At 52.2% G+C, this 55,948-nt stretch carries 59 protein-coding genes (2 of these 59 running past the window's edge); 38 read left to right on the top strand and 21 right to left on the bottom strand.

Features of this window, described 5'->3' with window-relative positions; translation table 11 throughout:
• Positions 1–403, top strand: the 3' end of a protein-coding gene (locus Q399_RS0114750) for a TIGR02285 family protein (protein WP_157836319.1). Its footprint begins 470 nt before the window's first position; only the last 403 of its 873 coding nucleotides appear in the window; the start codon falls outside the window, past its left edge; its stop codon occupies positions 401–403.
• A gap of 43 nt (positions 404–446) precedes the next feature.
• On the opposite strand, the gene Q399_RS0114745 is transcribed toward Q399_RS0114750, so the two are convergent.
• The 4 genes from Q399_RS0114745 to Q399_RS0114730 form a co-directional block, all read right to left on the bottom strand.
• Positions 447–1,061 (bottom strand): response regulator transcription factor, encoded by a 615-nt coding sequence (locus tag Q399_RS0114745; RefSeq protein ID WP_031569692.1) that lies wholly within the window; start codon positions 1,059–1,061, stop codon positions 447–449.
• On the bottom strand, positions 1,058–2,143 hold the full coding sequence (locus tag Q399_RS0114740) for a sensor histidine kinase (protein ID WP_051686030.1): 1,086 nt from the start codon (positions 2,141–2,143) through the stop codon (positions 1,058–1,060). Before Q399_RS0114740 ends, Q399_RS0114745 begins: the two co-directional genes overlap by 4 nt.
• A gap of 75 nt (positions 2,144–2,218) precedes the next feature.
• On the bottom strand, positions 2,219–2,950 hold the full coding sequence (locus Q399_RS0114735; RefSeq protein WP_051686029.1) for a tetratricopeptide repeat protein: 732 nt from the start codon (positions 2,948–2,950) through the stop codon (positions 2,219–2,221).
• A gap of 176 nt (positions 2,951–3,126) precedes the next feature.
• Complete coding sequence (locus tag Q399_RS0114730) at positions 3,127–3,963, bottom strand: LysR family transcriptional regulator (protein ID WP_031569687.1); 837 nt, start codon at positions 3,961–3,963, stop codon at positions 3,127–3,129.
• A 126-nt stretch (positions 3,964–4,089) separates the two neighbouring features.
• On the opposite strand from Q399_RS0114730, the gene Q399_RS0114725 reads away from it, so the two are divergent.
• From Q399_RS0114725 to Q399_RS0114715, 3 genes are all read left to right on the top strand, one after another.
• Entirely contained in the window at positions 4,090–5,265 is a 1,176-nt protein-coding gene (locus Q399_RS0114725) for an acyl-CoA dehydrogenase (protein ID WP_031569686.1), read from the top strand.
• 271 nt (positions 5,266–5,536) lie between these two features.
• On the top strand, positions 5,537–7,735 hold the full coding sequence (locus Q399_RS0114720) for a thiamine pyrophosphate-dependent enzyme (protein ID WP_037046153.1): 2,199 nt from the start codon (positions 5,537–5,539) through the stop codon (positions 7,733–7,735).
• On the top strand, positions 7,732–8,733 hold the full coding sequence (locus tag Q399_RS0114715; protein ID WP_031569684.1) for a malonyl CoA-ACP transacylase: 1,002 nt from the start codon (positions 7,732–7,734) through the stop codon (positions 8,731–8,733). Before Q399_RS0114720 ends, Q399_RS0114715 begins: the two co-directional genes overlap by 4 nt.
• A gap of 168 nt (positions 8,734–8,901) precedes the next feature.
• Here the strand turns inward: Q399_RS0114715 and Q399_RS0114710 are convergent, their stop codons facing one another.
• Positions 8,902–9,888, bottom strand: coding sequence for an integron integrase (locus tag Q399_RS0114710; RefSeq protein ID WP_031569683.1), 987 nt, complete (start codon positions 9,886–9,888; stop codon positions 8,902–8,904).
• Between the two features lie 588 nt (positions 9,889–10,476).
• Between Q399_RS0114710 and Q399_RS0114705 the strand changes: the two genes are divergently transcribed.
• From Q399_RS0114705 to Q399_RS0114645, 12 genes are all read left to right on the top strand, one after another.
• Complete coding sequence (locus tag Q399_RS0114705) at positions 10,477–11,298, top strand: alpha/beta fold hydrolase (protein WP_031569681.1); 822 nt, start codon at positions 10,477–10,479, stop codon at positions 11,296–11,298.
• Positions 11,299–11,714: 416 nt separating this feature from the next.
• Positions 11,715–12,230, top strand: a complete 516-nt coding sequence (locus Q399_RS0114700) for an HNH endonuclease (RefSeq protein ID WP_157836318.1) — start codon at positions 11,715–11,717, stop codon at positions 12,228–12,230.
• A gap of 90 nt (positions 12,231–12,320) precedes the next feature.
• Entirely contained in the window at positions 12,321–12,572 is a 252-nt protein-coding gene (locus Q399_RS22155) for a hypothetical protein (RefSeq protein WP_031569677.1), read from the top strand.
• 188 nt (positions 12,573–12,760) lie between these two features.
• Positions 12,761–13,093, top strand: a complete 333-nt coding sequence (locus Q399_RS0114690) for a DMT family transporter (RefSeq protein WP_031569676.1) — start codon at positions 12,761–12,763, stop codon at positions 13,091–13,093.
• A 149-nt stretch (positions 13,094–13,242) separates the two neighbouring features.
• Positions 13,243–13,569, top strand: coding sequence for a hypothetical protein (locus Q399_RS0114685; protein WP_031569673.1), 327 nt, complete (start codon positions 13,243–13,245; stop codon positions 13,567–13,569).
• Between the two features lie 118 nt (positions 13,570–13,687).
• Entirely contained in the window at positions 13,688–14,017 is a 330-nt protein-coding gene (locus Q399_RS0114680) for a hypothetical protein (protein WP_031569672.1), read from the top strand.
• Positions 14,018–14,074: 57 nt separating this feature from the next.
• Positions 14,075–14,683, top strand: a complete 609-nt coding sequence (locus Q399_RS0114675; protein WP_031569670.1) for a hypothetical protein — start codon at positions 14,075–14,077, stop codon at positions 14,681–14,683.
• A 173-nt stretch (positions 14,684–14,856) separates the two neighbouring features.
• Entirely contained in the window at positions 14,857–15,159 is a 303-nt protein-coding gene (locus Q399_RS0114670) for a hypothetical protein (RefSeq protein ID WP_031569669.1), read from the top strand.
• Positions 15,160–15,257: 98 nt separating this feature from the next.
• Positions 15,258–15,647 (top strand): GFA family protein, encoded by a 390-nt coding sequence (locus Q399_RS21945; RefSeq protein ID WP_084164363.1) that lies wholly within the window; start codon positions 15,258–15,260, stop codon positions 15,645–15,647.
• A gap of 142 nt (positions 15,648–15,789) precedes the next feature.
• Positions 15,790–16,137: a hypothetical protein gene (locus Q399_RS0114665; RefSeq protein WP_031569666.1), complete on the top strand. Its 348-nt coding sequence runs from the start codon at positions 15,790–15,792 to the stop codon at positions 16,135–16,137.
• 475 nt (positions 16,138–16,612) lie between these two features.
• Positions 16,613–16,933, top strand: a complete 321-nt coding sequence (locus Q399_RS0114655) for a hypothetical protein (protein ID WP_031569663.1) — start codon at positions 16,613–16,615, stop codon at positions 16,931–16,933.
• 371 nt (positions 16,934–17,304) lie between these two features.
• Positions 17,305–17,508, top strand: a complete 204-nt coding sequence (locus Q399_RS0114645) for a PspC domain-containing protein (protein WP_031569659.1) — start codon at positions 17,305–17,307, stop codon at positions 17,506–17,508.
• 82 nt (positions 17,509–17,590) lie between these two features.
• On the opposite strand, the gene Q399_RS0114640 is transcribed toward Q399_RS0114645, so the two are convergent.
• From Q399_RS0114640 to Q399_RS0114620, 5 genes are all read right to left on the bottom strand, one after another.
• On the bottom strand, positions 17,591–18,775 hold the full coding sequence (locus Q399_RS0114640; RefSeq protein WP_051686028.1) for a helix-turn-helix domain-containing protein: 1,185 nt from the start codon (positions 18,773–18,775) through the stop codon (positions 17,591–17,593).
• A gap of 188 nt (positions 18,776–18,963) precedes the next feature.
• Complete coding sequence (locus tag Q399_RS0114635; RefSeq protein WP_031569655.1) at positions 18,964–20,028, bottom strand: sulfate/molybdate ABC transporter ATP-binding protein; 1,065 nt, start codon at positions 20,026–20,028, stop codon at positions 18,964–18,966.
• Positions 20,025–20,156 carry a hypothetical protein gene (locus Q399_RS22485; RefSeq protein WP_281172246.1) on the bottom strand — a complete coding sequence of 44 codons (132 nt, stop codon included), beginning with the start codon at positions 20,154–20,156 and terminating at the stop codon, positions 20,025–20,027. The genes Q399_RS0114635 and Q399_RS22485 overlap by 4 nt, the downstream gene beginning before the upstream one ends.
• Positions 20,157–20,400: 244 nt before the next feature.
• The gene (locus tag Q399_RS0114625) at positions 20,401–22,386 is read right to left on the bottom strand and encodes a phytase (protein WP_031569653.1); all 1,986 of its coding nucleotides are present in this window, start codon (positions 22,384–22,386) and stop codon (positions 20,401–20,403) included.
• Positions 22,387–22,402: 16 nt separating this feature from the next.
• Positions 22,403–25,177, bottom strand: coding sequence for a TonB-dependent receptor (locus Q399_RS0114620; protein ID WP_031569651.1), 2,775 nt, complete (start codon positions 25,175–25,177; stop codon positions 22,403–22,405).
• Between the two features lie 234 nt (positions 25,178–25,411).
• On the opposite strand from Q399_RS0114620, the gene Q399_RS0114615 reads away from it, so the two are divergent.
• Positions 25,412–26,302 (top strand): GGDEF domain-containing protein, encoded by an 891-nt coding sequence (locus Q399_RS0114615; RefSeq protein WP_031569649.1) that lies wholly within the window; start codon positions 25,412–25,414, stop codon positions 26,300–26,302.
• On the top strand, positions 26,302–27,267 hold the full coding sequence (locus Q399_RS0114610; RefSeq protein ID WP_031569646.1) for a helix-turn-helix domain-containing protein: 966 nt from the start codon (positions 26,302–26,304) through the stop codon (positions 27,265–27,267). The genes Q399_RS0114615 and Q399_RS0114610 overlap by 1 nt, the downstream gene beginning before the upstream one ends.
• 14 nt (positions 27,268–27,281) lie before the next feature.
• Here Q399_RS0114610 and Q399_RS0114605 read toward each other — a convergent pair whose 3' ends face one another.
• Both Q399_RS0114605 and Q399_RS0114600 read right to left on the bottom strand, forming a co-directional pair.
• On the bottom strand, positions 27,282–27,488 hold the full coding sequence (locus tag Q399_RS0114605) for a hypothetical protein (protein ID WP_031569644.1): 207 nt from the start codon (positions 27,486–27,488) through the stop codon (positions 27,282–27,284).
• Between the two features lie 112 nt (positions 27,489–27,600).
• Positions 27,601–28,578 carry an iron-sulfur cluster-binding domain-containing protein gene (locus tag Q399_RS0114600; protein ID WP_157836317.1) on the bottom strand — a complete coding sequence of 326 codons (978 nt, stop codon included), beginning with the start codon at positions 28,576–28,578 and terminating at the stop codon, positions 27,601–27,603.
• 274 nt (positions 28,579–28,852) lie between these two features.
• On the opposite strand from Q399_RS0114600, the gene Q399_RS22480 reads away from it, so the two are divergent.
• The 7 genes from Q399_RS22480 to Q399_RS0114565 are packed head-to-tail and all read left to right on the top strand — an operon-like array spanning position 28,853 to position 35,243.
• Entirely contained in the window at positions 28,853–29,989 is a 1,137-nt protein-coding gene (locus Q399_RS22480; RefSeq protein ID WP_051686027.1) for a methyl-accepting chemotaxis protein, read from the top strand.
• A gap of 9 nt (positions 29,990–29,998) precedes the next feature.
• On the top strand, positions 29,999–30,364 hold the full coding sequence (locus Q399_RS0114590; protein ID WP_031569637.1) for a response regulator: 366 nt from the start codon (positions 29,999–30,001) through the stop codon (positions 30,362–30,364).
• An 11-nt stretch (positions 30,365–30,375) separates the two neighbouring features.
• Positions 30,376–30,669, top strand: coding sequence for an STAS domain-containing protein (locus Q399_RS0114585; RefSeq protein WP_031569633.1), 294 nt, complete (start codon positions 30,376–30,378; stop codon positions 30,667–30,669).
• A gap of 14 nt (positions 30,670–30,683) precedes the next feature.
• Positions 30,684–32,774 carry a chemotaxis protein CheA gene (locus Q399_RS0114580; RefSeq protein WP_031569630.1) on the top strand — a complete coding sequence of 697 codons (2,091 nt, stop codon included), beginning with the start codon at positions 30,684–30,686 and terminating at the stop codon, positions 32,772–32,774.
• Positions 32,762–33,283, top strand: coding sequence for a chemotaxis protein CheW (locus Q399_RS0114575; RefSeq protein WP_051686025.1), 522 nt, complete (start codon positions 32,762–32,764; stop codon positions 33,281–33,283). The genes Q399_RS0114580 and Q399_RS0114575 overlap by 13 nt, the downstream gene beginning before the upstream one ends.
• 13 nt (positions 33,284–33,296) lie before the next feature.
• A complete protein-coding gene (locus Q399_RS0114570) occupies positions 33,297–34,178 on the top strand; it encodes a CheR family methyltransferase (protein ID WP_051686024.1) in 882 nt (293 codons plus the stop codon).
• Between the two features lie 3 nt (positions 34,179–34,181).
• Positions 34,182–35,243 carry a protein-glutamate methylesterase/protein-glutamine glutaminase gene (locus Q399_RS0114565; protein ID WP_031569625.1) on the top strand — a complete coding sequence of 354 codons (1,062 nt, stop codon included), beginning with the start codon at positions 34,182–34,184 and terminating at the stop codon, positions 35,241–35,243.
• Positions 35,244–35,254: 11 nt separating this feature from the next.
• Here the strand turns inward: Q399_RS0114565 and Q399_RS0114560 are convergent, their stop codons facing one another.
• The 3 genes from Q399_RS0114560 to Q399_RS0114550 form a co-directional block, all read right to left on the bottom strand.
• Positions 35,255–35,752: a chemotaxis protein CheD gene (locus Q399_RS0114560; protein ID WP_031569624.1), complete on the bottom strand. Its 498-nt coding sequence runs from the start codon at positions 35,750–35,752 to the stop codon at positions 35,255–35,257.
• A gap of 29 nt (positions 35,753–35,781) precedes the next feature.
• Positions 35,782–37,401 carry a methyl-accepting chemotaxis protein gene (locus Q399_RS0114555; protein ID WP_031569623.1) on the bottom strand — a complete coding sequence of 540 codons (1,620 nt, stop codon included), beginning with the start codon at positions 37,399–37,401 and terminating at the stop codon, positions 35,782–35,784.
• Positions 37,402–37,551: 150 nt separating this feature from the next.
• On the bottom strand, positions 37,552–37,923 hold the full coding sequence (locus Q399_RS0114550; RefSeq protein WP_031569621.1) for a response regulator: 372 nt from the start codon (positions 37,921–37,923) through the stop codon (positions 37,552–37,554).
• A gap of 158 nt (positions 37,924–38,081) precedes the next feature.
• On the opposite strand from Q399_RS0114550, the gene Q399_RS0114545 reads away from it, so the two are divergent.
• Together Q399_RS0114545 and Q399_RS0114540 are read left to right on the top strand one after the other, a co-directional pair.
• A complete protein-coding gene (locus tag Q399_RS0114545; protein ID WP_051686023.1) occupies positions 38,082–39,311 on the top strand; it encodes an EAL domain-containing response regulator in 1,230 nt (409 codons plus the stop codon).
• A gap of 110 nt (positions 39,312–39,421) precedes the next feature.
• On the top strand, positions 39,422–39,760 hold the full coding sequence (locus tag Q399_RS0114540; protein WP_031569617.1) for a zinc ribbon domain-containing protein YjdM: 339 nt from the start codon (positions 39,422–39,424) through the stop codon (positions 39,758–39,760).
• A 55-nt stretch (positions 39,761–39,815) separates the two neighbouring features.
• Here Q399_RS0114540 and Q399_RS0114535 read toward each other — a convergent pair whose 3' ends face one another.
• From Q399_RS0114535 to Q399_RS0114515, 5 genes are all read right to left on the bottom strand, one after another.
• Positions 39,816–40,046, bottom strand: coding sequence for a hypothetical protein (locus Q399_RS0114535; protein ID WP_031569615.1), 231 nt, complete (start codon positions 40,044–40,046; stop codon positions 39,816–39,818).
• Positions 40,047–40,144: 98 nt separating this feature from the next.
• Positions 40,145–40,558 (bottom strand): ExbD/TolR family protein, encoded by a 414-nt coding sequence (locus Q399_RS0114530; protein ID WP_031569613.1) that lies wholly within the window; start codon positions 40,556–40,558, stop codon positions 40,145–40,147.
• On the bottom strand, positions 40,558–41,289 hold the full coding sequence (locus tag Q399_RS0114525; RefSeq protein WP_031569611.1) for a MotA/TolQ/ExbB proton channel family protein: 732 nt from the start codon (positions 41,287–41,289) through the stop codon (positions 40,558–40,560). Before Q399_RS0114525 ends, Q399_RS0114530 begins: the two co-directional genes overlap by 1 nt.
• 46 nt (positions 41,290–41,335) lie before the next feature.
• Positions 41,336–41,989 carry an energy transducer TonB gene (locus tag Q399_RS0114520; RefSeq protein ID WP_031569609.1) on the bottom strand — a complete coding sequence of 218 codons (654 nt, stop codon included), beginning with the start codon at positions 41,987–41,989 and terminating at the stop codon, positions 41,336–41,338.
• 167 nt (positions 41,990–42,156) lie between these two features.
• Positions 42,157–43,347: an acyltransferase family protein gene (locus Q399_RS0114515; protein WP_106389002.1), complete on the bottom strand. Its 1,191-nt coding sequence runs from the start codon at positions 43,345–43,347 to the stop codon at positions 42,157–42,159.
• Between the two features lie 83 nt (positions 43,348–43,430).
• On the opposite strand from Q399_RS0114515, the gene Q399_RS22150 reads away from it, so the two are divergent.
• On the top strand, positions 43,431–43,628 hold the full coding sequence (locus tag Q399_RS22150) for a hypothetical protein (RefSeq protein ID WP_157836316.1): 198 nt from the start codon (positions 43,431–43,433) through the stop codon (positions 43,626–43,628).
• 374 nt (positions 43,629–44,002) lie between these two features.
• On the opposite strand, the gene Q399_RS0114505 is transcribed toward Q399_RS22150, so the two are convergent.
• On the bottom strand, positions 44,003–44,959 hold the full coding sequence (locus Q399_RS0114505; protein WP_031569605.1) for a methylenetetrahydrofolate reductase: 957 nt from the start codon (positions 44,957–44,959) through the stop codon (positions 44,003–44,005).
• A gap of 444 nt (positions 44,960–45,403) precedes the next feature.
• On the opposite strand from Q399_RS0114505, the gene Q399_RS0114495 reads away from it, so the two are divergent.
• The 10 genes from Q399_RS0114495 to Q399_RS0114435 form a co-directional block, all read left to right on the top strand.
• Positions 45,404–46,882, top strand: a complete 1,479-nt coding sequence (locus Q399_RS0114495) for a TrkH family potassium uptake protein (protein ID WP_031569604.1) — start codon at positions 45,404–45,406, stop codon at positions 46,880–46,882.
• 3 nt (positions 46,883–46,885) lie between these two features.
• A complete protein-coding gene (locus Q399_RS0114490) occupies positions 46,886–47,932 on the top strand; it encodes a sensor histidine kinase (RefSeq protein WP_031569603.1) in 1,047 nt (348 codons plus the stop codon).
• A complete protein-coding gene (locus tag Q399_RS0114485; RefSeq protein WP_031569602.1) occupies positions 47,929–48,609 on the top strand; it encodes a response regulator in 681 nt (226 codons plus the stop codon). Before Q399_RS0114490 ends, Q399_RS0114485 begins: the two co-directional genes overlap by 4 nt.
• A gap of 127 nt (positions 48,610–48,736) precedes the next feature.
• Entirely contained in the window at positions 48,737–49,459 is a 723-nt protein-coding gene (locus tag Q399_RS21690; protein ID WP_031569600.1) for an AraC family transcriptional regulator, read from the top strand.
• A gap of 52 nt (positions 49,460–49,511) precedes the next feature.
• Complete coding sequence (locus tag Q399_RS0114470) at positions 49,512–49,931, top strand: DUF3703 domain-containing protein (RefSeq protein WP_084164361.1); 420 nt, start codon at positions 49,512–49,514, stop codon at positions 49,929–49,931.
• A 261-nt stretch (positions 49,932–50,192) separates the two neighbouring features.
• A complete protein-coding gene (locus tag Q399_RS0114460) occupies positions 50,193–51,983 on the top strand; it encodes a potassium-transporting ATPase subunit KdpA (RefSeq protein ID WP_245612894.1) in 1,791 nt (596 codons plus the stop codon).
• Positions 51,984–52,007: 24 nt separating this feature from the next.
• The gene (gene kdpB / locus Q399_RS0114455) at positions 52,008–54,065 is read left to right on the top strand and encodes a potassium-transporting ATPase subunit KdpB (RefSeq protein ID WP_031569597.1); all 2,058 of its coding nucleotides are present in this window, start codon (positions 52,008–52,010) and stop codon (positions 54,063–54,065) included.
• Position 54,066: 1 nt separating this feature from the next.
• Positions 54,067–54,726: a potassium-transporting ATPase subunit KdpC gene (gene kdpC / locus Q399_RS0114450; RefSeq protein ID WP_031569595.1), complete on the top strand. Its 660-nt coding sequence runs from the start codon at positions 54,067–54,069 to the stop codon at positions 54,724–54,726.
• A 157-nt stretch (positions 54,727–54,883) separates the two neighbouring features.
• Positions 54,884–55,630 (top strand): TorF family putative porin, encoded by a 747-nt coding sequence (locus tag Q399_RS0114440; RefSeq protein ID WP_051686020.1) that lies wholly within the window; start codon positions 54,884–54,886, stop codon positions 55,628–55,630.
• An 11-nt stretch (positions 55,631–55,641) separates the two neighbouring features.
• Positions 55,642–55,948: the start of a sensor histidine kinase gene (locus Q399_RS0114435; RefSeq protein WP_051686019.1), read on the top strand. The gene runs 2,411 nt beyond the window's last position; 307 of the gene's 2,718 nt are visible here — the first part of the coding sequence; the start codon lies at positions 55,642–55,644; its stop codon lies off the right edge, out of view.

Here is a 55,948-nt window from a genome sequence, read left to right as displayed (position 1 = left end):
GAATGAGTTTATTCAGGTCTCGGCCACTGAAACTAATCTGGCGCAAATGCTCAAAGCTAACCGCGCCGACTATGTGCTGGAGTATGCCGACCGCATGCATTACCTGGCGCAGGATTTCCCGGACATTCAGCTGAAGGCGCTACCGCTGCTAGGTTTACCTGCAGTCACCGAAGTCTATGTTGCCTGCAGTATCAACGAGCATGCGAAAGAGCAGATAAAAGCAGTGAATCAGGCGTTGCAGCAATTGCGGCAAGACCCGCAATACCGTTCAGCCCTGCTGGATTGGCTGAGCCCTGACTCTCGCGTGCTGATCAAAAATTACATGGCGCGATCACCGATCTTTGACCAAAGGTTCGAACAAAGCGGCACCGCCGCAGCGGCGGGCTCTGTGCGTGTGCGTTGAAATACTTAGCCATACTGCCCTCAGCCCGTCGGGTCAGACAAACTTATAACCAGCCACGCTGACGGGCGATGCGGGCAGCATCAACCCGATTGGCGGCATCAAGCTTATTGATGGCATCGGACAAATAGTTGCGCACAGTGCCTTCTGCCAAAAACAACATCGCCGCAATGTCGCTGGTACTTTTGCCTTCACTACAAAGCCGCAGTGCGCGGCGCTCTTTGTCGTGCAGCGGATTGTCCTGCCCCAGCGCCAGCATCGCCAGTTCCGGTGCTATCACTTTGCCGCCGGCCATCACTTTATCGATGGCGGTCAGTAACTCCGTGGCCGGGCTGTCTTTTAACACAAAACCGTCGACCCCGGCCTGCAAGGCTCGGCGCACATAACCAGCGCGGGAAAAGGTGGTCAGGATCATCAGTTTGCAGCGCTGGCGCTCGGCCTTATGCTGTTGTTCTTGCTGTAGTATTTCCACCAGTTCCAAACCACTAAAACCGGGCATTTCGATATCGGTGAGCAATAAATCAAAGTGCTGTTGGCGCAGCAGTTGCCGGGCTTGCTGGCCGTCTTGTGCCTCAGTGACCTGATGCTGGCCGAGCATCCGAAGCAAAGTCGCCAGGGTGCTGCGTAAAATGGCCTGATCTTCGGCGAATAGGATGTTCATGCGGCGTGCTCCCTGCAAGTAGTTGGTTGCTGACAAGGCCAGCGCAAGACAAAACGAGTGGGCGCCAGCTGCCAGCTAAAGCTACCGCCAAGCGCCTGTAAGCGCTGACGGATGCCGGTTAAGCCGCAGCCGGGGACCAGGTTGCTGCACTGACCATTGTCCTGCAGTTGCAGTTGCCAGTAGTGGCCGTCATTTCCCGACAGCAAACGGGCCTGCAAAAACAGTTCATTGCCATCACTGTGTTTCAACAGGTTGGTGCAAAGCTCAGTCAGGCAGAGTTCCAGCTCCGGCGGGCTTTGTGCTGCAAGCGCGGTTAAATCTGCATCGACCAGACAATGCCAGCCGTTGCTGCGCAGCAAGGCTAACAATTCCGGCAACAGCACATCCAACCCTTGCTGCCGGTAGCCGCTGATGGTCTGGCGTACCTGCAACAGGCTATGCCGTGCCAGCTGCTGTAAATCGGCCAGTTGCTGCCGGGCCGCCTGCGGTTGTTGTTGTGCCAGCCAGACGTCGGCGAGCTCGGCTTTCAACGCAATACTGGCCAGGCTATGCCCGAGCAAATCATGCAAATCACGCGCGATGCGCTCGCGTTCCAGCTGGCGGGCCATTAACTGCAGTTCGGCGTCACTGCGTTGTTGCGCCTGCTGATGCTGTAGTCGAATCCGCTCGACGATGCCGGTGACACTGACACCCAGCGCGACAATGACTGCGTAAGCCTGCAACCAGAGCTGTGGGTGCCACAGCCACAACAGCGCGGCCTGCCACAGCAATAACAGCAGGATGGCGGCGATAAAACGGCCGCCATTTAACCAGAAACCGAGAAAAAAACTGATATAAGCAAACATCGCCATACTGCCGCTGTTCAGTGGTGTCACCGCGCTGGCAATGGCCGATAACCCCGCCAGCCACCACCAGCGTTTTGCTGGCTGTGCCTGGTCAAGCTTTTGATAGATAAACAAAAAAGCGCCAAGTGCTGAGGTCAGAATTGCCCACTGCCATAGCGGCGTGGGTTGCAGCAGCGGCGGTAGAAAATAAAAGCCGAGATACACCAGATAACCGCGTCGCATGGTGTTGGTTTGCATGGTTCGCCCCCTGATCTTAAACACTGCACCGGGCAGAAACAGCCCGGTGTATTCGTTTGTCACAAGCTTTGGTGCTTAGGCGCCTTGCAGCAGTTTTTTCGCCCAGCTGTAGTCTGGTGCCAGTTGCAGCGCCTGTTGCCAGTCGGCTTTGGCACCGCTCAGATCACCTTCTGCTTTTTTTGCCAGACCACGCCAGACATAAGCTTCGGCCTGGCCCCAGCAAATTTCCTGACAAGGTGCGGCGAAGGCGCTAATGGCGGCATTGGCGTGTTGCAATGCCGCTTTTTTGTCACCACCAAATAAGGTTGGAGTCTGATAAGCCAGAATAGCCGCAGCGAGCGTGACCCGGGGATTCTGCGGCTGCAGCGCAGTGGCAGTTTGCAACGCTTTGTCAGATTTTTGACCGTAATACATGCCTTTGATTGGGTAATAGCCAGCCTGCATACCACGGGTCAACGCCAGCAAGGCCAGTGCTTCGGCTTTTAAAGTTGCTGCCGGCTCTGCGGCGATCAGCTGCTCCAGCCGATCAGCTGCCGCTTCTAAAGCCGGCTTTAACACCGCTTCATCCGCCCGCACTGAAGCTGTAACAGCGAGTCGGTATTGGGCATAAGCGAATTGATAATCGTCCTGCGCTTGCTGGCTGAATTGCTGCAGCGCCTGGACATCCAGTTGTTGGCTGGCAAGGTCAATTGCATTCAGCGGGCCAGATACTGTCTCAGCCGCAGGCGCCAGCTGGCTGACCGCCAGAGCCCCCAGTAAAAAGACTGAACGCATGGTCAGACGTAAAGTGTGTGAGGTGGTTTTCATACGGTATGCTCCTTGAGTAACGCCACCCTGGCGTTGTTGCAAGCATGATGGCGCTCCGGCAGCAAGATCGGCAGTGTCAGCAATCAGCAAGAGCAGGTGACAAATGTCAGGAGATGATGCGGCGTTCCGACGAGGCTTATCGCCCGGCGCTGCGGTGCGCAATAAACTGATTGCTGCTAGCCGGCGCGCGCGGCAATCTCACACAACAGTTTCACCGCGCGTTGGTGCTGTTGGTTTTTATCAAAAGCCAGCACCAATTCGCGGGTGAGGAGCGGGCCCTGAATGGCGCGGTATTGCAGATCGGGGCGGAATTTCTGCATCTCAAAATCCGGCAGCAAAGCACAGCCGATGCCGGCGCCGACCAGGCCGATGGCGTATTCGATAGTATGAATATTGGCGCGAATTTGCGGTTTGATATTGGCTTTACTGAGCGCCAGCGCGACCTGATCCCAGGCTTCGCACGGCGTGCGTTTAATCAGCGGTAACTTTTTAAAATCAGTCAGTTGGATCTCGGCTTGCGTGCATAACGGATGCTGCGCCGGTAATGCCAGTAAATAGGAGTCGATCCACAGCGGTTGATACAACTCGCCGGCTTTGAGCTGGCGGATATTGATAATACGCGCATCACAAGGTTCGTCCGGCTCCACCAGATGCAGCTCCAGCCCCGGCAGCAGGCTGTTAAATTCTTTCAGCAGCTGGCTCATCCGCTCGACACCGAGCGCTTTGACTAACCCCAGCCGAAACAACAGCCGCTTGGCTGGTTTGTTAAAAGACGCCTGCAACGCCTGCATCTGGCTCAATAACTGACAAGCCTGCACATAGAGCCTTTCGGCGTCTTCAGTGGGCTGAACGCCTTTGGGTAAACGTATAAACAACAAGGTGCCGAGTTGCTGTTCCAGCTGCTGCAGCGCGCTGGACACCGACGGCTGGGCAATATCGAGCTGGCGCGCCGCCGCACTGATGCTACGCTGCTCATAAACCGCGACAAAATAAGCCAGCTGACGTGTGTCCATAGGGAATTCCTATAGGTGTGACAGTTTCTATATGATTTAACTTTAAACCCGCCGTCAATAAGATGGCAATCAACATCTTAGCGCGGCTGAAAATATCAGCCCAACGCCCGTACCGGAGCCTTTCTGATGAGCAAAACCGCTTTTAACTGGCAAGACCCGTTTTCTTTCCAGGCCTTGTTAACCGACGAAGAACGTATGATCCAACAAGCCGCCCACGATTATTGCCAGGACCGGTTGATGAGCCGGGTGCTGTTGGCCAACCGCCATGAACACTTTGATGTTGAGATCATGCGCGAATTAGGCGAACTCGGTTTATTGGGCGCGACTTTGCCGGAAACATACGGCTGTGCCGGCGTCAATTACGTCAGTTATGGTTTAGTCGCCCGCGAAGTGGAGCGCGTCGACAGCGGCTACCGCAGCGCGATGTCGGTGCAATCAAGTTTAGTAATGCACCCAATCCACGCCTACGGCAATGAAGCACAGCGGATGAAATATCTGCCGAAACTGGCCACTGGTGAATGGATTGGCTGTTTTGGTCTCACCGAACCAGACGCCGGTTCAGATCCGGCCAGCATGCGTACCACAGCGAAAAAGGTCGACGGCGGTTATGTGCTGTCCGGCGCGAAAATGTGGATCACCAACAGCCCGGTCGCCGATGTGTTTGTGGTCTGGGCCAAGTTAGACGGCGTCATCCGCGGTTTTATCTTAGAAAAAGGCTGGAAAGGCCTCAGCGCACCGAAAATTGAAGGCAAGTTTTCCCTGCGTGCATCCATCACCGGCGAAATCGTCATGGACGAAGTTTTTGTGCCGGAAGAACAGTTACTCCCCAACGCCAGCGGTTTGTCCGGCCCCTTTGGCTGTTTGAACAAAGCCCGCTACGGCATCGCCTGGGGCGCACTGGGTGCCGCCGAATTCTGCTTCCACGCCGCCCGCCAATACACACTGGACCGGCAACAATTCGGCCGACCTTTGGCACAAACTCAGCTCATTCAGAAAAAACTGGCCGATATGCAGACCGACATCAACTTAGGCCTGCTCGGCTGCTTACAAGCCGGCCGCCTGATGGACGCCGGTCAATTACCGGTTGAAACCATCAGCCTGATTAAACGCAATTCCTGCGGCAAAGCGCTGGAAATCGCGCGCATCGCCCGCGATATGCACGGCGGCAACGGCATCGCCGACGAATACCATGTGATTCGCCACGTGATGAACTTAGAAGCGGTCAACACCTACGAAGGCACGCACGATGTCCATGCGTTGATTTTGGGGCGCGCTATTACCGGGCTGCAGGCGTTTTTCTGAGGTCGGCCTGGTTGAGGCAGGCCAAAGCTTGGGAACGCAGACACGCCGTGAATACATCCATGTAGGCTCCTCTGCGGCAAGCCGGGGTTTTGCAGAGCAAAACCCGTGCAGTCGGCAACAAGTCAGATTACTGACTTGTTGAGATCCCGACAGCACCCATGCCGCAGAGGGTCTGCTTATCCCAAACTGTGGCCCGCTTGCCGGGCAGCGGTGGCAGCATCAACAGCGGCACGCCTGAGTTGAGAATTAAAAATAAAACCAAGGACTTCCGATGAGCCAGCAAGAATTCCATCCCTGGGCTTTAAGCTACATCCAGCGCGTGCGTGATGGCCGCCTGCCAACCCCTGTCTCCAGCGCCGACCAGCTGCCAACGCCCGTACTGGCGCAAATTTTTCAGTCGATGTTACAAAGCCGGCTGCTGGATTTACGCTCCCGCTTGCTGCAGGCCAAAGGCCAGAGTTTTTACACCATAGGCTCAAGCGGCCACGAAGCCAATGCGGTGGTGGCCCATGTACTAAACCGCACCGATCCGGCGTTTTTGCACTATCGCAGTGGCGCCTTTTTTATTGAGCGCAGCAAGCAGTTAAACGGCAGCACGCCGTTGTATGACATGCTGCTGAGCTTCGCCGCCTCCAGCGAAGACCCGATCTCCGGTGGCCGCCATAAAGTGCTCGGCAGTTTGCCACTCTGTGTGCCGCCACAAACTTCGACCATTGCCTCGCATTTACCTAAAGCTGTTGCGACCGGTTTTGCCATCGATTTATCCGAGCGTTTGGGCATCGACGGCAACTGGCCGCATGGCGCTATTGCCGTTTGTAGTTTTGGTGATGCCTCGGCGAATCATTCCACCGCGCAGGGCGCGATTAATGCCGCCTGCTGGGCGGATTACCAACATGTGCCGGTGCCGGTGCTGTTTTTGTGTGAAGACAATGGCTTAGGCATTTCTACACCGACGCCGTGCGGCTGGATTGCGCATAGTTTGTCGCCGCATATGCAGACTTTTACCGCCGATTCACGCGATTTAGGCGACGTGTACAGCGCGGCGCAGGCGGCGGTCGAGTTTGTTCGCAGTAAACGCAAACCGGCGCTGCTGCATTTAAAAACCTACCGGTTGTTTGGCCACGCCGGTGCCGATGCCGAAGTGGCGTATCGGAAAAAAGAACAAATCGAAGGCGAACTGGAGCAAGACCCGCTGCTGTATGCGACTGCCTTATTGCTGAGCCGCGACGTCGAAACCACAGCACAGCTGGCGGCGCAGATTGAACATCTCGATCAGCAGATTGCCCGCGTCGCGTTTGAAGCGACACAAAGACCCAAACTGCCGGATGCGGCTTCTGTGATGAAATCGATTGTGCCGCCACCAAGTGGCAAACCAGCGCTGCCGCTGGCTGAGCGCAGCACGGCGCTTGGCTTTGACAAACATAACCTCGGCAAGCCGCAGCATATGGCGAAGCTGATTAACTGGACGCTGCACGAGATTTTCGCCCGCTACCCAACGGCGGTGATGATGGGTGAAGACGTCGGTAAAAAAGGCGGTGTCTATGGCGTGACGCAGCAACTGGTGCAGCAATATGGCCCGAACCGCGTCATTAATACGCTTTTGGATGAACAAAGTATTCTGGGCCTGGGCATTGGCGCGGCGCAACAGGGTTTATTGGCCATGCCGGAAATTCAGTTCCTGGCTTATGTGCATAACGCCGAAGACCAAATCCGCGGCGAAGCGGCAACGCTGCCGTTTTTCTCCAACGGCCAATATCAAAACCCGATGGTGGTGCGCATCGCCGGCCTGGCCTATCAGCGCGGTTTTGGTGGTCATTTCCACAATGACAATAGCTTTGCCGTATTCCGCGACATCCCGGGCCTGCTGCTGATTTGCCCGTCGAATGGCGCAGACGCCGCGTTATTGCTACGTCAGGCGGTGGATCTGGCGTATCGCGACAACCGTTTAATCGTGTTTTTAGAGCCGATTGCGCTGTATATGACACGCGATTTACATGAGCCCGGTGATAACGGCTGGACCTTTGAATTGCCAGCGCCGGATGCGGTGTTGCCGGAATTTGGTACGCCTGCGGTAGTGGAGGCGGATGCGACTGCTGCCGCTGATTTAGTCATAGTCAGCTACGCCAACGGCTTTTATCTGTCGCGCCAGGCGCAACAATTACTGGCAGCACAGGGAATTCGCGCCCGCGTGCTGGACATTCGTTATTTAGTGCCGCTGCATGCTGACAAAATTGCCGCCGCCATCGGTGATTGCCGCAAAGTGCTGATTGTTGATGAATGCCGCAAACGCGGCAGCCTTAGCGAAGAGTTGTTTACTGCGCTACACGAGCTGCAGCCAAACCACTATCACATCAGCCGGCTTTGTGCTGAAGACAGTTTTATCCCGCTTGGCGCCGCGGCTTATCACGTGTTGCCGTCAAAAGGCGCCATTGTTGAGGCAGCGTTAATGTTGCATGGAGCAGAAAAATGAGCAAAAAAACTGCCGTGGTGATTTGCCCGGGCCGGGGTACTTATCAGAAAAACGAATTTGGTTGCTTAAAACCCTTTTACGACACTGAGCTTTTAAACCAAATCGACCGGGTACGGGCGCAGCTTGGGTTAGAAACCGTGTCTGCGCTCGACAGCGCCGACAAATACTTGCCAGCTCGCCACCAATTGCCTGTTAATAACGCCGCGCTGATTTATGCTGCTGGCCTGTGCCAATTTAACGCCATAAACCCGGACGAGTACGAAGTGGTGGCTGTCACCGGCAATTCGATGGGCTGGTATACGGCGCTGAGCTGTGCCGGGGTGTGGGATGTCGACAGCGGTACTGAGATTATGTCGGCGATGGCGGGCTTAACCGCCAACTGCAAGGGCATTAATGGCGATACTGGCGGCCAGCTAATTTATCCGGTACTCAACGAATATTGGCAACCTGACGCGACGCGCTTAGCTGCCGTGGTGGCGGCGCTGAAAATCCCCGGCATGTACCGCTCGATTCAGTATGGCGGTTATGCGGTGCTGTCCGGCACTACACCAGCGGTGAAACAGGCCTTAGCGCAGTTACCGCCGGTCGACGAACGCTTCCCGATGCAACTGGCCGGCCACAGTGCCTTTCACAGCCCGCTGATGCAGGACGCGTCTGATCAAGCCCTAGCGCGCTTTTCCGCTGAGTATTTTAACCAGCCGAAACTGCCGCTGATTGACGGCCAGGGCCATATCTGGCCAGATTTACCAGTGAACCCGGAGTTGCTGCGCTACTACACTTTCCAAAGCCAGGTCAGCAGCGATTACGACTTTAAAACCGCGGTGCAAGTAGCGGTACGCGAATTTGCCCCAGACCAGCTGATTTTGCTCGGCCCCGGCACCGCACTCGGCGGCGCCGTGGCGCAAAGCCTGATTGAAATCAACTGGCACGGTTTGAGTTCCAAAGCCGACTTCACCGCTTTACAGGCCAGCGATTCACCGTTTTTACTGCAGTTGTAGTGGGGGAGCCTACGGTCTTGAACGGACCGTAGGCAGCGCGTAGGTGCCGGGTAGGTATCGGCGAGCGTTAGCGTCGCCGTACATCACATGCCGTGCCCTGTGGTTATCGCCACACGCCATCCGCCGTGGCTAGCCTGGTCATCACACGATTGCACCTACTCATCCAAATCAAACCGCCCCTCCATCCCCATGCAACAACAAACTCAACGGGCTTTTTACGGCATTGCCGCCCCGGCTTAATACATGGGTATAAATCTGCGTGGTTTTCACGTCGCTATGACCGAGCTGTTCCTGCACGGTGCGGATATCGGCACCGGATTCTAATAAGTGCGTCGCAAATGAATGTCTAAGGGTGTGGCAAGTGACGTTTTTGCCGATCTTAGCCTGAAAGGCGGCAAATTTGATCGCCTTACGCACACAAGTTTCATCAAGATGGTGGCGGCGGATAAGCTTTGATTCCGGGTCCCGACTGAGCTGATTCGATGGAAACAGGTAGTGCCAACCGAGCTGCTTGGGCGCCGCCGGATTTTTCAATGCCAGCGCATAAGGCAGCCAAACACCGCTATAAACCGGGTTTTGCAAGTCGGCATCGAGCAAGCGTTCGACATGGATGATTTGCTGGCGCAAAGCCGGGACTAGCTCACTGGCCAGCGTCACCCGCCGGTTTTTATTGCCTTTGCCTTGCCACACCATCACCGACAAATAATCAAAATCGATATCTTTCACGCGCAGTCGCACCGCTTCCATTAAGCGTAAACCACTACCGTACAGCAGCTGAGCCACCAGCTTATATTTGGGGTCGATCCAACGTAACAGTGCGCCGACTTCAACGCGGGTGAGTACCACTGGCAGTTTGGGCGGAGTTTTCGCCGCATTAAAGTTAAGTTGTAAGGAGAGCGGTTGTTGCAAGAATTCACGGTATAAAAACACCAGCGCATTCAATGCCGAGCTTTGGGTTTTAAACGCCACATGCCGTTCCACAGCCAACCAGGTTAAAAACAGTTCGACCTCAGCATTGCCGAGCTGCGACGGGTGCTGCTTTTTGTGAAACAGAATATAAAACCGGATCCAGTGCAGATAAGTTTCAATGGTGCGCTTGGCATAACGCCGGGTGCGCATATAGTCCGCAACTTGCTGTAAAAATGACGACGCCATCGCAGTTCCCTCTGCAGCGCAAAAATCTAACTGTAGAATGTAAATTTAATGTTTCAAGTTGGATCAAAGGCACCACGCACGCTTTCGGTTTTCACAAAGCGTGCAGCAGCGACGAAGAGATTGAGATCTGTAGCTTTTTTCGGTAGTGTTAACGGATGTTAAAAAACATCAAAGGCATAGCGCAGGCTTAAAACCGTGCGTTTTGCCGTTGATTAATATGTTAGCCGTTAATCGGGTTTTATAGTTTTTGGCTGGTTTAGCAGCCAACACCAGGGAGGTGGCTTTGTTCGGGCAGTTCGTTGCTCGGGTAAAGTGCAAACGGAAATTGCGTTCTCCGTTTCCCTTCTGGTAGTTTGGTGTTCACCAATTGTTTACAGGTTCCGCTCAGCGTTTTATGGCAGCAAGCTGCAAAAGTCAGCTGTTTGCGGGGTAAGTTTTAAATTTGCGCGTGCGGCGTTGTTTGGGTTTTCGTGCTCCCGTTGTTCGGGCTTTCGGCTAACACGTCGCGGCACTTGCGGCCTGCGGCCGCAGCGACGCTCACCAAGGTTCGCGCGCGTGCGCTCAACGTTATACGCACAGGAGTTGCGCTTGATTCTTCGTTTCACATTATTGTTAATTTTATTAATTGCCAATGAAGCCGTTGCGCAACCGCAGGAATCAAAAGTCTTAGTTATTGATGGCATTCAACTGGAATACATCGATTTTGGTGCAGGAAGCAAAACTTTGGTGATTGAATCCGGTATTGGAATGGGCTTGGCTTACTGGCAACCCCTGTTAGCTGACCTTTCAAAATTACACATCAGAACAGTTATATATTCTCGTGCTGGGAATGGTAAATCTCAGACTGCCAATGACGTTAGTTTAGCAGCTTCAAATAGACGACTTGAAAAACTGCTTACAGCGATTAACGTCAAAGAAAATATTATCTTACTTGGTCACTCATTTGGTGGATTGCATGTCAGAACATTTGCTGCTTCTTATCCTGAGCGGGTAAAAGGGTTACTTTTGCTCGATCCAAGCCATGAGTTGTTTGATAGTGAATTAAGTAAATACGACTCAAAATGGACGGAACGCGATAGCACGAAATTAAACGGCATGATGAATAACCAACCTGAATGGAATATTCTGCAGGGGATATATCATCGAAAAATGATTGCTGATGACAATATTGCCAATAAAATTCCTGTAGTAATAGTTACATCATCAAAATTAAATGAAAGCGATTGGTGGATTGGCCATAGTGTTCAAGGTAAAAAAATCTGGCGGAACTTGCACCAATCACTGATCCGCGATAATGCCAATTCTATCCATATGGTTACTAATAAAACTGGCCATAACGTGCCACATGAAAACAAGCTTCTGCTTTTAAGTTCTGTCAGTGCAGTAATAGAGTTGGTTAATGGCGTATAACAAGCAAATGTTATTCGCCCACGCTGCGCATGGGCTGCGACGGCAAAACGCATGCGCGTTTTGCCGCGCTAAATTTGATAGTTAGCCGTTAATCGGTTTTAAAGTTTTCGGCAGGTTTTGCAGCCAACACCAGGGAGGTGGCTTTGTTCGGGCAGTTCGTTGCTTGGGTAAAGTGCAAACGGCAATTACGTTCTCCGTTTCCCTTCTGGTAATTTGGTTTTCACCAATTATTTACAGGCTCCGCTCAGAGCTTTATGGCAGCCAAGCTGCAAAAGTCAGCCGTTTGCGGGGTAAGTTTTAAATTTGCGCATGCGGCGTTGTTTTGTTTTTAGCGTTGCCCTTATTCGGGCTTTCGGCTAACACGGCGCGGCACTTGCGGCCTACGGCCGCAGCGACGCTCACCAAGGTTCGCGCGCGTGCGCTCAACGTTAGGTACCACAGCAGTCATGGCTAAAAACACACCATCAATGGCAAAGAATATGATCAGAAGATCATTGCTTGCCGTCATTGATCCATATCCATCCAAAGCCGAAATTGATCTGCTGTGGCAGTATTTTCAATCTTCATGCGCCTACTGCGGAGTTGAGATTCCACGGGAATCACGTACAGGCCACATGGATCATGTTGTCTCGTCAGCGCTTGGCGGAAGTAACAGCATCTACAACCATGTCCTTTCCTGCTCACGCTGCAACGGCGATGAGAAAAGAGAGGAGTCATGGCAGTCTTTTCTCACACGCAAAGCAACCACTCAAACCCTACTAACAGAGCGGCACAGTCGAATTTCCCAATGGTTAGCGCAGCTACCAGCGCCCACTCCTAAAGCACAGGAAATCCAATCCCAAGTAGACGCCATAATTAGTAACGCACTAAACAACTTCGATGCAGCGGTAAAAGAGCTTAGAGTCCTACGCGCAGATGGCACCGGCACCTAACAATGCGCTCAACTGTCGCTCACTTCGTTCGCTGGACTCGCAAAAGCTACGCTTTTGCTCTCCCGTTAGCTTAATCGTTAGGGCTTCAGCATGGTTTATCTGATACTTGAAGTACGAGCTCTGGATGAAGTCGTTAAATTGCCTGGTGTTGCTATTTGGGCAGGTAGCAATGTATTAACGGAACTCAACCACAAAGAGTTGGTTGCAAAAGGCGTAAATGTTACCAGATTTAATCACCCCGTCAGCGGGGCAATCAGAAGCGAGTTGGAGGATGCAATTGAAACAATTAAAGAACATCATCCAACTGAAAGTATTTGGGTTCAATATGCAAGTCAGCCCTAACAATACGCAGCACTCGCTCCCGTTGGTCGCTGGGACGCCAACACGCTGCGCGGCTCGTCGCCCGTGTGCTACGCGTTAAATGGCCACAGCATCAAGAAAGTGCACACAACAGAAGAATATTGACAAGACTGTTTTATCTCCGAATTGAAGCTTAGAATTAAACCGCCTTCAATTTCCAGGAGTAAAAAATGAAATCATGGTTATTTTTAGGGGTTGCAATTTTTTGTGAGGTCGTAGCAACCTCATCTCTTAAAGCAAGCCAAGAATTTTCAAGGGTAATTCCTTCTATTATTGTTGTTATTGGTTATGTTGGAGCCTTTTACTTTTTATCGTTGGCACTAAGAACCATTCCTGTTGGTATTGCATATGCAATATGGGCTGGTTTAGGCATAGTAGCTGTAGCTGCTATTTCTTGGTTTGTATACGGGCAAAAATTGGATTTTCCTGCAATTATTGGTATTTCATTAATACTCTGTGGCGTAATTGTATTAAATATTTTTTCTAAATCAGTAGCTCATTAAAGCTAAAGGTAGGTTGTGCCGAGCCTGCTTCATTTAACAAGGCATTGCACCTGACGCATTGTAAGTAGCGCTTTTGCAATATCGCTGCGCGAAGTTTATCGCAACGCGCTACTTACAATCCGCAGGTGAACGCAACGTTAGGTATTACTATGGACAGCGAATCCAACATGCTTCTCAATGATATTTTGATTTGGGCCGTGCCTATACTTTGGATTTTGATCTCGATTTTCTCTTTTCTGCGCGGATTTCGTGGCTCAGCCTGCTTTATTGCTATCGCCGGTATTGCCTCCTTATTAGAGCCAATACTTTTTTACGCTGGATATTCACTTCCCACAGACTGGACAACTCACGTCGCACGCTTTCAACCGGTACAGTATGTTGCCTGGTTTGCGCAATATGTACTGCCAGTCATTGGCGTACTCGGCCTTCTCATTGGTTATCTGCTTGCCGTCAGTCATCGGGAAAAAGGGAGTTAACATGCACCTTAGTTCCCCATCCCTAACAAAGGCGGGCACGCCGCGCACTGTGTGCGCTGGACTCGCTACACTTCGTTCCGCTCGCCCGTGCCGCTGGCGTTATGTTTAAGGAGTAATCATGCACGAAGAAATTTCCCCATCATTTGTAGTCTCAATGAGAATTTGGTGGAATATTACTTGGAAAACAATAGTCTTTGGAATTCCATTCTCATTTGCTGGCGGTTTTTTTGGAGCGATGATTGGTATGATTGCTACAGGTGGAAATGACCCTTTGGTAAATATTATCGGTAGTGTTTGTTCCTGGTTGGCAGTTGTACCAATTGCGATTCTTGTAATTAAATCCAGTCTTAATGAGAATTATGGAAAATATCGAGTATCTATTTCCGAAATCCAGCCTGAGGGAAATGCTGATAGTAAAGTAGAGCCCGAGTTTAGAGTTATCACATAAAAAGCAAATGTTAATCGCCCCTCTAAGGTAGCGATGTTATTTTTTTAGGAAACATACGTGATAAGAAAAGTCTGTTTAGCTCTGTCTATTTTTGCATTCATTATGACTTGGTCAGTAAAGAGCGAAACTAAGCACGTTGAATATAAATTTGATCCTATCGGATGGAGTTTTACGTTACCAAGTTATTGGACAGCCCAAGCAGGATATGAAATTAACAGTGTTATTGAAAAATACGGACGCACTGTTGGACTTGGTGATGACTTCGAAAGTCGACTTCAGGATCAAAAAATATTTATGCTTAAGACTGATTCATCGTTTAATAGGTTTACTTCTGAAGTCATTTCAATTCCAAAAGAAATAGATGATTTTGAACGAGTAGCGTGGGATTATAAAGAGCATCTATCAAGTCAGATGATGCTGCTTTCATCTAATACAGAAGTTGAAGCAAGTTTCATTCGGAATGTTTACATAGATAAAATTGAATTTAAGATGTTTGAAGTTTATTTCAGACCAGATCGAAATAAAAAGCAAATTTTCTATATGCAGGTATATATGGGCTATTTTAATAAAAAAGCTCTTGCAGTCAGCTATACATGCATAAAAGGGAGTTTTGAGTGTGAGGTAGTTAAAAAATCTATTGAAGAATCAAAGTTTAAAAAAAATTAAAGAGTCGTTGAGCAGGGTAGAATTTTATTTTCGATTTTTTCTAAGATCTTAGCGAGGCGAGCAATTGTTTACTACAAAAACACATAACAAACCGCGGCATTCAGGGCCTTCAGCCCTGCGACGCTCACAAGTTCGCGCGCATGCGCGGACAGTTATAAGCCAAGGAGCACGGCTTGAGTTTTGATAAATTACCGCTGCATGATGCCGTGTTAAAAACAATAGTTGTCGATTGGAGCAGTGCTGAGATCATATTGTCTGTGTCTGCATTTGTAATTAAAGGCGAGGCGGCAGTCCATTATTTATTAAGTTTTTCATCAGTCACTATGTTTGAATGCTCTCGGTTCAACGAGTGGGGGGCATCTAACTCAATCTTAGATGCAAAGGCATCGGGCACAGAGTTTACTATTCAAATGCAAAGTGGTGATGTCATAAAAATCAAGGCTGCAAGCTATGTGTTTCAATCTGGCACCTTATAACAAGCCGCGTCATTTGCAGCCTTCGGCTGCAGCGACGCTCACAAGTTCGCGCGCATGCGCGGGTCGTTATACCGCTTGTTCATCTTAGAGGATGTTTCATGGAAGGAAGTTGTAACTGTAAGAGTGTTCAATTTAGTTCATCGTATGAGATCAGAGCTATCGTTAATTGTCACTGTAATCTTTGCCGCAAAATGAATGGAAGTGCATTTTCATCATACGTAGTTGTTGCAGAAGAAGGCTTTATTTTAAAGAGTGGTGTATTGAAAGCAGTGCAAGTATCAGAAAACGCATCCAAAAGTTTCTGCGATAATTGCGGTACTCCAATATATAATCAAAATCCTAAACTTGCTGGCCTAAAAATTTTATATTTGGGTTCAATAGACAACGCTCCGAATCTTAAACCTGCAATCAATATTTATTGTGAGTCACAACTTCAGTGGGTTAATCAAATCGCTACATTACCCAACTTTGAGCAAGGTGTGGTGTAGCGGTATAACAAACCGCTGTAGACGCAAGCGGAGCTTGCTTGGACAAAAACACGTGGGCTGTCCTCGCTTCGCTCGATATTATAGCCCACGTATTTTTGCCCCTAAGCGGGGCGTTAGCCACACCTCAAACAAGGATGTATAGATGAAATTCCTAAGTAAATATTTAATAGTCACTTCTGTGGTTTTCCACATATTGCTGTTGGCATCACTTTATTGGGTTCTGCCGTATTACAACTATATGCAAGACACAGTTAAAACGAATATGGACTCATATAAACAAGAAAATTACGCAGTAGTAAAAAACGTAACAGAAATGAGCCGCAACGGATTAAAGTACAGAGGTTATTTAGTGAGCATGGATGGTCAAGATTTATATGTACAAGGAACTGGTGATGACAGTATTGAAGTAAACGAAGAAGTGAAGATTTTAATAAATGTTCACCCCTTTAAAGACCTGCAAACATTAACAGTAATTGCTGTTAAGAAGTAAACATGGCTAACAAACGTAGGCACTGGGCCAAATTTTCCGCTGCGCTCCAATTTTGCCCGTGCTGCGGATGCTAGCTGCATGATGGTTCAAGCTCGGAGGCAAATGCAGAATGAAAAGGGACGGTAAAGTATTTTTAGTTGTTGCTGTACTCCTCAGTATTATCAACTTTATTGATTTCATTTTTTACGGTCAAAAAATTGGATTTCTGGCATTAGCTATAGGGTTTTCATTAATGGCATTTGGCACTTATAGAGATCGAAATAACGCATCGTTATTCGGTGCTGTAATTGTTATTTTTGGATTCACTGCCAAGTGGTTTCTTGATTATGATTTACTCTAAAACTGTTTTTTTATGTATTCGGCATACTTAAATGCAGCTAAAAATCGTCATAAAAAACGCGCCTTTGGCCGCTGGACTCGCAACAATTTACTCGCCGTTTAGGCGATAGTTATAAAACAACAGGGAATATGTATCGTGGAAGTTATTGCCAAAAAAATATCTAAAAAATCACTTTTTAAGATTCTTTTTATTGGTTTCACAACGGGGTTAACTATATTTTCTCTTTTATGTGGTATTGCAGCAATATTTGGAGCTGAAACAATTCAATGGAATGGAATTTATCGGACCGGTATCGAAGGTCTGATCTATAGTATTTTCATGGGGCCAGTGCTTGGGATTGTATTTTCCTGTGTAATATGGTTGTTTATAGTTCCAGGGTTATGGATTTATTCATTCTTCCAACCGCTCAAAGTATCTTTTAAGAGCACTGTAAATGAGCACTCAAAAATTGTATAAAATTTGCTGTTAATCGCCCCTGCAGGACTGGTACGTCTAACGCGTCGCGTTGCCCACCCCCAAATTATAGTTAATTGGATAGTATGAGATGAACAAGGATGTGAAGTCTAAAAAAACTGATGAATTTTCTTATGTAGCAATGGTAGTCTCATTCACACTTGCTTTTTATATCAAAAAAGTGGTGGAAGATATTTTTACTAGTTTACAAGAATTGTCGTTGCTGATGGATCTAGGTTTTTTTCTGACAATATTTATCCCGTTATATTATTTAATCTCCAAAGTTACTGAGTGGTTTTATTCATACATAAATGATTTTAATCGCTGACAACGCGCAGCCTGGCCGCACCAGTGTTTCACAAGAAGGAATTTATATGGAATTAACTGAAACAAAAAAACTGACCCTTGGTAAGTCCTTTATTGCAGGCGGTGTTTGTGCTGGTTTAGCCAGCTATTTCGGCTTAAAGAAAGGCGGTGTGCAAGCCTGCTTTTTACTGGGCAGTGTGTTTTTTGGCAGCACTATTGTTATTTATCTGGTGCTGTGGTTGTTGATGCCCAAGGACAAATCCTTGTCTTAAACAGCTGAGCGCTCAGAGCGGGTGCTATGGTTTCTGGCTGATGTGACTGTTGGCGACATTGACGAGGACAGTCTGCAATTTTTTATACCGAACCGCCGCAAGGGCTGTGATGCGGCGACAACAGCGTGGCTGTTGCACGTTGTTTCAGCCGATATTCGTGCGGCGTGTCGCCGGTCTGGGCTTTAAAGGCACGGCTAAAAGGGCCGACCGAAGCAAAACCACTTTCCAGTCCTATTACTAATACCGGCCACTGTTGTTTGTCGGGATCGGTCAACAGTGATTTGGCGTGCTCTATCCGTAACGTGTTGATGAAGCAATTAAAATTGCTGGCCTGAAACTGATTGCGTATCAGCCGGCTGACACGGTATTCCGGCACCTGCAGCTGCTGCGCAACATCGGTCAGGCGTAAATTGGCTTGCAGATAAAGTTTGTCAAGATACAGCAGCTGCTGCAGTTGTACAGCCAGTGCCAATTCGGCCTGACTCAGCGCAGTTGAGGCGTTGCAGCTCGATTCCGTTAGCAGGTCCGCTTGAGTCTGCAGTGCTGGCGGCATGGCGTTTGATATAGCCAGCTGTTGATCTGCAGGCTTTGCCGCCCCGGTTGAGCCCCGGGTTGGCGCGGCAAAGCGCTGGTGGATCAACCATTGAGTCATCAACAGAATAGCCAGTGCAGCCCCGGCACTTAACACTTCCATTGGCACCGCCGCACCCTGCGCCGGCAGCCAGATTTTGGCGATCACGGCGCAAACGACCACCGCACTGCCAAAAGTTGCCAGAAACAGCCGGCGTTGCCAGCGCTCAAAGCCCTGGGTTTGTGTGTAGCCACGACAGGCTTCCCTGGCGGTCAGCATCAGCACCGCGGATGACAGTAAATTCAGCAGTTCGTTAAAAATGATGCGGCTGGAAGTGAAAAGCGGCTGTCCGGCCGGCCACAGCTGCTGTAGCAACGACAAGCCCTGCGACGCCATGATCAGCAGCGCAATAGTGCCGGCCACCAATATATGCTGCCAGCTGATGGCATCGCTGTTGCGAAACAACGCGCGCGACAACAACCAATAGCCGTTGCAGGTCATGCACACGCCCATCCCGAGCAGATACTGATAAAAACCAAGTTCGGCACCGCCCAGCCGTTTCAGTGCCATCAGGCACAATGAGCCACAAAACGCCGCAAACAGCAGATGCACCAGCTGTTTTTTACGCACCAGTAACTGGCTGCAAAGCAGGGCAAAACTGACAACGAGTAGCAGCAGATGGATGCTTTGGTACATAAGGCAGGGTCCTGACCGGGCAGAGTGCTGATGGTAACAGCTGAATTTGCTGGCGGTCAAAGCAACAGGGCGGCAATACAGCGGCGCGACTGTTACAAAAAGTAACGACGGTTTTGCCGCTGCGGCGCCGCGCCAGCGGGCAAAACCGGTTCATGGTAGCTATTGCAGATTTTTGCTCTGCGCAGAAATTAAATACCTTCGCCCAAAAACACCCGGCTGTAGCGCGGTTTTAACCAGGTGTGCTGGCCGACGGATAAACCGAGCTGTTTAAAGCGGGTTTTGTCCAGTTCGACATGGATAATTTGGTCGGCTTGTTGCGATTGCAGTTCGAGCCGCACTGTGGGGCCGACCACAGTAATAAGCTCGAGCCGCGCGGCGATGGCGTCTTCTTCTTTATCATGCAACACGTCGATTTCATGCGGGCGCACATAAGCGAGGCCCAGTTGCTCCAGTTGCGCGGCTTCAGCCGGCAGGTCGGCGCTGCTGGGCTGTACCAGTTTATCGCCGTCGCGCACCCGGGCGTGAAACAGGTTCACTGTGCCTAAAAATTCGTAAACAAACGGATTGGCCGGATGGTCGTAGACTTGTTCCGGCGTGCCGTCTTGCTCAACCCGGCCTTTGTTCATCACGACAATGCGGTCGGCGACTTCCAGCGCTTCTTCCTGGTCGTGGGTGACAAATACCGAAGTGACATGGATTTCGTCATGCAGCCGGCGCAGCCAGCGGCGCAATTCGGCGCGTACTTTGGCATCTAATGCGCCAAAAGGCTCGTCCAGCAACAACACTTTCGGTTCGACCGCTAAAGCACGGGCTAACGCGATGCGCTGGCGCTGACCACCGGATAACTGCGATGGATAACGGTCTGCCGTCCAGTCCAGTTGCACCAGTTCCAGCAGTTTTTGTACTTTTTTCTGAATTTCAGCGTTGGACGGGCGGAATTTTTTCGGCTTGACGCTAAGACCAAAGCCGACGTTTTCTGCCACTGTCATATGTTTAAACAAAGCATAATGCTGAAACACAAAACCGACGCCGCGTTCGCTGACATGGTGGTCGCTGATATCTTCGCCGTTAAACAGAATACTGCCGCTGTCGGATTGTTCGAGGCCAGCGATCAGGCGCAACAGCGTGGTTTTACCTGAGCCGGAGGGGCCCAGTAATGCTGTCAGTTCACCGCTTTGGATTGACAGGCTGACATTGTCCACAGCTTTAAAATCGCCGAAATTCTTCCGCAGTTGCCGGACTTCAATACTCATAATGACTCTGCCACAGAAGAGTTGTCAGAACGGACAGCCGCCTGCCAGGGCCCAAGTTCAGCGCGGATTAACGCCTGTTGCAGCCATAAGCTGTAGCGTTGCCAGCGGGTCAATCGGGTCTGTTGCATCTGCGCCTCCGTTTAGACATCTATATGCCTAATATCTAAGAGCCTGCATTAAAACAGAGCGGCTTAATAACCTTAAATACTTTTTCGGAGCAGGATATAACTGAAAAGTTATATGAGGGGTTTTGGTGGTGAGATAGGAATGTTACGTGACGTACGGCGGCGCTTTGCTTGCCGATACCTACGCTCTTATCGGGGCAGTAGGTATGTGCAAGCGTAAGCGTCGCCGTACGACAGCGGTTGACAATTACCGTTTTAACACCGCTTCCAGCTGCTGTAATGGCACCAGCTTCAGGTTTTGACCGGCTTCCGGCATCCGGTTACGACCGTCTTGAATGGCGATGGCGCCAAACGGAAAGGCCGGGCCCAGACTTTTCACTGTGAGATCCAGGCCGTCAGTTTCTGAGCTGCCGTCGATACCCAATACCGGATTGGTGCCAACCCGAAAGCGCTGCACAAAAGCATACGGCGGCGTGGCCTGATACAGCACATAACTGTCATTGCCCTGGCTGGAGATCAGCAGCAAGGGTTGGGATTGTGTCTTAAAAGTGCCGGCCGGTAATAGCGCCATGCCTTCTACGTCTGCCACCAGCGGGCCTTCAGCTTCGTTGGCGCTGATCACCAGCTGCCCGGTCACCGCAGCAGTTGCATCCGCGGCAAAAGTCCAGACGCCAACATCTTCTTCACCAACATAAAGCTGATGGTTTTGATCGTCAGCGACACAACCTTCCGGCTGCGATGGCACTTTGAGCGAGCGTACCCGCTGACCTTGCCATTGATTGCCGTCAGAACTTAAGCGGAACTGATCGATGCGGCCGCTTTTGTCATTGACAAAGGCATAGATTTCACCGGTTGTGGGTTGATACAGACACATGCCATAAATATCCGGCAGCGCGGTCTGGATTTGGCCGGCGTCGTGTAACACGCCAGCGGCATCAATGGCAAATAGCTGCAGACTGTTATTGTTGCGCAGGCTCGCTACCGCGATATCGTGAGGTTTGCCCTGCCAGCGCAAGCCATAGCGCACATCGACATTGTTCAGCCGGCCGACCGGTAGCTGCTGCACCCGTTCCCCTTGCAAGTTATACACTTCAAGGCCGGAACGTTTATCGGTCGCCAGAATGCGGCTGCTCGCCGGATTGGTGGCGTTATGCCAAAACGCCGGGTCGTCGATGACATCGCCGCGGGTGGCGGTTGACGCGGTTTCCAGTGTGGCCTGCAGCTGCGGAAAAACGATAGCTGTTGCAGTTTGTTGCGGCTGTAACTTGATCGGTAAAGTCGCGCTTAGCAGCGGTTGCACGTCGAGCAAATGCGCCGGCTCGGCAGCGAATTGCAGGGAAATGCCCTGGTTGTTTCCCTGTGTAGCCATGCTTTGCATTGACATACTCTGCAGAGAAAGCTCCGTCGGCAGCTGGTACACCGTCGCACTGAAACTATCATCTGCGGCAGGGGTAAAGCGCAGCAAGCGAGCCGGTTCTGCTTCCAGTGCCAGCAACTGACCATCGGGTAATAACTGCAGCGCGCTGATTTCGCCGGCAATGGCACCAAAAGGCTGACGCGCCTGCATCAGCGTGCCGGCTTCGTCCGATTCTGCTTCGGCATTAAAGCGCCATAAACCCTGCGGCTCGCTGACATACAGCACGCCTTTACTGCTATCTACTGCGCAAGATTTGGCGTCATACGGCAGGTTCAGCACGCGCATCGGCAGCGGCTGTGGCAGCCACTGGTCTTGCTGTTGTAACAGCAGCTGGTCGGCACCACCACGGTCACCGATGACAAATAGGCTAAGCTGCTGATTTTCTTTGCTTTGATAAAAGCACAAGTCCTCGGCAACGCGACTGGTCAAGGTGTAATTGAAGCGCGGTGTGAGTGTGTCGGCCTGATACTGCCACAACCATAACTGCTGGGTTTCTTTATCCACCGCGCTGATAAATAACTGGTCAGCTTGTGGTTGCAGCAGCGTCAGTCGTTCAAAACGGCCGGCAGCGCTTGCCAGCACTTTGCCAGCCGCGTCCAGTACTTGCAGCGCATTGGCGTCTGTGCGCAGCTGTAATGTCTGGCCCGCGACAATGGCTTTGGCGCTATAAGTGCCACTGATCGCCAGTTGCTGCAACGCAAGCGGGCTGGCTGCGCTGTGACTGACATCGGCAATTTTCGCCTGCTGCTGACAGCCGGAAAGATTCATTAGCGCAGCGCAGCTGAGCATAGAGAATGGTAAGACAGGATATTTCATCTGATAGGCTCCCGTCTTAGTGGCTGATTTGCAGGCCAAGCGCAAAGCTGCGGCCGTACTGTTCATATTGGAAATTGGCATTGCGCTGTCCGGTATAGGCGTAATACGGCTCGTCATTGAGGTTGACGATGTTGAAGTACAGCTGCACTGAGTCTGACCACTGATATTTACTGGAAAAATCCAACTGCAGATGGTCGTCGGCAAAAACGTCATAGGCCGCGTCATCGAGCGCACCAACTTCGGCTAAATAGGCTGATTTATAGTTGGCGGCAAGGCGCAGACTGAGGGCTTCAGTTTCATAGCCAATCGCAATATTGGCGGTGCGATCAGACTGGCTTGGCAGTGTAATGTCACGCTGTTGCCATTGGCCGTCATCGAGATACCCCAGGCTGGCATCCGAGCGGGTTAGCGTCAGGTTGGCCGACAGCAGCATCCGGTCCAGCCAGTTACCAAAACCAGACAACTGATGCACGGCATTGAGTTCAATCCCGCTTAAAGTTGCTTTGTCGCCATTGCGATAGGTCTCTGCGACGGCAAAATTCTCATAACCGGCGCTGCCTGCAAGGTCGGCCTGATAGATAAAATGCTGAATATCTTTATAAAACACCATGGCAGATAACACGCCAAGGCCGTCGGCATAATATTCAATCCCGAGGTCGAGGTTATCTGAGGTCAGCGATTTTAATTCCGGATTGCCAAAGCTCGCTTCCAGTTCACCGTCGTCTTCTTCCAGCAGATAAGCCGGCGCGAGCTGGGCAAAGTTCGGCCGCACCAATGAACGGCTATACGAGGCGCGAATTTGCGCGTTTTCATTGAGCTGATAACGGCTGATCAGCGCCGGCAACCAGTCGCCATGGCTGGTGTCGGCGTTGGTCGCGGTGAAGGTATCCTGTTCACCGTCATAACGGATGCCGCTGCTGTCACGTTGTTCATGCTCATAACGTGCGCCGGCGACTAAATGCCACAGGTCGCCTTCCCATTGCGCCATCAGGTAAGCGGCAGTTAACTGTTCGTCGGCTTTGAAGTTATTGATGGCGGATTCAACGTCGTCGATATAATCATTTCTATCTAAGCTATTGACCAAGCTATAAATATTGGCTGCATTGATTGCAGGGCCAAAGCGGGTAGGGGCAAAGTCGACGCTGCTGTTACTGTACTGGCTCAGGCTCAATGCTTGAACACCAGCATCGGCGAAATCTTCAAAAGCCCACACCGTTTCACGGGCCGTTTTTTCGCGCTGACTGATTTTCAGCCCGGTTTTCAGCTGCCAGACGCCTTCAGCAGCGATAAACTCGCGGCTCAAATCAGCCCGCAGATTGTGCTCCTGCTCTTTAGTGTAGGTTTCGCCCATTTCGACTTCGTCGATGCTGAAACCGTCGGCCAGATAAGCTGCATCCGGTGCAATCAGTTGCAACATGTCGCCGCCCTGAAAACCCAAACCGGTTTTGAACTTCTGGGTGAACGCTGCACCGGCAATATTAAACGGTGTATCTTCATCAGCCTGACTGCTGCCGGCTTCCAGTTGCCACTCATAAGCACCTTGTTGCTGTTTGGTGCCGAGCACCACAGCGCTGATACTCTGTTGTTCTTCGCGTTGTTTCAGCTCGCGTACCAGTTTGCCTTTGCCGGTTGCGCCGGCCAGTTGGGCACTGTCGAACTCGGTAATTAGCGCTTGCCGGCTTTCGTCGTCAGTAAAACGGCTGTACAAAGTGCGGACATAGTATTCAGTCAGACTGTCGGGCCTGTAGTCGGCGTTGAGCGCCAGACCTAAGCGTTCGCGACTGATTTGATAATCGCGTTGTTCAAACTCTTCCAGTGCCGCTTTGCCATCAGCGAAATCCCATTTGCCGCCGGTTTCGCTGTTGTCGGAGCCAAATTTACGTTTGGCCAGACTTGCGGCAAAGGCGATGCCGAGGCTGTCGCTGTTATCACCGATATCAAACAGCCGGGTGGCGACGCCGGAGATTTTCGGGCTTTGTTTGTCGACCAGGCTGTTGTGGCCGGCTTCCGCGGTAAAGCTGTAGAAGTCGTTACTGCGGTCAAACGCCGATAAGCTCTTAATTTCAATAGTGCCGCCTAAAGAACCGGCCGGCATATCCGGCGTCAGGGTTTTGCTGACTTCGACGGATTCGAGTAAATCAGACGGGATCACATCAAGCGCCACCGCGCGCCGGCCGGCTTCGGGCGCTGCCAGCGAAGTACCGTTGTAGGTCACGGCGTTGTAATCTGGTGCCAGACCACGCACCCGGACAAAACGGCCTTCGCCCTGATCGCGTTCGACCGATACACCAGCCAGGCGCTGCAAGGCTTCACTGGCATTGCTGTCCGGGAACTGACCCATTTCATCGGTGCTTGCGACTGTGACGATGCCGGCGGCGTTGCGCTGACGGCTTAATGCTTTACTGACGGCGCCGGACTGGCCTGTCACTTCCACGTGCTCCAGGCTGTTATCAACCGCACGTAGTTTGATATCGCCGAGCTGCAGCGGGTCGGCGGCGATGATCACCGCTTGCTCAGCGAGCGCAGCGCCGACATAACGCACCTGCAGTGTGTAGCTACCTGCCGGCAGTTTCGGAAAGACAAAACGGCCATCGGCGGCGGTGGTGCGGCTTAGATTCAGTTCACGGATCACCACTTCAGCACCGGGTAACAGGCGCTGTTGGTTGTCGGTGATTCGGCCGCTTAATGCGGCGTCTGCCCATACGGGGAAAGCAGTGGTTGCGCTAACACAAAGGCTAAGCCAGATCGCCCGGCTCAGTCGGTTTGGATGCAATAAAGGTTGAGGTTTCATAACGGTTTCCAGAGCTGAAGGTCAATTTTCTAACAGCTATTGTGCGAAGGCTGTGTGACAGCCACGCGGCCAAAAAACCGATGTGCTGTTCCCGGCGGACCCGGGTCTTTGCAGCACAAGCCTGGGCCTGATTTGTCATCCGGTTGTCACGGCACTGTCACAGGGCCTGCTGACAATCGGAGGATTAAGATGCAGTGGTTCAGCGCTGGCAAAGTGGCGCAAAGGGCAGAGTAAATGTGGCGATATCACCGGCAAAAACTGAGTGTCTGTCTGCTGCTGTTGCTGGCAGTGTTGGTGCTGGCATTTCAGCAAGGGGATCTTAAAGCTTATAGTGTCCGCGACAGCGTCGACAGCCTGGGTGAAGCCGTCACGCTGGCAGTTTGTGGCGCCTGGCTCAGCCTGATTATCAGCAGCAGGCCTGTGGGGCGTATCACCAACTATCTGTTTTTCGGCAGTTTCTTGCTGTTGTTTTCGGCGACTTTAGATGTGGCCGATGAATTTCTCGATTATCCGCCAGAGCAGCGCCTGCTGAGCTGGCTGGAGTCTTTTCCGGCGCCGGTTGGCATGGTGCTGCTGACCATTGGCCTCTATGGCTGGCATCGCGAACAACAAGTCATCAGCCGGCAGTTACAGGGGCGCGAGGGTTTTTTACGTGACCATCAGCTGATTGACCCGCTGACCCAGCTTTATGGCCCGGTATATTTACACGCAGTGCTGAACCGGGAAATTAAGCTGCGCCGGCCTGGGCAGACCTTGTCACTGTTGCTACTTGATATTCAGGGTTTTGCCGCCTACAACCGCCATTTTGGTGTCGAGGCCGGGGACGCGTTACTGCAGCGCCTGGCGATTTGGTTTGCCGGCCAGTTGCGGCCACAAGATGTGATATGCCGCTACAGCGGCGATTGTTTTGTGCTGTTGCTGCCGGACACTCCATCGGGGAGCGCCGAGCTGCTGGCACAGCATTTACAAAGCCAGTTGCAGCATATCTGCACTGATCCATTGACGCTGCAGACTGTGGTTCAGCAGGTGCAGGAGCAGAGTGCTGCAGCAGCACTACAACAGCTTGAGCTGGCGCTGGGACAGGCCAAAGCGCAATCTTTTACGCTTGCAAAGGAATGGTACTGATGCGTCGGCCGGGTGGATTTCAGGACAAACAACTACTGGTAGCGCATGGCGTGCCTGAGCTGCTGCAGGCAGCCGCGCGCCGCGGTATGCCGCCTCACAAGTTACTGGCCGGCACTACTTTGTTTGAAACCGACCTGCAAAAACCGCAATTTCGCATGCACGCCGGCGCGCTGCAGCGCCTGCTGTGTAATCTCAATAAAATACCCAGCCCGGAATTGCCGGCTGTGATCGCGCAGGCGATTCTACTGAATCCGCAGATCCCGGTCTGCCGTCTGATCCTCTCGGCACCGACGCTCGGCAAAGCCTTGCGTTATCTGTGGTTTTATCGCCAGCAATTGTGGCCATTGTGTCTGCCAGTGCTGCAATGGCAAGGCGCGACGCTGCGGCTGACCCTGTTACCGGCGGTCGGGATGGGGGCTGCGCAGGCACTGGCGATTGCGCTTTGCCAGCAGTTTTTGCTGGCATTATGTGCTGCACGTCAGGTGGTTGCAGTGGGGACGTGGAACTCAGCACAAGGTTCAGCATCGTTGTTATTACAGCTGACTTCAGCGCAATTAGCCCAGCGGCTGCCGATGGGGCAAGTCGCTGCACAAGGCGCAGAGTGCCGGCACTGGCGGCAGATCTGTTGTCAGCAGGCGAAGTTGTTACCGCGTCAGCCCGGTTTGCTGGAATGGTTAAACCGGCAGCAACTTCTTCGGTTACCCACTTGGCTAAGCCAGGATGAAGCTGCATCTCTGTTGCAGATGCATCCGGCGGCGCTGAAAAGACTGCTGGCAGAACAAGATTGCAGTTTTAGCCAATGGCAGGATCGGCTGCGTAATCAGCTGGCGCTGTGCTGGTTGTCTCAACCGGAATTGTCGAACCGGCAACTGGCGGCCCGGCTTGGCTATTCGGATGAACATAATTTTCGCCGGGCGGTGAAACGCTGGACTGGTCTATTGCCCAGCGCTTTTCGGCCCGGCTGACAGGCTGAGCAGTCTTAGCCGCGCTGCGGATGGTGACTGACGAATTCCTGGTCCGGCAGTTTGGCCGACAAGTCGCCAAACTCGGCCAATAAAGCGGCGATCTCCCGTTCGGTAAAACCAACCCGGTCAAAATGACTGGCCAATTCTTCCATGCTGGCACCTTTGGCGAGCATGCGTTGACCGGTTTGCAGATGAATATTGCGGACAAAATCTGAAGTCATAATCAATTCCTGCATTGTGAAAGCGTTGCAGGGCGCATCATGCCGGCTGAACAAGTCAGCCAAATGACAACTTTTTTACAAATCGACCAACAGGCGCTGACACGGGATAAAGTCAGTCGGCCAACACCAATGCAGTTTTGGCCTGGATACAGCAGGTTAGTACTTCGCCGCTGTGAAGCGGTGCCGCCGGGTCCAGCATCTGGATCACCTCTCCCTGGATCAGGCGTTTTTTGCATAAGCCGCAGGAACCACCCCGGCAGTCGGAAGGAATGCAGGCGCCTGCGCTGTTCAGTGCATCCAGTACTGAACTGAAACCGGCTGCACTGGCTTGAATGTCACGATACCGGATGCTGAGTTCCTGCTGGCTGGCAGCCGCCGCAAACAGTTCAGCTTGCAGGGTTTTACCGGCGAGCGCCAGGTCCTGTTTCAGCTGGGCTGTCATCTGTGCGGCCGCGCAGCAGTAATAATCTCCCTGATAGCCGCAGAGTTGTAGCAGACGGCCGGCATTAATATGGCCGGTTTCACCGCTCCAGCTTGCATCTGGTTGCGAAAGGACCGGGATAAAACGTAAATGCGCCAAGCGGCTAAGCCAGCGCTGAAACAACAGATCGGCCTCAGTCCGGGCCTGATACACCAGCGTGACAGGGCGGCGCTGTCGCAGTCCCTGCAGGGCCATGGCCAGCATAGGGGTTATACCGACACCTGCTGCAACCAGCACCAGCGGTCTGCGACTGCGGGTTAGCACAAAATGGCCTTTTGGCTGACTGCTTTGTAGCAAATCACCGGCCTGAACAGTGTCGAACAGCTGACTACTCAGGCGTCCGCCGGTTTCGGCTTTAATCACCAGCCGGTAAAAATGACTGTGCCGGCAATCCTGCGCCAGCGAATAGGCCCGGCTGACAGGTTGCCCGGCAGCATCAGTGCCAAACAGCTGAATATGCTGACCGGCGCGGGCCGGCGGCAGCTTCTGGCCATCAGCGGCGACCAGCGTCAGCTGCAGATATCTGCGCTGCCGGCGCACACGGCTGACACGCAAGTGGAGCGAAGGCTGATGCAACTGTTGCTCGCGGCGGTGTTGAATAGCTTGCACAGACCAGCGCACCAAATGGATGGCAGGAAGCAGAAAAAAACACAATAGGGCAATCAGAACTAACAAGTGGCACAGTTCCGCATGTTTCGGGATGCGGCATTATATAAGATATATCCACAAATGAAAATGATTCTCATTAATATGTTTCTGCAGCAGTGGCCTCGGATTCGTCGAGTGCTAACTTAAAGAATCATAACAATTTTTCGGTAGAAGTTGGACAAGCTGCTATCGGCGATCATACTTCCATAGTTGTCATTGAAGACGGAACAAATGCATGAAATTTTTGCAGTTAACGCCTGTGGTGCAGTTCGTGATAGTGGTTTTGATTGGTTGGTCCTGGATTATGGCTGCCAGTTGGTGGCACGCCTTAGTAACTACCGGATTGATGTTGTTACTGGTGTGGTTCTGGCCTTCGACCTTGCTGCCGGCAACACAGCAAACCGATAGACCTGAAGCGCAGCCTGCGAAAGATTTTCTGCCATTTAGCCAACAAATGTTGCAACTACTGCAGCACTTATTGCCGGTGTGGTCGAAGCAGTCCGGCCTGGTTCGTCAGCAAACCGAAGATGCAGTGGTAAATCTGAACCACAAGTTCAGTGATCTCCTGCAATTACTCAGTAGCCATAATGATCAGCACATGGCTGGGCATCGTCAGGAACTGCTCAGTATGATTCGGGAGTCGGAGAATAAGCTTCTGACATTGACCCGTCAGCTCAATGATGCGCAACAAAATCGTCTGCGGATGCTCAACGAAATTCAGGCGTTAGCAAAGGTAACGGAAAGTCTGCAGGGAATGACCAACGAAGTCGGTGATATTGCTGCGCAAACGAATTTGCTGGCATTGAATGCAGCGATAGAAGCAGCACGTGCCGGTGAGAGTGGCCGTGGATTTGCAGTGGTTGCCACTGAAGTTCGGGCTTTGTCCAGCCGCTCCAGTGAAGCTGGCAAGCGGATCCGGGAGCGTGTGGCCGACGTCACACAAGCCCTGACCCGGACAGTGGCAGATTCAGAACAACAGGTTGGTCATGAGCAATCGTTGTTGCAGCAAACCGAACAGACCATCAGCAGTGTACTCAGTGATTATCAGCAGGCAGTGGATCGGATCAGTACCGATAACGATCAACTGCAACAGCACACCCACGAGGTACAGGAACAATTGTCGGATGTTGTGATGCACCTGCAATTTCAGGACAGGACCAGCCAAATCCTGGGGCATGTTGTCGCGGATATGCAACGTCTCGAGCATACAGCACAGCAACTGCTCAGCGATTTGGCTACCGGACAATTGCCGGAGTTACCGCCGATACAACAATGGCTGGATCAGCTAAAGCGCACTTATACCACGTTAGAACAAGTTTCAGTTCACACCGGGAAAGCAGCGTCCGCTGCTGACGATATTACGTTTTTTTAAGGTAATTGCATGAAAACTATCCTTATTGTTGATGATTCAATCAGTATTCGCCAAGTAGTGGGTATGACGTTAAAAGGGCAGGGATTTGACGTCATTGAGGCTGTGGACGGTGTAGATGCGCTGAAAAAACTGACCGGACAAAAAGTGCACCTGATTATTTCCGACGTCAATATGCCAAATATGGATGGCATTACTTTACTAAAAGAAATCAAACAGATACCCGCATACCGCTTTACACCTGTTGTCATGTTAACCACTGAAGGTGCTGAAGAGAAAAAGGAGCAGGGGCGTGCTGCGGGCGCTAAAGCCTGGATCACTAAACCATTCCGGCCAGAACAAATGCTGGCTGCCGTGAATAAACTGATTCTTCCGTAAACGAGGCTGATATGGCAGTGGTGATTACCCCCAAAGCTGACTTTCTGGTCGTTGAGTTTGAGCAGGATTTAAGTATTTTTGCCGTCAACGAGTTGTTTGAGTCCCTGAAATCGGTGCCACAAGCGGATGCGGACAAAGTGATTCTGGATTTGACTGCTGTATCTGAGTTTGACTCTGCTGGTCTGCAACTGTTGCTGTGGCTGCAACACAGTGCACCAGCCAAAAGTTTTACCTTGAGCCACGGTGATAACCCGACTGTCCTGCGGGTGCTGAACCTTTACAACCTGAACCCGCTGGCCGCCTGAGCAGGAGTTTGCTGATGGATCTTACCCAAGCCAGATCACTTTTTATCGAGGAAGCTCTTGGTCTTTTGGAAGTGATGGAAGCCTGCTTGCTGGAAATTGAAGCGGGTGATGCAACTGCTGGCCAGCACATTGACGCGATTTTCCGGGCGGCACATACCATCAAAGGCTCCGCAGGCCTGTTTGGTTTTGATGCAATAGTGGCATTTACACACATCGTTGAGAGTGTGCTGGATAAAGTCCGGGATCAGAAAATCAGTCTTGACCACGACCTGTGTGATTTGTGTCTTTTGTGTCAGGACCACCTGATGACGATGATCCGCCAACTGCAGGATGACAGCATCCAACTTGATCTGCACGCAGGGGAACAGCTGTTAGCGCGGTTGCATCTTTACCTCGATGGAAAACCTGCGCTTGCTATGCCGGAAGCTGAAACTGCCGCTATGTCTGAGCATTGGCAGTTTGATGTGCGTTATGGCGCTGACGTATTTCGTGATGGTATGGACCCGATGTCTCAGCTCAGTTACCTCGCCACTCTGGGGACTTTAACTGACGTACATCTCAGTGCAGAGTTTCCGGCTGAACATTTTGACCCGGAAAGCTGTTACTTGCGTCTACATGCCAATCTGGCGTCGGAAGCGTCAAAACAGACACTGGAAGATGTATTTGAGTTTGTGCGCGACAGTAGCGAAATCCATATTACGGTGCCAAAAAGTATCTCGGAGCAGCTGGCGCAACAGGATATCAGTGACGAAAAACTGGGAACTTTGCTGGTCCAGGCCGGTGCTGTTACCCCGAGAGAATTGCAACAGGCGCTGCAAGCGCATAAACAACAGGAAATTGCGATTGGTCAGGCCTTAGTGCAGCAAGGTGCTGTGCCGCCTGAGCTGATCAGTACTGCGCTGGACAAACAAAAAGCGACGGAGCACAAAAGACCGGCAGACTTTCAGTTTCTGAAAGTCGAAGCCCGAAAACTGGACGGTTTGATCAACCTGATTGGTGAATTGGTCACATCAGGGGCGGAAATGGACAGTTTGCTCAGCGAGTTGGGCAATTCCAAAATCACGGAATCCTTTTCAGTCCTCAACAGTTTATTAGAACAAATCCGTGATGGTGCGCTGAGTCTGCGCATGGTCCAGATTGGCGAGTCTTTTTCCCGTTTGCGCCGGATTGTCCGCGACGTCAGCAAAGAACTCGGCAAAGAAATCGACCTGATTGTGGAGGGTGCTGATACCGAACTTGATAAAAGCATGGTGGAGAAGTTGTCTGATCCACTGATGCATATAGTGCGCAATGCACTGGATCACGGTATTGAGCCAACAGAGCTCAGACTCTATAAAGGTAAACCGGCACAAGGCCAGTTAAAACTGAGCGCCAGACACGAAGCGGGTTCTGTCGTCATTGAAATTTCTGACGACGGGGCTGGCTTAAATGTGCAAAAAATCCGCGACAAAGCGATTGAAAAAGGCATTCTGGCACCAGACCGTGATCTGAGTGAAGCCGATACTTATAAGCTGATCTTTGAGCCTGGTTTTTCAACGGCTGCAGCTGTGACCAACCTTTCCGGACGTGGCGTCGGAATGGACGTGGTCAGGCGCAATATTGAAGAATTGCGCGGGCAAATACAGATCCGCAGCGCAATAGAAAAAGGGACAACTTTCAGCATTCGGTTACCCTTGACTCTGGCGATTATTGATGGCTTTTTGGTCAGTGTGGCAGACACTAAATTGGTGCTGCCGCTGAATATGGTGCAGGAGTGCATGGAATTTAAACCGGGTCTGCAGACTCAGGGACGCAATTATCTGGACTTGCGTGGTGAGGTCCTACCGTTTATCCGTTTAAGCGATATTTTCCGGCTACCGGGCCGCAGGCTGCAGAGAGAAAACGTTGTGATAGTGCAATATGGTTCAGATCGGGCCGGCCTGGTCGTGGATGCCTTGCACGGTGAACTGCAGGCCGTGATTAAACCACTCAATTCCATGTTTCAGTCTTTGCGGGGTATCGGTGGTTCCACCATTCTGGGCAGTGGTGACATCGGTCTCATTTTGGATATTCCGCAACTCGTGCAGTTTGCCACAAATCTGGAGATGCAGACATGTCATCCATAACCCCTTCAGCTGGCGCTGAATTTTTTAACAAAGCCGAATTAACTCATCAGCATTACTTAACTTTTATTCTGCGCGATGAATATTTTGGTATCAGTATCAGTGCGGTTAAAGAAATCATCGAGTATGACAATGTCACCGCCATCCCACTAATGCCCGATTTCGTCAAAGGCGTACTGAACTTGCGCGGTGAAGTGGTGCCTGTGATTGATTTATCCATCCGCTTTAATAAACCAGCGACAGAAATCCAGCGCCGTACGTGCATCATCATTCTGGAGATCCCTTTTGAAGAGCAATTAGTGACATTAGGAGCCGTTGTTGACAGTGTCTGTGAAGTTCTGGAAATTCAACCAGAGAGTATTGAGTCGGCGCCAACATTTGGGGCTCGGATCCGGGCGCAGTTTATTTTAGGCGTGGCAAATGTCGGCGAACGATTTGTTATTTTGTTGCGGGGTGAGCGAGTGCTGTCGCTGGACGAAATGGCAACTTTGATTGAAAAAGTCATGGAATAGGTGACCCTGCAGTATGAAATCAGTCCAGCCAGTGCAGGAGCAGCCCTCAGCTACAGCGATGGCGCCCGCGCTCAGCGACCAGGAATTCCGTCAAATCAGGGATTGGCTGCATCAGCATAGTGGCATTCACTTATCGGATGTGAAAAAAAGCATGGTGGTTGGCCGGCTACAAAAGCGCGTGAAGGCGTTAGCAATGCCTTCATTTCAGGCCTATCTGAAGTTTATTAACCTGCCAACCCAGCGTCAGGAACAGCAAATCGCCCTGAATTTACTGACAACGAATGAAACTTATTTTTTCCGAGAGGAGAAACATTTCAACTTTCTGCAGCAGCAGGTTTTGCCTGCGTTTGAGCAACAACGACAGCCCCTGCGGATTTGGAGTGCAGCAGCTTCTTCAGGGGAAGAAGCTTACTCCATCGCATTGTTGCTCGCACAACAACTGGGGTTGGCCGCTGATTGGCAGGTGTTCGGTACAGACATTAATACCGCCGTGCTGGAAAAAGCCAGGCGGGCTTTGTATCCCATCGAAGCCAGTCAACGGATCGCTATGCCATTGCTGCAGGCTTTTTGTCTCAAAGGCGTCGGCAAAGAACAAGGTCGTTTTAAAATGGGTCCTGAGTTGTGCCAGCATGTGCAGTTTCTGCAGGCAAACCTGTTTGATTTACAAGCGAAGCTGCCGTTATTTGATGTGATTTTTTTAAGAAATGTACTGATCTACTTTGAGCTTGAGGATAAAAAGCGAATTATTCAAAACGTTACCCGCCAACTTAAACCTGGCGGTTGGTTGCTGGTTGGTCATTCGGAGAGTATCCACGGCTATCTCGACACCTTACAGCAAATCCGTCCCAGCTGTTATCAGTATAAAAAGCCGGTGGACCGGCAACTTCAGGAGTAAGCAGTGGCAAAAATCAAAGTCCTTATTGTCGATGATTCGGCTCTGGTCCGGCAGGTACTCAGCAGTTTGCTGGAGAAGGAGGCGGACATTGAAGTGATAGCGACTGCACCGGACCCGATTTTTGCGCAGGCGAAAATGGCGAAAGTCTGGCCTGATGTCATCACACTGGACGTAGAAATGCCACGTATGGACGGTATTACGTTTTTAAAGCAAATCATGTCTACCCGGCCGACACCAGTGTTGATTTGTAGTTCATTAACAGAAAAAGGTGCAGCCACAACCATGCAGGCGCTTGAAGCGGGCGCCGCTGCGGTATTTACTAAACCGACACTGGGGGTCAAAGATTTTCTGACTGCCGAGCGTGGTCGGTTTGCCGATACTATCCGCGAAGTAGCCAAAGTTAATACACGGAACCTCGCCCGTTTGCCTTTACCCGCTGCTGTGCCGATGAAAATGGCGCCGGCGCCGGAGCCGGTGGTTCAGGCGATGAGCAAGACCACTGAAAAAGTCATAGCTGTCGGGACTTCAACCGGTGGAACTCTGGCGCTTGAATATGTGTTGAGTCGATTGGAGCGAGATTGTGAGGGCTTGGTCATCGTGCAGCATATGCCGGAAAAGTTTACCGCGGCTTTTGCCGAGCGACTCAATAGTCTGTGCGCAATCGAAGTGCGTGAGGCCAAACATGGCGATCGGGTCCGGCCTGGCTTAGCGCTGATCGCGCCAGGTGGCCAGCATATGAGCTTGACCCGAAACGGCGCCTATTACCACGTGATAGTCAAACCCGGTCCGGCAGTAAACCGACATTGCCCTTCGGTCGATGTATTGTTCCGTTCGGCAGCGAAAGTTGCCGGAACAAATGCCATTGGCATTATCATGACCGGGATGGGGGATGATGGTGCGCGTGGTTTGCTGGAGATGCATGAGCAGGGGGCGCGGACTTTTGCTCAGGATGAACAAAGCTGTGTCGTTTTTGGCATGCCAAAAGAAGCAATTAAACGAGGTGGTGTTGATCATGTGGTGGCGCTGGATAAGATCCCCGGTGTGATGATGCAATACAGTCGCTAAAACGCATTGTGTTAACGATGGTTTGTTACCTGCCTGACCCAGACATCACCACTCCAGAGTTCAAAAATAACGTTACGGTGGCCCTGTCCGCCGACGTGTTCTGACAACGCATGTAGCCCCATTCCGGTTAGTCCCTGTCGCGCAGCGAGGATATTCATTTGTCCTATTCCTGCTGCATTTGTGGCGTGGTCAAACATGTAAGCTCCGCCAAATATTTTTGTCTGGAACTGGCTTGCCGGCAAACTCAGCTGTTTCAGTTCCCGGCTAAATAGTTGAAAACATTCGTTGGCATATCGTGCATCCAGATGAGGCGTGGTGGCGGCTGTATGTTTCGTTTTGCGCTCAGGCAACAAGAAATGACTCATTCCACCTAATTTCAGTTTGGGATGCCAGAAAGTCACTGAAACACAAGAACCAAGCAGAGTTCTGATCCTTGTGTTTCGGTCGGTGCTAAAGTAGAAATCTCCGGGTTGAAGCAAGATGTCAATCAACTGCGCGGGTGCGGTCATACTTCAAGACTCAGCGCAGCGCAACCGCATCAGAAACGGACAAAATCATTGTCGTGACTGACCTGAGGGCTGTAACCCGCTTTTTTCGTTGGTGGCTTATGTGACGCCGCTGTGCGTACGGGCGCTTCGCTGCCGCCACTGACCTTGAAGTATGAGATCAGTTGTTGCAGTTGTTCGGCTTGGCCGCTCATTTCCTCTGCGGTTGCAGCTAGCTCTTCACTGCTGGCCGCATTTTGTTGGGTGACCTGATTTAACTGCATCATCGCGCTGTTAATTTGTGTGGTCCCGGTACTTTGTTCCTCACTAGCGGCGGTGATCTCCTGCACCAGCTCAGAGGTTTTATTAATCCCCGGCACTAAATCACTGAGCAGCGTTCCGGCGCGCTCTGCCAGCTGCACGCTACCCTTCGCTACTTCACCGATCTCCTGCGCCGCCACCTGACTACGCTCAGCCAGTTTACGCACTTCCGCCGCGACTACTGCAAAACCTCGGCCGTGTTCACCGGCGCGGGCAGCTTCAATGGCGGCATTTAATGCCAGCAAATTGGTCTGATAGGCAATATCGTCAATGATGCTGATTTTTTCGGCGATACTTTTCATGGCAGAAACAGTCTGGCTGACCGCCTGGCCGCCTTCGTTGGCATTCACCGCAGCTTTTGCTGCTATCCCTTCGGTGATTTTGGCGTTTTCGGTATTTTGTGCCACAGATGCGCTCATCTCCTCCACAGAGGCTGAGGTTTCCTCGACACTGGCCGCTTGCTCGCTGGTGGCCTGAGACATATTTTGTGCGGTTGAACTGACTTCTTCTGACGCGGACGACAGATTGTCGGCGGCGCTGCGTACTTCACCAACAATTTGCGCGAGCTTGTTTACCATCTCGCTAATGGCAAACAACATACTCGACTTATCCCCGGTTTTGAGCTGCACCTGTAAGGTCAGATCACCGGCAGCAACCCGATTAACGACGTCTGCCGCATAAGCTGGTTCGCCGCCGATTTGTCGCAGCAAACCACGTACTATCACGACTGCGATGACAATCCCCAGCACAATCGCCAACGCAATGACAGAAGTCACCAGACTCTGTGCGCTGGCGTAAATCTGGTCACCGAGGTCGCTGGCTTTGTCGCCGCCGCTGACGTTCAAATCGACCAGTTTGATTAACAATGCGGAATATTCATTAAACAGGCTCAATGATTCGCCATTCAGCAGATGCATTGCTTCTTCGGTTTTCATTTGACGGGACAGAGCCACAACTTCTTCGTGGATGGTTAGATAGCGTTTAAATAGCTGGTCAAATTGCTGCAGCAACCGGGTTTCTTCTTCTGACACAATTAAAGCGGCATAGCTGTCACGGTTTTTGTTGATAGTGGCCAACGCGCTTTGCATGTCTTGTTCAAATTTGGCCATTTGTTCGGGTTTACTAGCCAGTACGTGTTGCAGCTCGGCGATACGATAATCAGAGGTCGCAGTGTTCATCTGATTGATAAAATTGATACTGGGCATCCAGTTCTTGGCAATGTCAGTGGATTGATCATTCACTTTGCTCATTTCCGACAATGCCATCAGACCGAGAAATGTCATCAGCGCTAATATTGAGAAAAACCCCAGACCCAGTTTGGTTGCAATCTTCAGTTGCCGAAAAAAATTCATGTCCTGACTCCCGCAGAGCGTATCTAGCATTGACAGTGGTGATGTTGAGACCCGGAAACCCGATTGGATTGACCTTTAACCTCAGACCTTACAATACAAGCACAGGTTTTTAGGCACAGCCAGCAATTGAACAAGATAAAAATCAGCGGGTTACTCGACAGATATCAATCGCGCTACCGCATTCAGCATTTGTTGAGGGGAGAAAGGTTTTGTCACCCAGGCTTTTGCTCCGGCATTGTATGCCTTGTCCTTAAACTCCTCGGATTTTTCTGTGCTCAGCATGATCACCGGCGTAAAGCGGTATGACGGAATAGTGCGGACTTTTTGCAGTAACGTCAGCCCATCTAAATCCGGCATATACAAATCACAGATCAGTAAATGCACCTTTCGACCATCGAGCAAGCCAAGAGCTGATGTGGCATCTTCGGCCTGCAAGGTGTCAAAGCCTGCCGTTTGTAATATTTCGTTGAGCACCAACCGCAATGGCGCTGAGTCATCAATAATCAAAATAGTCTTTTTCATCGCTTGCTCCAAAGCGCTCTTGTTCATTGTAACTATGTAAGATTTTTCGAAATTTTCGACATTTGTAGATTTTTTCTTGAGTTCGTTCTTAGATATGCCAGTCTTTCCAGTGAGGTAAGACTCTGGGTGTCGTGAAATTACGGGAAAGCATTGTTCGGATGAATGATTCAACCATTTTAATCGTCGAAGATAGCGCAGCACAGCGGGCGGTGTTACGACAGTTTTGCCAAAATGCCGGATTTCAACACATCAGTGAGGCTGAGAATGGACGGGCAGCTCTTGCGGCTATAGACGCCAGCGGTCAGGCCGCAGATATTCTGATTTGTGATCTTGAGATGCCTGAGATTGATGGCATTGAATTGATTAATTTGTTGTCGGCTCGTCAAATCAGCAGTGCTTTAATCATCGTCAGTGGCAGGGAGAGATCCTTGTTATCTGCCGTTGAGCTCATGGCCAGTACAGAAGGCCTGTATGTTCTGGGATCGTTGCAAAAGCCAGTACAGGAATCATGCTTTCGGCAATTATTGTATCAATCCTGTCAAAGTTGGTTGTCGAGTAAAAGAGGTGGGGTCAAGCAGACCGAACTGCAGCTGACCAAAGAGCAGTTGCAGCAAGCGTTGAATGACCGGCGTTTTGTGCTGCATTATCAGCCCAAAATCGATTTTGCCAGTGCAAAACTGATTGGAGCAGAAGCCTTAGTGCGCTTGCAGACGGCTGAAGACGATCAGCTGATTTTTCCGAATGATTTTATCCCCTTATGTGAGCGTTTTGGCCTGATTGATGAACTGAGTTATCAGGTAATCGAATTGGCTATTGCCCAGCAACAACGTTGGGTTGCGGCCGGATTGGACCTGACACTGTCAATCAACTTGTCGGCCTATTCCTTTGAGCAACCAGAGTTTTCCGCCCGCGTGATTGCGCTGATTAAAGACTGCGCCGTGCCGCCCAATTCGTTGATTTTTGAAGTGACCGAAACGGGAGTCATCAAGGACATTGGCCGGGCGCTGGCCATTCTGACCCGTTTGCGGTTATTTGGTTGCGGTCTGTCGATTGATGACTATGGTACCGGCTATTCATCAGTCAAACAGCTGTCGCAAATTCCATTTACCGAGCTGAAGGTCGATCGCAGTTTGATCCATGGCATTTGCGGCAAACCGCATTTGCAGGTGATTTTCGAAAGTACGTTGTCGATGTGTCAGAAGCTTGGTATTGAGTTGGTCGCTGAGGGGGTTGAACGACCGGATGACTGGCGATATTTGTTGCAGGCTGGTTGCAATACGGCACAAGGTTACCTGATTTCGCCTCCTTTGCCTGAGCAACGTTTTTCACAGTGGGTGGCTGCAGGCATGACATTTTTAAGCCAGGTCGGCGAAAAGGGCCAGTCGTAATGGCACCGGATGTGGTATCTGGTCGCAGTTTCCTGCTGCAATTTTCCCGTCTGGCGCTATAATAGCCCTCCTTTTTTTATGGCTATTAGCCATTGTCCTGCGGAGCCGCGATGAGTCAGTTACCCCCATGTCCACAATGTCAGTCCCCATTTGCCTATGAAGACGGCGTGCAGCTGGTTTGCCCGGAATGCGGCCACGAATGGCAGCCTGGCGCAGAAGTCACCGCTGAAAGCAGCAAAGAGGTCCGTGATTCGGCCGGCTCTGTGTTGCAGGATGGTGATACTGTAACCGTGATCAAAGACTTAAAAGTCAAAGGCTCGTCGCTGGTGGTGAAAATCGGCACTAAGGTGAAAAACATCCGGCTGGTGGATGGCGATCATGACATCGATTGCAAAATCGACGGTTTTGGCGCGATGAAGTTAAAATCTGAATTCGTCAAAAAGGTCTGATTGGACTGAATAAAAAATGGCGCCTTTAGCGCCATTTTTTATGGTGATAAACCCGTCAGTACGCGCGGGTTTTAAAAGTCGCGGCATCCAGAATCGACCACAAATGCACGAGGCCTGCGATCACCGCCGGGATAAAAATTAGCCACCACATGGCATAACCGACCATACAAACCACAAAAAACAAGATGGCTGGCATTAAACGGCCCTGTACCAGCTGGCCGAGTCCCGGAATAAATACGCTGCATAATGCGGCAATGACATTACCGCCTGAACCTTGCTCTGCCATATGGGCTCCTCACTTCAGTACATTCGCCTTTGTTTTGACTGTATCGCAAAACTTTATTTGTGACAGCAGAAATCTGTAAGCGAATGTATGCAGAGGCGTTATGCCCCAGGTTCCGTCAGAAACCCCAGCTGAGTAATACCGGCCTGTTGTACGGCGGCGAGCGTGGCGACCACATGCTCATAGGCCACTGCACGGTCACCCTTTAGCTGAAAAGTCGGCTGTGGTGTTAATAGTGCAGCTTGCTGCAGCCGTTGTGTGAGTTCTTCGCGGCTTAACTTATCCTTGTTCCAGTACACAGCACCGTCGGCGGTGACTGCCAGCGTCACAGTATCCGGTTTGCTCTGACTCGGCTGATGGCTGACCTGCGGCAGCTCCAGTGGGATGGAGTGCGTCAAGACCGGCACTGTGATCATAAAAATAATCAGTAACACCAGCATCACATCGACCAGCGGCGTCATATTGATTTCACTGATCACGCCGCTGTCATCGTCAAAGTCGTTATGAAAAGACATCAGGCCGCTCCGTTCACAGGCTGAGTGTGTGACACCGTGGCTTTTGGCGCAGCACCGGTGATGAAGTAGGCATGCAGCTGAAAGGCAAAGCGGTTTAATTGCGACACTATGCCTTTATTGCTGCGGCTAAAGGCGTTAAAAGCCAGCGTGGCCGGGATCGCCACGGCGAGGCCAAACGCCGTCATAATCAGCGCTTCACCGACCGGCCCGGCAATTTTATCAATACTGGCCTGACCGCTGGCGCCAAGGCTGACTAAAGCATGATAAATGCCCCAGACAGTGCCAAACAGACCGACAAAAGGTGCGACGGAACCGACTGAAGCTAAGATCGCCAAACCACGCTGTAGCTGCTCGGCACTTTCATCAATAGCGCCTTTTAAGTTGGCGGTCAGCCAGTCCGACAGCGGTAGATGGCCATGTAAATCATCGCGATGCGTGCTGTGATGTGCCAATGCCTGCTGGCCTTGATCGGCCAGATAAAAAAACGGATTGCCGGGGCCATCAACGGGCCGGGCTTGCTGTAACAATGTCAGACCGGCCTGAAAACTTTGTGCATGCCAGAACTCACGACCGGCCTGCTGCAAGCGGCGTAGTTGCCACAAGGCGTAGCTACGTCTGGCAATCACTGTCCAGCTGGCGACTGACATCAGCAGTAATAAAAACGCCACGGTTTTGCTGACCATATCGCCTTGTTGCCATAACAACGCGATGCCATAGGGATTGTCTTGCATGATGTACTCCTGTGAATAACGTGGCGCTTCTCGCCAAAAATCCGCGTTAACCTTGCTGCAGCGAAAACTTCAGCGGTAATTCGTACCAATAATCAATAGGTTGGCCTTGTTTACGTGCCGGCTGGAATTTCCATTTTTTCACCGCCTGCAGCGCCGCCTGATCCAGCCGGTCAAAGCCGCTGGATTTTTTCAGTTTTAATTCGCTCACCAGGCCTTCTTTACTGACCAGCAATAACAGCCAGACCGTGCCCTGTTCTTTGCGTTTGCGTGACAACATCGGATACACCGGCGCTTTGTTATTCAGGCCTGCGGCGTCTGCACTGGGTAATTGTGTGGTCGGCTCGGCAGTTTTTGTCGGGCTGCTGACGGCTGCTTTTTGGCGGACTGTCTTGCTGGGGGCAGGCGTCGGCGCAGCTGCCGCAGCTTTGGCGACCGGCGGCGGAGTTTTTTGTGTTGGCTTAGGCTGTGGTTTCAGCGGCGGCTTTTTCGGTGCTGGCTGTGGTTTTTGCGGCTCAGGCTCTGCTTTGGGCGGTGGTGGTGTAATTTTGGGTTCAGGCGCAATCAATACGCCCTGCAACTTTGGTGGCTCCATGTCGATTTTGGGTTCGGTGATCGCCGCATCTGCCTGCATCAACGCAGCAATAGCGCCAAGATGCAGCAATAACAACAACACAAAGACTCCGGCAGTTCCGCGCGACATGATAAAGCTTAAAGTTTATGAGAATGATTCGCATTATATGATTATGCGAAGGTTTTGTCAGCAGCTTTCTGCAGCGGACTGGTTCTATCAATAACAAAGTTGCGCTGGCGCAACCTTTAGCGCCAGCCGCAATATTGGAAAAAAGTATCAGCAGCGCCGGCGTGGGATCAGCCAGCGGCCTTAGCCTTTGCGACTGGGGCAGCAGCAAGGGCAGGGCGGAAGATATCCGGATACACACGGTCGCGAAGTGCCATCGCCGGCGCTTCGACTAATTTGTAGAGTAGCGCGCTGACGGCCAGTGACAGCAGGACATTCAGCAGCAACACAGTACTGTCGGACCAGCCTTGTGCCGATGCCTGTTGTTTGATGATATAACCGATGGGTTTGTGCACCAGATATAACGAATAAGACCAGAGCGCCAAAGTGGCAGCACCCGGTATCCGCCAACGCGCCAGCAAGCTGCCGGGCTGCAGTGCGCTCGCCAGCAGCAGCGCAAACGCCATGGCCAACAAAGAATAACCAAACACCGTGGCAAAAAAGCCATAGCCCTCGCCTTTGATATAAGCGAAATTCAGCAGCAGATATAACATCAGCGCCACAGTACCAAAGCCGATCAGCTGCAGTTTTTGCTGATGTTGCGCCAGCGCAGCCCAACGCGTCGGATAGGCATTTTTAAACAAAGCCACTGCCAATCCGGGCAGCAGCTCATCCATCCGCGCAAAGCTGGAATAATAAATAAAGGCATTAAAATAGCGGATCTGGCCATCGGCTTCGAGGCCATACAACTGCCACATCTGATAGCGATAGCAAGTCGCTGCGACAATCAGCGCACCCATCAAATAAAACGCGTGTTGTACTTTTCCGCTCAGTCGCAGGCATAGAAAAGCCACCAGCGGCAGCAGGAAATAAAACTGCTCTTCAATGCACAAAGACCAGGCGTGCGAAAAGGCAGTGCCCGGCATTAGCTGGTAATTTTGCGTAAAAGTCAGAAAACGCCACAACGGTGGTGGCGTATTGCCACCCATCAATTCAGGGAGCAGAAAAAACGCGGCCAACACCAGCCAGAATACCGGCCAGGTGCGCAGCGCACGGCGCCAGTAAAAGCGCCGGAACGACAATTGTTTACCCTGTGCCAGGCCTTTGAACAGCTGATTACCAATCAGATAACCGGACAAAACAAAAAACAGATCCACACCGACCCAACCGATCCGGCTCAACCAGCCAAAAGTCGGCTCGCCGCTGACAAACACCATATAGTGATACATAAACACCAGCAAGATAGCGCAGGCGCGCAGCAGGTCGAGTCCGCTGTGGCGGGAGGATTGGCCAACGGATTGGCTTGGCGGCAACAGGTTCATTGAAGTCCAGAAAATGTGATTGTGATCAGGTGTTTGTATTGACAGTACCATGCTGCTTGTGGATTGTCGTCAGGATCTGCGAGTTGCGCTGTTGGCGCTGGCTGCTGCCATCATTTTTGCCTTCGCCGCAAGACCGCTTAGCAAAGAATTCACCTGTCGGTGAGTCACTTTCTTTTGTTTCAGCAAAAGAAAGTAACCAAAGAAAAACCGACCCCGGTTCCGCTCGAAAGCCCGTTGAAAAATGGCAATTTGAGGCGAAAACGCAACTCGCGATTCGCTAACGTCGAATCGCTCAAACACTCGTTTTCTTAAAACCTCAAATCACCATTTTTCAACGGCTCGCTACAACGGGGAGTTGGTTTTCTTAGTTGGAGCTGGTTTAAGTGTAAGAAAATTAAAAGCAAAGCCAACTACTGAGGGCAGCTGCCCGTTGGAGCGAGCCGGCTGAAAATCGTTGGCCAAGGTTTTAATCGTGCGACGACCGGAATGGGTGTCTGAGCACGGCGACGGTAGCGCCTTTTCTTTCGGTTCCTTTCTTTTGGCAAGGCAAAAGAAAGGAACTCACCGTTAGGTGAATTCTCTGCTAGACGGTCTCACCGCAGAGGTAAAAATGATTACTACAACAAATACGCCGCCCGCAGGGCAAAAAACAGCATCAGGCGACTTGCTTCTCTGCCAGATGTAACTCCATGGTGGCTTTGAGCAAGCGGAACAACAATACAGAAGCGTCGATCTCTTCGCGTCTGTTGGTCAGACTCTCAACGTTCAAGCCGAGCGGAATATCCAGGCTGGCGCAGTGCTGCAGGATTTGCTGCAGATTGTCGCGGCATAAGCGAATGGATTCGTTCAGCGGGTTTTCGGCGTCCAGAATGCGGTAGCGGGCAGCGAGTGGCACTGAAATGCCAAGCCACTGCATAAAATCTAAGGTCTGTTCGCCACCACAAGGGGTGAAGGTCAAAATAATGCGGTTCGGTGTCAGGCCTTGCTGGCGGCAGCTGCGGGCGTAGCTGGTCAGTAAATCTATCGTGGCCTGGGCGTTGTACACCGCCTGGGTGATAAAAAATTGGCAGCCCTGAGCTGATTTTTCAATCAGACGTTGGTGCTCATTGCCTTTACTGGCGTGGCGTTCAGCGATAGCGACGCCACCCAGATACACATCGGCCGGGTGTTCAGCCAGCTCGCGGTAAGCGTCGGCCAGACTCAGTTTTATAGTACCGTTGGAAGAAGGGCTACCGACCAACACCAAATTTTGCAGCTGATAATCCCGGGCGGTTTCGCCGAGCCAGTCGCGGAACTCTGCCGCATCGCGCTGTGCCACCGACTTGTACGTGATGACATCGCGGCGCGCCAGTTTGCGCAGCAGCAGGCTGTAGTCGCGTGGGTCCAGCGTGGCGTGAAACGGGAACGGCCGTTCACTGCTGACGCGGCTGCTTTCATCCTGAATGTCGTACACCACTAAACCGTCGAACTCAATTTCGTTTAAGCGCTTCAGCAGTTTGCCGGCGATACGCTCAGTTTTATCTGCAGCAGTGCCAGCCTTTGGCGGCGTAGTACCAATCAGGTAGACCCCTTGCGTAGGGTCCTGAATTTTTTGCTGCAGACTGAGCGGCATAATCGAAATCTCTTATAGAAGCTGATATGGCTAAGTATACAGATGTTTGGATGGCTGGCCATCTAAATTTAAATGAATTTTTTCGAATCTTTAGTTGAGTAAAACTCAAGTTGCAGCAAAAAACAGTTTTGGACTGTCGAGCGGGGCCTTGATGTGCTGAATTATGCAGAGGGTGAATTGCCGGAGCTTGCCAATCAAAGGATTTTGCAGGGGTTGGCTCCGCTGGCTGGTTGTCATCTGCTGCGGCTCTGTGCTGCGTGCTGCAGAATCACTGGCGCACTTTCCTGCTCTGCAATGCGACATTCATTCAGTATCCAGGCCCAAAGCTTTGGCAGAAGTGGCGCGTCGCTCTGACGTCCTGATGCCAATCCTTATACTTTCTTTATAAAGTGCTGCAACGCGCTCTTTTAGACTATCAGTCTGAGTCTGAAGAGGTGTGAACCGATGTCCGGTTTAGCTGTGCAGGGGCCGCGCGCCAGTGGTCGCCTGCTGATTTATAAAGTATTGGGTTATTTGTTGTTGCTGTTGTCGCTGGTGCACCTGTCTGGTGCTGCAGTGTCGGTATATTTCAACGAAAACAGTTTCTGGACTTTTCTCGGCACTGCGGCCAGTTGCGTCATTGTTGGTTATAGCCTGACGCTGATGGGGCGCGAAGCGGTCGCGATGAAACAACGCCAGTTGTTTTTACTGACCACGTTAAGCTGGCTGATTATCTGTGTGTTTTCGGCCTTACCTTTCTGGCTGATTATTCCTGATTCAAGCTTTACCGATGCCTGGTTTGAAACCGTCTCAGGCATTACCACCACGGGGTCTACTGTGTACTCGGGCCTCGATAATATGCCCAAAGGCATTTTGTACTGGCGCGCCATCCTGAACTGGATTGGTGGCATTGGTATAATCGTGATGGCGATTGCGATTTTGCCGGCACTTAAAATCGGCGGGATGAAACTGTTTAAAACTGAAAGTTCAGACACCTCGGAGAAAATCCTGCCGCGCAGTTCGTCGATGTCAGCGGCCATTGGTGGGGTGTATCTGGTGCTGAGTCTGGTCACGGCCATCAGTTATTATCTGGCTGGTATGAATGGTTTTGATGCTATCACCCACATGATGGCGACCGTCGCGACCGGTGGTTTTGCCAACTACGATGCATCTTTTGGCATTTACAAAGACATGCCCCAGATTTATTGGCTCAGCAGCTTTTTTATGTTGCTGGCGGCGATGCCTTTTGTGCTGTTTATCAGCATGGTGAAAGGTGACCGCAAGGCGTTGTGGAAAGATCCGCAGGTGCGGGCTTTTCTGTTAATTGTTGCTTTCTGCACCGCGCTGCTGACTTTTTATCAGGTCAAACACAATGCGCGGGATGCGTTGGATGCGTTGACCCATAGCTTTTTTAATGTCGTTTCTATTATTACCACCTGCGGTTTTGCTTCAGAGGATTACACCTTATGGGGCAATATGGCGGTGATGTTATTCTTTTACATCACTTTTGCCGGCGCTTGCTCGGGCTCCACGTCCGGTGGCCTGAAAATTTTTCGTATCCAGTTGTCGGCGATGTTGCTGGTGAAGCAGCTGAAACTGCTGATCCATCCCAAAGCGGTGTGGAGCCAGAAATATGGCGGTAAATCGGTTGACGACCAATTGCTTGGTAATGTGCTGGCATTCTGTTTTATCTACTTCGCCAGCATTGGCTTTATCGCGCTGATGTTGTCGTTTTATGAATTAGATGTAGTCACAGCACTGACCGGCGCAGCGACAGCGGTTGCCAACGTCGGGCCGGGGCTTGGCAGTATTATTGGCCCGGCCGGCAACTTTGCCAGCTTGCCAGATGGTGCCAAATGGTGGTTAAGTTTGGGCATGTTATTGGGCCGGCTCGAAATTCTGACGCTGGTAGTGTTATTTACTCCGTCGTATTGGCGGTATTGAGGCATGCGGGTGCGCTGGCAGCAATTCAGTTCAGTGTTGGCGGGAAAGCCGGTGAACGCCGGGACCACGGCTTATTGGCTGTGGTCAACCGGCGGTATTTTGCTGCTGCCGCTGCTCGGTTGTGTGCTGTTATTGCCGCTGCGCGCTGCCGTCAGCCCGACCGACGTGGCAATGCTGATGTTGCTGTGGATCAGTGCAATGGCGCTGCAGTTTGGTAAAACGCCGGCACTGCTGACGACTTTGTGGTCGGTGCTGCTGCTGAACTGGTGTTTTGTGCCGCCGTATTACACGCTTGACGTGCACGATACCAACAACTTTATCAGCTTTTTTGTCATGGCTGCTTTTGGGCTTTTTATCAGCTATCTGGCGGACCGGTTACGCCGGCAGCAGGAACACAGTGCCCGGCAACAGCTGCAAGTAGAGCTGGAGCAACAACGCGCCGTGCTGCTGCGCAGCTTGTCGCATGACCTGCGCACACCGCTTGCCACTATTATGGGCGCATCCAGCATGCTGGCAGACGATGCGCTGCAACTGTCTGACGAGCAGCGCCGGCAACAGGCGCAGAATATCTATCAGCAAAGTTTGCTGCTCAATCAACATTTTGAAAAAGTGCTGGAACTGAGTAAAGCGCAGCTGATGGGCGATTCGCTGCGCCGTACTGCATTCAGTGCCGCAGATTTAATGGCCGGAGCCCTGGCGCGCCGGCCGGAAGATGCCGCCTTTCTGGCGCCTATCTGTCAGCAAAGCCCGGAAGCGGACGGGCAGCTGTTTAGCGGCGATGCTGAATTACTGGAAATGGCGCTGGCCAATATGCTGGAAAATGCACTGCGCCATGGCGCTCCGCCGTATCAGCTGCAGTTAAGTGCTGCCAACGGCTGGTATCAGCTGCGCCTGCACAATGCTGCTGGGCGAAAACATATTGTGCAGCGCGACAGCGGCACCGGGCTTGGCTTACGCATTTGCCAAACCGTAGCCGCGTTGCATCAGGGCCGTTTTGCACTGGAGACGGGCGAGCGCGGCGTCACCGCCTTGCTGGAGTGGCCACAATGAAAACCACGAACGCCTCAGTGCTGGTGCTGGAAGATGACGCCGGCATGCAGAGCTTTTTACAGACTTTATTGCAAAGCCAGGGTTATGCACTGCAGCTATGTTCCGAGGGGCAGGCCGGCCTGCAGTCGCTGGCCAGTCAGGCGTTTGACCTGCTATTGCTGGATTTAGGCCTGCCCGACATCGATGGCATTGAACTGCTCCGCCAGTTGCGGCAATGGTCGGACATTCCGGTCATTGTGATTTCTGCGCGGGGTAAAGAGCAGGACAAAGTCACGGCACTGGACAGCGGCGCCAACGACTACGTGACCAAACCCTTCAGCGCCGGGGAACTGCTGGCACGGCTGCGCGCAGCATTGCGGCCCCGCCATGGCCAGAGCCCGCTGCTGAGTTTTGGCACTGTGAAGGTCGACCCGGTGCAGCGGCTGGTGCACAAATCCGGAGCTTTGGTACATCTGACCAAAACCGAATATGAAATGTTGTTATGTCTGTTGCGGCACGCCGGCTCGGCGCTGACGCACAACCAAATTCTGACGCAGGTCTGGGGCGCTGCTTATCAGGACAGGCCGGAATATATCCGCGTGCATATGGCTGGCCTTCGGCAAAAACTGGAGGACAATCCGGCCGCGCCAGCGCATCTGAAAACTGAAGCCGGCGTTGGTTATCGTTTATGCGTCTGAACATGACCCTGCGTTCTTTTACATTTTTCCTGCAGTAAATCCCAACAGGGAGCGGTTTGCTGTGCCGGGCTGGCAAATTTGTTATGGTTAGCATCAGCGGCTGACAACACGCCCTGAGGAGCCATGGATGGAGAGCGCCCGGCCAACCCATTCGATTTATTTGTTTGATAGCTGTGCTTTGTTACAGTCTGCGACATTACACAGTGCTGCCCACGCGCATCTGGCGCACCAATGGACCTGCCGTACTGACGGGGAGCCTTTTAGCCTTTGGTGTAACGGGCAGTGGCAGCAGGTGCAACAAATCTTTATTCCGTCGCTGACGCCGCATCAGTTCGCCGATGAGCCGGCCGCCTATCTGACGCTGCTAATTGACGCCGGCAGCACACCGGCATTTGTCGAAGCGCTGCAGCTGTGGCTGCAAAACATCGTCACAGCGCCGCACGGGATAGATCTGGTCCGCCTGAGTCAGGCCTTGCAGGCGCGTCAGCATTATCCTGACCCTCGGGTGCGTGCGGCCTGTACGCTGATCCAACAGAGTGCTGATTTGAGCCAGTTGTCGGCGCAGTGGCTGGCACAACAGGTGGCGTTGTCGCCAGGCCGGTTTTTGCATCTGTTCAGCCAGCAAACTGGCTTGCCGCTGCGTAAATATCTGCGCTGGCAAAAACTGCTGCGGGTATTTCGCGCATTGGCAGCGCCACAGCCGCCGGCTTTTACTGAACTGGCGCTGCAGGCTGGTTTTTATGACGCAGCCCATCTGGCCAATGAAATCCGCCAGTCTTTTGGCTTGGCACTGTCAGATATTGTGCACAATAGCCAGTTTTTCCAAGACGACCTGCGACATAACCGCTGAAATACTGCCACATCAACAGCGTTACATCCGCAGAGTCAGCTTGGGAGTGAATATGTCGTCAACACTAAAACAAACGGCGCTGGCGCAACTGCAGCAGGCCAGGCAGCATTATCAGGCCGCTGAATATCAGCAAGCTTTTGCCCAGCTGGAGCGCGCGCATTTATTGGGTCAGCGTTTTTTGTGGCTGCATCTGCAAACGCATTGGTGGATGCTCAAATGTGGCTCTCGCCAGCAGGTTGCTGCTGAAATCCGTGGCCAGCTGCTACGGCTGTTGGCGGTACTGCCGGCTTATTTGCTGGGTTGGGTGCCGCTTGGCAATACCGGCGGTGCGAATGTATCAGCGCTGCGACCGATGCCGATACCGCCGGAGTTTCGGCCTTTATTTCCGCGTTACCCGGTGCTGCGCGACATGACGTTGCGGCTGCTATTCGCGTTATTGCTGCTTGGGGTCAGTTTGTTACTGCCGGCCTGATCTCCCTGAATATTTGCCACAGGCTCAGTCGCTTTAACTGCGGCTGAGCGCTGGTCCTCAGTTGTTTCCCTGCTTTTTTACGCCTTCTTTACGCCCATCCGCTGTTTCGCTCTGGAGACTTTACGGCCCGAAATCCGACAATTTTCCGTGGAATTACCACTGAGGAACCGTGATGAACTGGTTGTTGTTATTCACCTTGTGTGCACTGGCGTTTGTGCTGGCGGAAGCCATGCGTGCGCCGGAAAAGTTTTAGGAGCGCTGATGGACGTCATCTTGATTTTACTGGCGGCAGGGCTTCTGTCCTGGCCGCTTGGCCGTTATATGACGGCGGTGTTTGCCGGTGCCCCGCACTGGTCAGATAAAGTGTTTGCAGGGCCGGAGCGGTTGATGTTGCGCCTGTTTGGCGTCGACGGCCGGGCCGGCATGAACTGGCGGCAATATGGACTGGCCTTTGTCGCCGCCAATTTACTGCTCGGCATCATCGCTTATGTGCTGTTGCTGTGCCAGCATCTGTTACCGCTCAACCCGGACAACGTCGGCCCGCTTAGCTGGGATTTGGCGCTGCACACTGCAGTGTCGTTTTTAACCAACACTAACCAGCAGCATTATTCAGGTCAGCTGCAACTAAGCTTCTTCAGCCAGAGTGTGGTGCTGGTCACCCTGCAATTTTTAACCCCGGCGATGGGCCTGGCTTTAGCACTGGCGGTGCTGCGTGGCATGACCGGTGGCCTCAATAGCGCAACGGCGAAAGCCGGCGAACCGCGTAACCTCGGGAATTTCTATCAGGACAGCCTGCGCGCTTTTACCCGCGTATTGCTGCCATTGTCAGTAGTGCTGGCACTGCTGTTAGGCAGTCAGGGCGTACCGTCGAATTATCAGGCAGCCACTGAAGCGGTGTTGCTGGAAGCGCCACAAAGTGCTGAACAAGCGCAAATACAACGTATTCCGCAAGGCCCGGTCGCGGCGATGGTCGCCATCAAACAGCTCGGCACTAATGGTGGCGGCTGGTATGGCCCGAACAGCACGAACCCGCTGGAAAACCCGACGCCGCTGTCTAACGCCTTACAAACCATCGCTCTGGTGCTGGTGCCGATGGCGATGCTGTGGATGATGGGCGGCATGTTAAGCCGCACTGCCAGTGTCAACGCCGCAGCGGCCAGTCAGGCCGGGTTAACGCCCCACACAGGGCTGACGCCTCGGGCCGGCCAGGGTTTTGCTCGTATGAGTTTTGCCGTGATGGCGGTATTAAGCCTGTGTTTTGTTGCCGCAGCTGTGTACAGCGAAATGCAACCGAATGCGGCCTTTGCCGGTCTTGGCGCCAGTGGCGGTAATCTCGAAGGCAAAGAAGTGCGGTTTGGCACCGATTTGTCGGCACTTTGGTCAACGCTGACCACGCAGACTTCAAATGGGTCAGTCAATGCGATGCATGATTCGCTGAACCCGCTGGCAGGGCTCATCAGCCGCGCTGGCATGCTGATCAACGCCATCTGGGGTGGCATAGGCTGTGGTCTGATTAACTTTATTGTCTACATCTGGCTGTCGGTGTTCATCGCCGGACTGATGATTGGCCGTACGCCAGAGATGTTTGGCCGCAAGCTGGAAAAAACCGAACTGAGCTGGTTGGGTCTGTTACTGGTGCTGCCAAGTGCTGTGATCCTGATTTTAACGGCCATCACCTTGTCGGTACCGGAATGGACAGCGAACAGCAATCCGGGACTGCACGGCATTTCCCAGGTGTTTTATGAGTACACCTCAGCTTTTGCTAACAACGGCTCCGGTTTTGAAGGCCTTGGCGACAACACGCCCTGGTGGAACCTCAGTACTGTACTGGCGTTACTGCTCGGTCGTTACCTGCCGCTGTTGATCCCACTGATTATTGCCGGTCGTCTGGCGCAAAAACCAGTGACGCCACCAGGTGCCGCCAGCCTGCCGCTGCAAAGCCTGACCTTTGGTGTGACTGTAGTGGTGGTGATCCTATTGCTGAATTTCCTGTCGTTCTTGCCGTCGATGGTGCTTGGCCCTATTGGCGAAGCCCTTGTTGACCTGCGTTAGTGTCTTAATTCTGTGGAGTCTCTGATGAATCATTCAATGCAGATCAGTGCCGGTGCAGTGCGCACCGCCAGTCTGGATGCGTGGCGCAAACTGGCGCCGATGCAGGCCATCAAAAGCCCGGTGATGTTTGTGGTCTGGGTTGGCACCTTGTGGTCATTTGCCATGACCGTTCAACGGCTGTTGCAAGACCAGCCCTATGGCTTTGCCTTGTGTTGCAGCCTGATTTTGTTATTTACCGTCTGGTTTGCCAATTTCGCCGAAGCCATTGCTGAAGCACGGGGCCGCGACCAGGCTGCGAGCTTAAAAGCGACGCGGCGCGATTTAACTGCGACTTTGCGCAACAAAGCCGGGCAACTCACACAGGTCAACGCCAGCACTTTGAAACAAGGTGATGTGGTGGTGGTGGAACCCGGCCAGCTGATCCCGGCGGACGGCGAAATAGTGCAAGGCGTGGCCTCGATCAATGAGTCGGCGCTGACCGGTGAATCGGCGCCGGTACTGCGTGAGGCTGGCACTGATCACTCTGGCGTGATCGCCGGCACCAAGCTGCTCAGTGGCCGCATTGAAGTGCAGGTCACAGCCGAATCCGGTCATAGTTTCTTAGACAAAATGATCCGGCTGGTGGAAGGCACACAGCGGCAAAAAACACCAAACGAACTGGCACTGACCGTGCTGCTGGCGGCGCTGACGCTGGTGTTTTTGCTGGCGGTGGCCACTTTGCCTTCGATGGCTGAATTTGTTGGCATTAAGCTCGACCCGCTGCTGCTGATTGCGCTGCTGGTGTGTTTAATCCCAACCACTATTGCCGGGCTGTTGCCTGCCATTGGTATTGCCGGCATGAACCGCGCTTTAGCCGCTAATCTGATCGCCAAGTCGGGCAAAGCAGTGGAAGTGGCCGGTGATATCGACACTTTGTTATTGGATAAAACCGGCACTATCACTTTCGGTGACCGCCAGGCCACGGCATTTCTGCCTTTACCTGGGGTTACCCAGACGGAGCTGGTACGGGTTGCGGTACTAAGTTCACTGCAGGACCCGACGCCGGAAGGCAAATCAGTGGTGAAACTGGCACGTGAACTTGGTGATATCACTGAGTTGCCGCAGGCTGCTGAGTTTGTGCCTTTTAGTGCGGAAACCCGTTTGTCTGGTTTGCGTCTCCCCGCAGAAGGTGCGGATTCAGGTCAAGGCTTTGCTTCCTCTTATATCAGCTCTTTTGCTTATAAAGGCGCCAGCGATGCCATCTGCCGTTTCGCGTTGAGCCAGGGGCTTGCGGTACCGCAGGCGCTGGAAGGGATCGTCAGCAAAGTCGCGCAACAAGGTGCCACGCCGCTGGTGGTGGTGTCAGCCAAACGGATCCTGGGCGTGATCCAGCTATCCGACGTGATTAAACCCGGTGTGGCGGAGCGTTTTGCCAAACTGCGGGCACTCGGTGTGCGCACTGTGATGGTGACCGGCGACAATCCAATCACTGCTGGTGCAATCGCAGCGGTGGCCGGTGTTGATGATTTTGTCGCTGAAGCGCGGCCGGAAGACAAGCTGGCGCTGATCCGGGCCGAGCAGGCCAAAGGCCACCTAGTGGCGATGGTGGGCGACGGCACTAACGACGCGCCGGCCTTAGCACAGGCCGACGTGGGCCTGGCGATGAATTCAGGCACACAGGCCGCCAAAGATGCCGGCAATATGGTGGATTTGGATTCAGATCCAACCAAACTGCTGGCTGTGGTCGAAGTGGGTAAACAGTTACTGATCACCCGCGGCGCTTTGACGACGTTTTCGCTCGCCAATGATGTCGCCAAGTACTTCGTCATCATTCCGGCAGTGTTTGCCGCGTCTATGCCTGGTATTGGTTTGCTGAACCTGATGCAGTTGCCAGACCCGCAAATCGCGGTGATTTCAGCGCTGATTTTTAACGCTGTGATTATTCCGCTCCTAATCCCGCTGGCACTGAAAGGCGTGAAAATTCGCGCCATCAGCGCAGAAAACTTGCTGCGCAATAACCTGCTGATCTACGGCCTGGGCGGCCTGCTGCTGCCTTTTGTCGCGATCAAACTGATTGACCTTGGCCTGAACTGGATGCTCTGAAATGAACCTGAATTCTGCTTTTACTCAACCTATGTCTGCCCCCGCCGCTGCCCCTACCGTTGAGAATGCGCCTGTACAGCAGCATGCCTTATGGTTACCGGCGTTACGTTTCAGTCTGGTCGGGCTGGTGTTCTGTGGCGCGGTGTATTCCGGCGGTGTCACGCTGTTGAATCAGCTGCTGTTTCCGGCGCAATCAAACGGCAGTTTGATTCAGGCCACTGACGGCAAAGTGCTGGGCTCTGTCCTGGTCGCCCAGCCGTTTAGCGCTGAGCGTTATTTTCATGGCCGGCCAAGCGCGGTGAATTCCGACCCGATGAATACCGCCGGTTCGAATCTCGCGCCATCAAATCCGGTGCTGCGGGAACGGGTAGCGGCAGACAGCGCGCGTTTAGCGGCTTTGTATCAGGTTAATCCTGAGAGCTTGCCGCTGGATTTACTGGCCAGTTCCGGCTCTGGCGTCGACCCGCATATCAGCCCGGCGGCGGCACAACTGCAGGTTGAGCGTGTCGCCAAGGCCCGCGGCTGCGCCACAACAACGGTCACTGCGCTGGTGGCGCAGCAAACTCAGGCGCCGCAATGGGGTGTGCTGGGTGAGCCCCGGGTTGCGGTGTTGCCACTGAATCTGTCGCTGGATCAGGCCTGTCCGGTGCAAGCGCCATAACGGCGCGATTTGTCACCGGCTGCTTGTTGTTGTGTTTTGCTGTGATTTAACGGGATAGCAGCAGCTGTGTGGCCGTCAACTGACATTGTTGTCAAAACAGTGACTGCGGGTTGGCCACGCAGTTTTTTCCCCGTAATGACTGTGTTGAAGGATCTTTATGAAAGCTTTATCTCGTGCCGTGTTTGGTTTCGGTAAAATTTGTGCATTAGCGGCGTTATTGGGCAATGGCGCACAGGCGGCGCCAGCGGCTTCGACCTGGCAAAGCAGCGGCAATCTGACTTATATCTCGGATTATTTGTTCCGCGGCATTTCGCAGACCAATGAAGGCATGGCGCTGCAGGGCAGCCTGACGCTGGCCAATACCGACGGCTGGTATGTCAGCAGCTGGGCCTCCAATATCCGCTTTGGCGAGGGCAGTCTGGAACTGGACCTGCTGGCCGGGCGCAAATGGGCGCTGAATGATGAGATGACTCTGGACTTAGGGGTGATGCAATACCGCTATCCGAACGGTCACAACAGCGTCAATGGTTTTAATTATTGGGAAGCCTACAGCAAGCTTGTCTTGGGTGGCTGGACCTTTGGTCTGGCGTTGACGGACAACTATTTTGCCAGCGGCGTCGGCAAATTTGGTTATCTGAGCGCGGACTGGCAGCAGGCGCTGACTGACAATGTGCAGCTGCAGGCCCATGCCGGCCTGAACCGGTTTGCATCGGCTACTGAGTTCAGTACTTTCCTTGGCAGCGCAACAGCAGCCCGTAGTTATCTGGACTGGAGCCTGATGGTGCAGGCGCAGTGGCTGCAGCTGGACTGGGCGATTGGCGTGGCCGGCACTGATATATCTGCGACAGCCTGCCCGGCTTTGTGTGACGAGCGTGTGCTGTTGCGGTTAAGCCGTAATTTTTAAGGAAGTAACAGATGAACCCGACCCGCAATGCTTCCGCTGCTGCGCAGCCAGGCTCGCAAACAGATCCACGCAGCCAGCAGGCGGATGCGCTGTTAAAGTCACTGCAACCCAGTGGCGGCAAGCTGAAGATTTTTCTCGGCGCATCGCCCGGCGTTGGCAAAACCTGCGCCATGCTGGAAGCGGCACGCGAGCGGATGCAGCAAGGGGTGGATGTCCTGGTCGGGTTGATTGAAACTCACGGCCGCAGTCACACGGCGGCTTTACTTGATGACTTCACGCTGTTACCGCGGCGTGAAGTGCAGTATCAGACACAGCTGC

Origin of the sequence: Rheinheimera texasensis DSM 17496 (genome assembly GCF_000711985.1) — a bacterium.
Lineage (GTDB): Bacteria > Pseudomonadota > Gammaproteobacteria > Enterobacterales > Alteromonadaceae > Pararheinheimera > Pararheinheimera texasensis.
The sequence above is the reverse complement of the archived record's forward strand: the minus strand, read 5'-3'. Positions and strand labels throughout refer to the sequence as shown.

Coding starts and splice junctions, on each gene's coding strand:
- Q399_RS0114715 (WP_031569684.1), top strand. CDS start 7,732: ATGAGCAAAAAAACTGCCGTGGTGATTTGCCCGGGCCGGGGTACTTAT.
- Q399_RS0114545 (WP_051686023.1), top strand. CDS start 38,082: ATGAATGATTCAACCATTTTAATCGTCGAAGATAGCGCAGCACAGCGG.
- kdpC (WP_031569595.1), top strand. CDS start 54,067: ATGAACCTGAATTCTGCTTTTACTCAACCTATGTCTGCCCCCGCCGCT.
- Q399_RS0114540 (WP_031569617.1), top strand. CDS start 39,422: ATGAGTCAGTTACCCCCATGTCCACAATGTCAGTCCCCATTTGCCTAT.
- Q399_RS0114575 (WP_051686025.1), top strand. CDS start 32,762: ATGTCATCCATAACCCCTTCAGCTGGCGCTGAATTTTTTAACAAAGCC.
- Q399_RS0114590 (WP_031569637.1), top strand. CDS start 29,999: ATGAAAACTATCCTTATTGTTGATGATTCAATCAGTATTCGCCAAGTA.
- Q399_RS0114730 (WP_031569687.1), bottom strand. CDS start 3,963: ATGGACACACGTCAGCTGGCTTATTTTGTCGCGGTTTATGAGCAGCGT.
- Q399_RS0114520 (WP_031569609.1), bottom strand. CDS start 41,989: ATGTCGCGCGGAACTGCCGGAGTCTTTGTGTTGTTGTTATTGCTGCAT.
- Q399_RS0114625 (WP_031569653.1), bottom strand. CDS start 22,386: ATGAAATATCCTGTCTTACCATTCTCTATGCTCAGCTGCGCTGCGCTA.
- Q399_RS0114690 (WP_031569676.1), top strand. CDS start 12,761: ATGAAATCATGGTTATTTTTAGGGGTTGCAATTTTTTGTGAGGTCGTA.
- Q399_RS22155 (WP_031569677.1), top strand. CDS start 12,321: ATGGTTTATCTGATACTTGAAGTACGAGCTCTGGATGAAGTCGTTAAA.
- Q399_RS0114745 (WP_031569692.1), bottom strand. CDS start 1,061: ATGAACATCCTATTCGCCGAAGATCAGGCCATTTTACGCAGCACCCTG.
- Q399_RS0114620 (WP_031569651.1), bottom strand. CDS start 25,177: ATGAAACCTCAACCTTTATTGCATCCAAACCGACTGAGCCGGGCGATC.
- kdpB (WP_031569597.1), top strand. CDS start 52,008: ATGAATCATTCAATGCAGATCAGTGCCGGTGCAGTGCGCACCGCCAGT.
- Q399_RS0114505 (WP_031569605.1), bottom strand. CDS start 44,959: ATGCCGCTCAGTCTGCAGCAAAAAATTCAGGACCCTACGCAAGGGGTC.
- Q399_RS0114680 (WP_031569672.1), top strand. CDS start 13,688: ATGCACGAAGAAATTTCCCCATCATTTGTAGTCTCAATGAGAATTTGG.
- Q399_RS0114725 (WP_031569686.1), top strand. CDS start 4,090: ATGAGCAAAACCGCTTTTAACTGGCAAGACCCGTTTTCTTTCCAGGCC.
- Q399_RS0114735 (WP_051686029.1), bottom strand. CDS start 2,950: ATGAAAACCACCTCACACACTTTACGTCTGACCATGCGTTCAGTCTTT.
- Q399_RS0114550 (WP_031569621.1), bottom strand. CDS start 37,923: ATGAAAAAGACTATTTTGATTATTGATGACTCAGCGCCATTGCGGTTG.
- Q399_RS21690 (WP_031569600.1), top strand. CDS start 48,737: ATGGAGAGCGCCCGGCCAACCCATTCGATTTATTTGTTTGATAGCTGT.
- Q399_RS21945 (WP_084164363.1), top strand. CDS start 15,258: ATGGAAGGAAGTTGTAACTGTAAGAGTGTTCAATTTAGTTCATCGTAT.
- Q399_RS0114570 (WP_051686024.1), top strand. CDS start 33,297: ATGAAATCAGTCCAGCCAGTGCAGGAGCAGCCCTCAGCTACAGCGATG.
- Q399_RS0114615 (WP_031569649.1), top strand. CDS start 25,412: ATGTGGCGATATCACCGGCAAAAACTGAGTGTCTGTCTGCTGCTGTTG.
- Q399_RS0114495 (WP_031569604.1), top strand. CDS start 45,404: ATGTCCGGTTTAGCTGTGCAGGGGCCGCGCGCCAGTGGTCGCCTGCTG.
- Q399_RS0114585 (WP_031569633.1), top strand. CDS start 30,376: ATGGCAGTGGTGATTACCCCCAAAGCTGACTTTCTGGTCGTTGAGTTT.
- Q399_RS0114460 (WP_245612894.1), top strand. CDS start 50,193: ATGGACGTCATCTTGATTTTACTGGCGGCAGGGCTTCTGTCCTGGCCG.
- Q399_RS0114710 (WP_031569683.1), bottom strand. CDS start 9,888: ATGGCGTCGTCATTTTTACAGCAAGTTGCGGACTATATGCGCACCCGG.
- Q399_RS0114515 (WP_106389002.1), bottom strand. CDS start 43,347: ATGAACCTGTTGCCGCCAAGCCAATCCGTTGGCCAATCCTCCCGCCAC.
- Q399_RS0114440 (WP_051686020.1), top strand. CDS start 54,884: ATGAAAGCTTTATCTCGTGCCGTGTTTGGTTTCGGTAAAATTTGTGCA.
- Q399_RS0114645 (WP_031569659.1), top strand. CDS start 17,305: ATGGAATTAACTGAAACAAAAAAACTGACCCTTGGTAAGTCCTTTATT.
- Q399_RS0114530 (WP_031569613.1), bottom strand. CDS start 40,558: ATGTCTTTTCATAACGACTTTGACGATGACAGCGGCGTGATCAGTGAA.
- Q399_RS0114470 (WP_084164361.1), top strand. CDS start 49,512: ATGTCGTCAACACTAAAACAAACGGCGCTGGCGCAACTGCAGCAGGCC.
- Q399_RS0114490 (WP_031569603.1), top strand. CDS start 46,886: ATGCGGGTGCGCTGGCAGCAATTCAGTTCAGTGTTGGCGGGAAAGCCG.
- Q399_RS0114640 (WP_051686028.1), bottom strand. CDS start 18,775: ATGTACCAAAGCATCCATCTGCTGCTACTCGTTGTCAGTTTTGCCCTG.
- Q399_RS0114560 (WP_031569624.1), bottom strand. CDS start 35,752: ATGACCGCACCCGCGCAGTTGATTGACATCTTGCTTCAACCCGGAGAT.
- Q399_RS0114485 (WP_031569602.1), top strand. CDS start 47,929: ATGAAAACCACGAACGCCTCAGTGCTGGTGCTGGAAGATGACGCCGGC.
- Q399_RS0114685 (WP_031569673.1), top strand. CDS start 13,243: ATGGACAGCGAATCCAACATGCTTCTCAATGATATTTTGATTTGGGCC.
- Q399_RS0114720 (WP_037046153.1), top strand. CDS start 5,537: ATGAGCCAGCAAGAATTCCATCCCTGGGCTTTAAGCTACATCCAGCGC.
- Q399_RS0114610 (WP_031569646.1), top strand. CDS start 26,302: ATGCGTCGGCCGGGTGGATTTCAGGACAAACAACTACTGGTAGCGCAT.
- Q399_RS0114740 (WP_051686030.1), bottom strand. CDS start 2,143: ATGCAAACCAACACCATGCGACGCGGTTATCTGGTGTATCTCGGCTTT.
- Q399_RS0114635 (WP_031569655.1), bottom strand. CDS start 20,028: ATGAGTATTGAAGTCCGGCAACTGCGGAAGAATTTCGGCGATTTTAAA.
- Q399_RS0114555 (WP_031569623.1), bottom strand. CDS start 37,401: ATGAATTTTTTTCGGCAACTGAAGATTGCAACCAAACTGGGTCTGGGG.
- Q399_RS0114665 (WP_031569666.1), top strand. CDS start 15,790: ATGAAATTCCTAAGTAAATATTTAATAGTCACTTCTGTGGTTTTCCAC.
- Q399_RS0114605 (WP_031569644.1), bottom strand. CDS start 27,488: ATGACTTCAGATTTTGTCCGCAATATTCATCTGCAAACCGGTCAACGC.
- Q399_RS22480 (WP_051686027.1), top strand. CDS start 28,853: ATGAAATTTTTGCAGTTAACGCCTGTGGTGCAGTTCGTGATAGTGGTT.
- Q399_RS0114525 (WP_031569611.1), bottom strand. CDS start 41,289: ATGCAAGACAATCCCTATGGCATCGCGTTGTTATGGCAACAAGGCGAT.
- Q399_RS22485 (WP_281172246.1), bottom strand. CDS start 20,156: ATGCAACAGACCCGATTGACCCGCTGGCAACGCTACAGCTTATGGCTG.
- Q399_RS0114580 (WP_031569630.1), top strand. CDS start 30,684: ATGGATCTTACCCAAGCCAGATCACTTTTTATCGAGGAAGCTCTTGGT.
- Q399_RS0114535 (WP_031569615.1), bottom strand. CDS start 40,046: ATGGCAGAGCAAGGTTCAGGCGGTAATGTCATTGCCGCATTATGCAGC.